The following is a 57671-nucleotide window of genomic DNA, read 5'->3' as shown; positions in this document are numbered from 1 at the left end:
TGAAGGGAGTGGCGAGCAAGGTAGTTTTGCGTTCCGCCTTGACTGTACACAAAACGAAGGAAGCTTGAATTCGGCAAAACATGCTCCAACAATGGAGTAAAGGCTTGATGAAAATGCTGAATAGGAGGAACCGCTCCACTCGCTACCTGCTCGAACAGGAGCTCCATTCGTTTCGTCGCGAGGAGATACTGGCGTGCTCCCTCTGCATCACTTTGGATCAGCAGCGGGAAGGGCATTGGTAATTCCGGTACTGCGTCTGATTCTGCTACGAATACCGCTGATATCTGGTGAGAACGAAGCAAGCGAATATCACTTTGATGTAGGACGACACCCGCCGGCAAGAGCAGGAGTCCATACTCATTGTAGATGTCTTTTGCCACCGTTTTGCCAATGATAGAGCGGGAAGGTTTCACCTCTATCATGATGAGGTCCTCCTGTGCGATCGATAACCGCGACTTATTGGGATATAGGTATTATTATAGCATAGCAGCCTAGTAAGTATTGGAAAAATTTAATTGAAAAAGAGTGAGGAACGCACAGGAATTGTAAAGATAATTTAAAGTTTCCAGCAGGATTATTTACAATAACGCCGAATATCTTTACATATAGACGGAAGGAGGTTGGAACCATGAAATTTAACATTCGTGGAGAAAACATTCAGATCACTGCAGCACTTCGTGACTATGTGGAAAAGAAAGTCGGCCGTCTTACCAAATATTTTGAAGAGCCATTTCCGGCAGAAGTGCAAGTCACCTTGCATGTTCAACGCGGAGAAGGCACGATCGAGGTAACGATTCCGTTGAACGGAGTAATTATCCGAGCAGAGGAAACGCATGATGATATGTACGCCGCCATCGACCTGGTGGTAGAGAAGCTGGAACGCCAGATTCGCAAGCACAAAACCAAGCTGATGCGAAAACTGAGGGTGGAGAGCAACAGCAGGATGATCCACGCCCAGCCAGTAGCTGTCCTGACGGCGGGTCAGGATGAGGAAGACATCGAGATCGATATCGTCCGTACCAAGCGATTCGATCTGAAGCCGATGGACGCTCACGAAGCAGTCATGCAGATGGATATGCTGGGACACAACTTCTTCGTCTTCCAAAACAGTGATACCAACGACGTCAATGTCGTCTACCGTCGCAACGATGGGCGTTACGGGTTAATCGAGCCCAAATAACGCAACCTTTTATCCTATGATTCGTATAACAGGGGAGTTGCTATTGGCAACTCCCTTTACTTGTATATATGAGCACTCATTTGCTAAAATAGCTTTTTGAGAGAGTATTTATTCGGTAGAAATTCAATGGGCAACTCTCCTGCACAGGCAATGATGATCAGCTTGTTAGGAGCGTATGGAAGGGGTGTCCTCATGTTAGGACTCGTAAAAAAGATTTTTGGCGATAGCAATGAGCGCGAAGTCAAAAAGATGTTCAAGCGCGTGGAAGCGATTAACGCGCTTGAATCCAGTGTCTCCGCGCTCTCTGATGATCAACTTCGTGCTAAGACAGAGGAGTTCAAGGCTCGTCTGGAAAAAGGCGAAAAACTGGACAACATCCTCAATGAAGCGTTTGCGGTGGTGCGCGAAGCATCCAAGCGCGTTCTCGGCATGCGCCACTTCGATGTTCAGTTGATCGGTGGTATGGTCCTGCAGGAAGGCCGGATTGCCGAGATGAAAACCGGGGAAGGGAAGACGCTGGTTGCTACGCTGGCGACCTATCTGAACGCGCTGCAAGGAAAAGGCGTCCATGTCGTCACGGTCAACGAATATCTGGCAGAACGCGATTCCAAGATCATGGGCCAGCTCTACAATTTCCTAGGAATGACAGTAGGCTTGAACAAGAATGGACTGAGCGCGGAGGAAAAGCGCGAAGCCTACGCTTGTGATATCACGTACGGGACCAACAACGAGTTCGGTTTCGACTACCTGCGCGACAACATGGTGCTGTACAAGGAACAAATGGTGCAGCGTCCGCTGTTCTATGCGATCATTGACGAGGTCGACAGCATCCTGATCGACGAAGCGCGTACGCCGCTGATTATTTCCGGGTCGGCGAACCGTTCGACTGAGTTGTATTACATCTGCTCCCATTTTGTAAAACGTCTGGAGCAGGAAAAAGACTTTACGATTGATGAAAAGCTGAAAATCGTTTCGCTAACCGATGAAGGGGTAGCGAAGATCGAGAAAGCGTTCAATATCGAGAACTTGTACGATACGGCGCATATGACGCTGAATCACCACATTACGGCTGCGCTGAAGGCGCAAGTATTGTTCAAGCGTGACGTCGATTACGTCGTTCAGGACGGCGAAGTGGTAATCGTCGACGAATTTACCGGACGTCTGATGGTGGGACGCCGTTACAGCGAGGGCTTGCACCAGGCGATCGAGGCCAAGGAAGGCCTGCGCGTGCAAAGCGAAAGCATGACGCTGGCGACGATTACGCTGCAAAACTACTTCCGTATGTATCAAAAGCTGGCCGGTATGACTGGTACCGCCAAAACAGAAGAAGAAGAGTTCAAGAAAATCTACGGGCTGGATGTCGTCGTCATCCCGACGAATCGACCTGTACAGCGTACGGATTACTCCGATCTGGTGTTCAAGACGGAAGCAGCCAAATACCGTGCTGTAGTTAATGACATCGTAGAGCGCCACAAAAAAGGCCAGCCGATTCTCGTGGGGACGATCTCGATCGAGAACTCGGAGCGGCTTTCCCAAATGTTGAAGCAAAAAGGCGTTCCGCATAACGTACTCAACGCGAAGCAGCATGAGCGGGAAGCAGAGATTATCGCTCGCGCTGGTCAATACGGTGCAGTGACGATCGCGACCAACATGGCCGGACGTGGTACGGATATTCAGCTTGGCGAGGGCGTCGCCGAAATTGGCGGTCTGCATATCATCGGTACCGAGCGTCACGAAAGCCGCCGCATTGACAACCAGCTGCGCGGTCGTGCCGGACGTCAAGGGGACCCAGGTTCATCCCAGTTCTTCCTCTCGATGCAGGATGAGCTGATGCGTCGCTTCGGTGCAGACAACATCATGGCAATGATGGATCGCATGGGCATGGAAGAGGACATGCCGATCGAAAGCCGTCTGGTTACACGCGCGGTAGAATCCGCACAAAAACGGGTGGAGGGCTCCAACTTCGATGCCCGTAAAGTCGTTCTTCAATACGATGACGTCATGAACCAGCAGCGTACCGTGATTTACAAGCAACGCCGCGACATTTTGGAAAAAGAAGATCTGAAAGACGTGGCTCTCGGCATGCTGTACAGCGTGTTGGAAAGAAATGTGGCTGCGCATTGTCCGAAAGAAGAGGTGCCGGAGGATTGGGATCTGCAAGCTCTGGCAGACGCTGCCAACAGTACCTTCCTGCATGACGAGGTCATCACGGCGCAGATGCTCAAGGGCAAAGAAGCCGAAGAGATCACCGAACTGCTGAAAGCCGAAGTGCTGAAGCAGTACGAGCAGCGTGAAGCCGAGATCGGCGAGATGATTCGCGAGTTCGAGAAGGTCGTCATCTTGCGTGCAGTAGACAGCAAGTGGATGGATCATATCGACGCGATGGACCAACTGCGTCAAGGGATTCACCTGCGTGCATACGGTCAAAACGATCCGCTGCGCGAATACCAGTTTGAAGGCTACGAGATGTTCCAATCCATGGTGGCTGCCGTCGAAGAAGAAGTGGCGATGTACATCATGAAGGCCGAAGTAAGCCAAAACCTGGAGCGTGAGGATGTCATCCGCGGGCAGGGCATGGACCCGTCCCAGCTGCAAACCTCTGGACCAGACAGTCGTCCAACCAGCTCCACCTCTGGCGATGCCGATCCGAAGGGACAGAACCGTGCCCAGCGCCGCCAGCAGGAGCAAGAGCGCCGTCGTCAAAACAAGAAAAACCAATAAATTCCAATCGAATTGCTATATAACGAAACCTTCCCATGCGGCCAAGTTGGTCGGGGAAGGTTTTTTTCTTGTTGTTTCCTATCAGGTAGACAGCATTCGTCCCCAGTCTTTCTTCCTCGTTGTGCCGATCGCGTCGATTTGTCTAACACTGGAAAAAGGGATCGAACGAATCTGCTGGTATTTGCCAGGGAAATCCATAGAATCGTAAGTACAACACTTTTTCAAATTCACGGGGACGGGGGTCATGAATATGAATACGACAGTCAACGTGCTAGGCATACAAGCAGAGGAAACGCTGCAGCGCATCGGGGCTACCTTGAAGGCAGTCATGCGTGGAGGGAAAGAAAACAGACAGGTTCAGATGATCGAGGAGACGGAAAAGATTCCCTGCCTCTTTACCGCACAGGGTCCCGTCTTTCAAGAAGAGCGTTTGGCGGAGATTCCTCCGACCCCATGGAAGAATAACGGGCAGATCCTGTATTTCAAGGGATGGTTTGATCCGGGAAACCGCGAATCAGGATTCCGTGATCATGGACGTATAGAAGAAAAACAACTGAATCGGCAAAAAATAAGAGCGAAGGAAGCACGCATAAGACAATCCTCGGCAGTGGTACTCTTTCCGCAAGAAACAGGCGAGAGGAGAAACAAGCAGCGTGACGTGAACTCCTCACTCTCCCCTCCACGGAAGCGAGCCGAGAGAGCCATGCTTGCTTGAAGATCGCAACTTCTCTTATGAGGGCAAGTTGTCAGGTTTGCGCATCTGGCAATTTGCGATACAATAAAAGGATAGCTTAGAGAAGAGAAGGTGATTCGCAACATGGCATTAATCGATATTGCGGACATCAAACAAGAGATGTCTAGTATGGCTAAACGTTTAGCAGATATCAGGGGGTCTCTTTGACCTTCCTGCAAAAGAAGAGCGGATCGGTGAGTTGGAGGAGCGGATGCTTGCTCCTGACTTTTGGGATGACAACGATGCCGCGCAGAAAACCATCAGCGAGCTGAACGCCGTCAAGAGCCTGACGGAGACGATGGGCAAGCTGGATGGACAATACGAAGACCTGCAGTTGATGCTGGAGCTGGTGATCGAAGAGGGGGACAGCTCTCTCATCCAGGATTTGTACGACAGCACCCAAGGACTGCGAAAAGCATTTGAGAGCTTTGAGCTCGAGCTGCTCCTAAGCGACCAGTACGACAAAAGCAATGCGATCTTGGAGCTTCACCCTGGAGCGGGTGGAACCGAGTCGCAGGATTGGGCGTCCATGCTTTTGCGTATGTATACGCGCTGGGGAGATGCCAAAGGCTTCAAAGTAGAGACGCTCGATTACTTGCCAGGGGATGAAGCGGGTGTCAAAAGCGTAACCCTGTTGATCAAGGGATACAATGCATACGGGTACCTCAAATCAGAAAAAGGGGTTCATCGTCTCGTGCGCATTTCGCCATTTGACTCTTCAGGCCGTCGCCATACGTCGTTTGTTTCCTGCAATGTATTGCCGGAGATCGAGAACGACAATGAGGTGCAAATTCGCTCGGAAGACCTCAAGGTGGACACCTATCGCTCCAGCGGTGCAGGTGGTCAGCATATCAACACGACTGACTCCGCTGTCCGGATTACGCATTTGCCGACAGGAATCGTCGTCACCTGTCAGACCGAAAGATCTCAGATCAAAAACCGCGAACGCGCCATGAAAATGCTGATGGCACGTCTCTTTGAACGCCAGAGAGAAGAACAGGAGAAAACATTGGCCTCCATCCAGGGTGAGCAAAAAGATATCGCCTGGGGCAGCCAGATTCGCTCCTATGTCTTTCATCCGTACAGCATGGTCAAGGACCATCGAACCAACGTGGAGGTTGGAAACGTGCAAGCTGTCATGGATGGCGAGATCGACGTATTCATCGATGCGTATTTGCGTTCCCAAATCAATCGATAACGAAATCGAGTGAAGTTGACGGCAGTGAGGTGAGCACTGCCGTTTTTATTTTGACTGAGTTTAAGTTTGGGGGATCCTTTAGGGTCTCCCTGTTTTTCAGCTTTTTCCTCCCCGGCACTACAGCTTGTAGACCACCATCATTTTTGCGCGTTTTTCTGATTTTCACATGGTATAATGGCAGACAAACATTCTGTATAAAAAGGAGAGTAGGGACATGTTGTACGTTGCATTTTTACCGATTATCGATCAGGAAAAAAATACACAGATCAGACCAGCACATCTGGAGTACATCAATGATTTGTACCAAAAGGGAAAGGTCTTCATGGCGGGACCGTTCACGGACAAGCAGGGCGGGTTGGTCATTTACAAAGCCGACAGCATGGAAGAGGCTCGTCTTTTGGCAGAAGCAGACCCGGTCGTGGTGGAAGGAGCCAGAACGCTGGAATTGCGTGAGTGGAATCCATTGGAGCTGCCGCTGAAGTAAACGTCATTTTCAGGAATGAAATACACCGCGCAGGGCATACTTAGCGAAGAATATCGAGAAAAGGAGGGAACAGCCCATGAAACGTTTTTCGCTCTCATTGGTAGCGGCTGTACTCGTGTTCGCGCTAAGTGCTTGCGGTGGAGGAAACAATCAGGCAACACCCAACAACAACAACCAGCCGGGGACACAGACGCCGGCCCCTGAACAAGGAACGGGAGGCACTGCGCCATCTGGCGGCTATGATGCGGCAACGGCAGAAGCATTGTTTAAAAATACTTGTGCCGGTTGCCACGGCCAAACGCTTGAAGGAGCAGTAGGACCCAATCTGCAAAAAATCGGCGGAACAATGAGCAAGGATCAAATTCTTGACGTACTTAAGAATGGAAAAGGCCAGATGCCACCTGGGTTGGTAAAAGGCAATGATGCTGAGACCTTGGCTGCTTGGCTGGCTGACAAAAAGTAAATATCCCTCCACAAGAAAGCGCCCGAGCTACATTCGGGCGTTTTTTCTATGAAAAAGGGTTGTATTCATTTTGAATTTTTATTATCATTCATGTATAAAAATACAGAATAAAGAGAGGGAAGAAACCATGATTCGGGTCGGAATTGTAGGGGCGACTGGCTACGGGGGAGCGGAATTGATTCGGTTGTTGGCAGGACATCCCCAAGTGCGCATCGCAAATTTGTATTCCAGTTCATCGCAAGGAGAACCGCTGGATCAGGTATTTCCGCATGTGTATAATCTCGGTTTGCCTGCATTGTCAGCGATTGATGCCGAGCATCTCAGCAAGGAAAATGATGTGGTCTTTTTTGCGACACCTGCAGGAGTAAGTGCGAAGCTGTCCCCGCAAGTAGTCGAGCTCGGAGGAAAAGTGATTGACTTATCTGGAGATTTCCGTCTGGAAAATCCGACTGTCTATCAGGAGTGGTATAAAAAGGATGCGGCACCAGAAGAGTGGATCAAGCGTGCTGTCTACGGTTTGACGGAGTGGAATAAGGAACAGGTGGCAGGGGCCAGCTTGATCGCCAATCCGGGATGCTATCCGACGGCTGCCCTGCTCGCTTTGCTGCCGCTGGCGAAATCCGGATGGGTGGCAGCAGACGGTTGGATCGTAGACGCCAAGTCAGGGGTATCGGGAGCGGGACGCGGGGTGTCTCTCGGTGTCCATTACAGTGAGATCAATGAGAGCATTCATGCCTATAAGGTCGGAAGCCATCAGCATACTCCGGAGATAGAACAAGAGATGACGCGGCAAAGCGGGGTAGAGACATTGATCCAGTTTACTCCGCATTTGGTGCCAATGACTCGGGGGATATTGGCGACGGCTTACGGCAAATTGACCAAGCAAGTAAGTCAGGCGCAGATTCAGGAGCTGTTCTTTGCTACGTATGCAGACCAGCCTTTCGTTCGGATTCGTCCCGCTGGCAGCCATCCGCGGACGAAAGAAGTGTACGGTTCCAACTATTGCGATATTGCTGTACATGTGGATGAACGCACCGGAAGAGTCATTCTCTTGTCTGTGATCGACAATGTGGTGAAAGGCGCAGCGGGTCAAGCGATTCACAATATGAACGTAATGTTTGAATTGCCCGAAACCATGGGATTGCCGCTGGTCCCCGTATTCCCGTAGAGGAGGAAGACAGATGGAAGAGATTGTGGTCATCAAATGCGGCGGGAGTACGATGGATCAATTGCCGGACAGCTTTTTTCAGGCGATTGCTAGCCTGCAGCAGGATGGGAAAAAGCTGGTGATTGTGCATGGCGGGGGACCGGCGATCAACGCGATGCTGGACCGGGTTCAGATTACACCGCAATTTGTCGACGGACAGCGTGTTACCTGCGAAGATACGCTTGGTGTCGTGGAAATGGTTTTGTGCGGAAGCATCAATAAGGCATTGGTACGGCGTTTGACGCAGGCAGGAGCGAAAGCGTGGGGTATGAGCGGAATCGATGGACAGACGATTGTCGCTGAGAAAACGGGCAAGCCGCTCGGCTGGGTAGGAGAGATCCGACAGGTGAATGCTGCGATTCCCCACGCGATCCTCACGCAAGGTTATTTGCCAGTCATCGCACCATTGTCTGTCAGCGCGGATGGCGGCAATACCTATAACGTCAACGCAGACGTAGCAGCAGGTGCTGTGTCCGCAGCGCTTGGTGCAAAGAGACTCGTGATGGTGACCGATGTGCCCGGGATTCTAGATGGCAGCAAGGCATTGGTTCAGGAGACCAACGCTCAGGAGATCGCTGCGATGATTGCCGATGAAGTGATTACAGGCGGCATGATCCCGAAAGTGCAGGCGGCGCTGGACGCTCTCGGCCAAGGGGTCGAACAGGTCGTGATCTGTAAAGGAACGGCCGAAGATCTGCTGGCTGTATGCGCAGGAAAAGAGGCAGGGACAACCGTCCGTACTAGGGGAGGGGTATATCAATGAGTACAGCAACAGCTTTTACGAATCTCATGAATAACTATGCAAGATGGCCGATCAGCCTCGTAAAAGGGCAGGGCAACCAGGTCTGGGACGATCAAGGCAAAGCGTATCTCGATTTTACGTCGGGCATCGCAGTTACCTCGCTAGGCCATGTCCCGCCGAAGGTGACTGCGAAGCTGCATGAACAATTGGATACCTTATGGCATTGCTCCAATTTATATCACATCCCGCAACAAGAGGTGCTGGCGGAGAAACTGACCCGCTTGTCCGGTCTGGATCGGGCCTTTTTTTGCAACAGCGGGGCCGAAGCCAACGAAGCTATGATCAAAATTGCCCGCAGATACGCCCAAAAGATAAAGGGAACGGATCAGTATGAAGTGATTACCTTCGCCCAATCCTTTCACGGTCGGACATTGGCCACTTTGACTGCCACCGGGCAAGATAAGGTCAAAGACGGATTTGCACCATTGCCGATCGGATTTGTCACTGTCCCCTACAACGATCTGTCTGCGGTGAAGGCAGTGATCACTGACAAGACTTGCGCAATTATGCTGGAACTGGTGCAAGGCGAGGGTGGCGTGAATCCTGCAGATGAGGCATGGGTCAAGGCATTGCGGAAATTGTGCGACGAGTACGGGTTATTGTTGTTGATTGATGAAATTCAGACCGGGATTGCACGCACTGGCACCTGGTTTGCTTTCCAGCAATACGGGATTCAACCCGATGCGATCTCTCTGGCAAAAGGCTTGGGCAGCGGCTTCCCGATCGGAGCGATTGTCGCAACGGAGGAGGTAGCGCAGGCGTTCACTCCTGGTACTCACGGAACGACCTTTGGCGGCAATCCGCTTGCTGCCACGGCCGGGATCGCTACCTTGGAGACGATGGAGGACGAACAGATCCTCGACAAGGTCGCTGCGATTCACAATAGGCTTATGGATGAACTGCTGAAACTGCAGGCAGCACATCCGGATAAAATCATCGCTGTGCGGGGCAAAGGCCTGCTGATGGGGGTAGAGCTTGCCGTTCCGGCCGGAGATGTGATTGCCTATGCGCGTGAAAAAGGTGTTTTGCTGCTGTCAGCAGGGGTCCATGTATTACGGTTGCTCCCTTCCTTTATTACGACGCAGGAAGAAATCGAACAGGTGATGGCTGTCCTGAACGAAGCTTTGCAATAGAAAAAACCATGGTTTGGCAATTGCAACGAGTCACGAGATTCAAAAAACTCGTTGCATTTTTATTAAATGAAATGTATATTAATACACATGGTTGCATATATTTTTGCTAGCGAGTGTCCTTTGGAGAGGAGTGGCTTTCATAGATGAATAGAGAGAATACAGGTCATGGAACAGGATACCTCACGCTGGAGAGCGGAGAGGTGTTTACCGGAACGCTATACGGTGCATTGATTGGCGGAGTCGGCGAAGTGGTTTTTCATACAGGCATGACAGGATATCAGGAAGTGATGAGCGATCCTTCTTTTGCAGGTCAAATCGTCACCTTTACGTACCCCCTGATCGGAAATTACGGCATTAACGAGCAGGATTTTGAAGCAGCAAAGCCAGCTCTCACGGGAATGGTCGTCAGCGAATTGTGCAACGAGCCGAGCCATTACCAATCCCAAAAAACGCTGGCGGAGGTCGCGGACCAATACGGCTTTCCGATCCTCGCTGGAATCGATACCCGGACGATTACCAAACGCGTACGGCAAGACGGCCCTTTGTTCGGTGTGATTTCGGACCGTATCTTGACTGCGGAGGAAGTCGTCTCCCTGCGAAACAAGCATGCAAAAAAATCGCTGGTAGCGGATGTCTCCACACAGCAGATCGTCCGCTATGCAGGCAGCGGAGAACATATCGTGCTCGTGGATTTGGGAATGAAAACCTCCATACTTCACGCTCTGCTTGAGCTGGAATGCCAGGTGACCGTGGTGCCATTCGACACCCCCATCTCCCAGATCAAAGAACTGCAGCCGGATGGCTTGCTCTTTTCCAATGGTCCTGGAGATCCTGAGCATCTCCTCGCCTATTGCAGCGAATGGCGCAAGCTCGTGGAGCAGTATCCGACGCTTGGCATATGCCTGGGGCATCAAGTGTTGGCCTTGATGTATGGAGCGAAGACAGAAAAGCTGAAATACGGTCACCGCGGCGGAAATCATCCCGTCAAGGAGCTGCAGACCGGCAAAGTATATATGACCTCGCAAAATCACGGGTATGTGGTGAAAGAGGAATCGCTGGACAAACGCCAGCTGATGGTCTCGTATCGCAACGTCAACGACGGTTCAGTCGAAGGACTCCGCCACCTGAGCCTCCCCGTTTTCAGTGTCCAATTCCATCCGGAGGCACATCCCGGACCGAGCGACACCTCTCATTTGTTTCACCAATTCTTGCAATCGATGCGCGTAGTAGGAGCGAACAGATATGCCTAAATTGCCACACATACACAAAGTACTGGTTATTGGTTCTGGCCCGATTGTCATCGGTCAGGCAGCGGAATTTGACTATGCAGGGGCACAGGCGTGCCTTTCTCTGAAGGAGGAGGGCGTGCAGGTCATCCTGGTGAACAACAATCCGGCTACGATCATGACCGATGAGCAGCTGGCCGACAAAGTATACCTGGAGCCATTGACACTGGAATCCGTCACGGAAATTATCGCCAAGGAGCGGCCGGATGGCCTTCTGCCCACATTGGGCGGCCAGACTGGCTTGAATCTGGCTGTAGCGCTGTCTGAGGCAGGCGTGCTGCAAAAGTACAACGTAGAGCTGCTGGGAACGCCTTTGGCGGCGATTCAGAACGGCGAGGATCGCGAACTGTTTAAACAACTGATGCAGCAGATCGGAGAGCCGGTGCCTGAGAGCGACACGGTGGAATCCGTCGAGGAAGCGATTGCGTTTGCCAATTCGATCGGCTATCCCGTCATTGTGCGTCCGGCCTATACGTTGGGAGGCGCAGGGGGAGGCATTGCAGCAGATGAACCGTCGTTGCGCAAGGTGGCGGCTGGAGGCATCGCGGCAAGCCCGATCGGACAGGTGCTGATCGAACGCAGCGTCAAAGGCTGGAAGGAAATCGAGTACGAAGTCATGCGTGATGCCAATGACACCTGCATCATCGTGTGCAATATGGAGAATCTGGACCCGGTCGGGATCCATACAGGCGACAGCATCGTCGTAGCGCCGTCCCAGACCTTGACGGATCGACAGTATCAGATGCTGCGCAGCGTCTCCACCAAAGTAATCCGTTCCTTGGGCGTCGTCGGCGGCTGCAATATCCAGTTCGCTCTCGACCCATTGTCCGATCAGTATGTACTGATTGAGGTAAACCCGCGTGTAAGCCGCTCCAGTGCCTTGGCGTCCAAAGCGACGGGATACCCGATCGCCCGAATCGCTGCCAAGCTGGCTTTGGGCTTCGGACTGGATGAGGTGACGAATCCGATCACGGGGTACACCTATGCCAGCTTCGAGCCATCTTTGGATTATGTTGTCGTAAAAATTCCTCGCTTCCCATTTGACAAATTCCCGTTGGCGGACCGGAAGCTGGGAACCCAGATGAAGGCGACAGGGGAAGTCATGTCCATCGCACGCAACCTGGAGGCTGGCTTGCTGAAAGCTGTGCGCTCGCTGGAACAGGGCTGCACGCATCTCGTTCGGCCTGAGCTGGCAGCATGGACTCGCGAGCAATTGAGCGTTGCCTTGCAGGAGGCGACAGACATTCGCTTGTTTGTCCTGGCAGAGGCGATCCGCAAAGGCTTCACTGAAGAAGAACTGCACAGCCTGACTGGTGTGGATCCGTTTTTCTTGCGCAGTGTTCGCAAGATTGTGGATTTGGAAGCAGAGCTGGCTTCCTGCGCGGGCCGTGATTTGCCGACAGACCTGTTGCGGACAGCGAAAAAACGCGGTTTTGCTGACGAGACGATCGCTTCCTTGACGGGCTCGACTTCCGCTCAGATAAAAGCAGCCCGCAAAGAGGCTGGCATTGCGCCAACGTATAAAATCGTCGATACATGCGCGGCTGAGTTTGATGCGCAAACTCCTTATTACTATTCCGATTGGCAGGGAACGGATGAAGTAGAAGCATTGGAAGGACGCAAAGTGCTGGTGCTTGGTTCCGGCCCCATCCGGATCGGTCAGGGAATCGAGTTCGACTACTGCTCCGTACATGCGGCGAAATCGCTGCAGGCGAGCGGGATCAAGGCAGTTGTGGTGAACAACAACCCGGAGACGGTCAGTACTGACTACGAGACGGCTGACCACCTGTACTTCGAGCCCTTGCATGTTGAAGATGTTCTGCACATTGCAGAACACGAGCAAGTGGAAGGCGTCATGGTGCAGTTCGGCGGTCAAACTGCGATCAATCTGGCTGCCAAGCTGGAAAGAGCCGGTCTGAAGATCTTGGGCACTTCCTTGGAAGCAATCGAGCGGGCGGAGGATCGCGAGCTGTTCTACGACATGCTGCGCAAGCTGGACATACCGCACATCCCCGGAAAAGGCGTCTCCTCTCAGGAGGACGCAGCGGCGATTGCCGAGGAGATCGGTTATCCCGTATTGATGCGTCCGTCGTATGTCATCGGCGGACAGGGAATGGCGGTCGTCCATGACGTCACCGAGCTGACTGCCACGATCAACGATTGGCTGAATCATCCCGACAGCAGCTCCTTCTTCCCGCTGTTGGTCGACAAATATGTACCGGGGCGTGAGGCGGAGGTAGACGCTGTCTGCGACGGCGAGCAGGTGCTGATCCCGGGCATTTTCCAGCATGTAGAAAAAGCCGGCATACACTCTGGCGACAGTGTGGCCCTCTTCCCGGCCCCCGAGCTGTCCGCAGAAGTGAAGCAAAAAATCGAAAGCTATACTGAAGCGATTGCCCGTGAAATGGGTGCAGTCGGCCTGATCAATATTCAATTTGTCATCGACGGTTCGACTGTTTACGTTTTGGAAGTGAATCCGCGCGCTTCGCGTACTGTTCCGATTACCAGCAAAGTAACCGGCATCCCGATGGTCCAGTTGGCGGTACGGGCGCAATTGGGTGAGAAGCTACAGGACATGAATTTTGGAACCGGATTGCTGCCGGAAATTCCGTTTGCGGTAGTGAAAGCCCCTGTCTTTTCAACGGTCAAGCTCAATGGAGTCGACCCGGCATTGGGTCCCGAGATGAAATCGACCGGGGAAGTGCTCGGCTTGGGACGATCGTTCGCAGAGGCGGCAGGCAAGGCATTTGCTTTCAAGGACAATATGTATGGCGATTGGCAAGCAGGCAGCCTCGTGATTGTCTCCCTGACAGACAGCGACAAGCAAGCTGGAGTAGCGGCAACCTTGGCGCAGATGAAAGAAGAGGGAGCGGTGTTCGCAGCTACGGCAGGCACGGCAGCTTGGCTCGCCGAGCACCAGATTGAAGTGGCTCATGTGCTCGAACAGGATGCCCAGCTGGTCTCCCTGCTGCAGCAAGAAAAGGCTGCCTTTGCCCTGGTGACGGCAACCAAAGGAAATCGTCATGGACGTCTTGGATTTGCACTGCGCAGCCGTTTGGTCCAGCAAGGTGTGCCGCTGTTTTCCGCAGTCGAGACGTTTGAGTTGTACGTGCAGTCCATTTTGAAGAAAAGAGGTGGCTCTCATGCAGCCAGTGAAGATATTGGAACACTTACCCAACTTGCCGCTCAGCAAGCATAAAGGAAAAGACCTCTTGCGCATCGACGAGTTCAACGGTGAAGAACTAATGGAGCTGCTGCAGCTGGCTGCTCATATCAAACAGCTTCAGAAGCATGGACAGCCATTCCAACCTTTGCAGGGCAAGACGCTCGGGATGATTTTTGACAAGGCTTCTACGCGTACTCGCGTCTCCTTTGAGGTAGGGATGTATCAGCTCGGCGGCATGGGCATGTTTTTGAGTGGAAAAGAACTGCAATTAGGGCGCGGAGAACCAATCAGCGATACCGCCAAGGTCCTCTCCCGTTATGTAGATGCCGTCATGATCCGCACCTTCTCTCATGAGTACGTGGAGGAGCTGGCTCACCATGCCTCGATCCCGATCATCAACGGTCTGACGGATCTCTACCACCCGTGCCAGGCATTGGCAGACATGCTGACGATCTGGGAGCATAAAGGGAAGCTGCAGGGCGTCAAGCTGGCGTACATTGGCGATGGAAACAATGTCGCCAACTCCTTGGTGCTGGCAGCCGTACTGCTTGGCCTGGATATGCGTGTGGCAACGCCAGTCGGCTATGAAATGGACAGCGCGATTGTGCAAAAGGCGAAGGAGTACGCGGCGGCAAGCGGCGGCAAGCTGTTGCTGACGCATGATGTCGTCGAGGCGGTAGCGGGAGCGGATGCGGTGTATACCGACGTATGGACCAGCATGGGCTTTGAGGCGGAGAATGAGGTTCGTCTGAAAGCATTTGCCGACTACCAGGTAAATGAAAAGCTGGTAGCGCATGCGGACCACGACTATCTCTTTTTGCACTGTCTGCCGGCCCATCGCGGCGAAGAAGTGACAGCAGGTGTCATCGATGGCCCCCGTTCTTTCATTTTCGATCAGGCAGAGAACAGACTCCATGCCCAAAAGGCAATTCTTGCAGCTTTAGTATGAGGTTCGATCTAGTTCATCTAGTTCTATAGAATCAATTTGCAAAAAAACTGCTAGAATAGAAAACGGGCATTGCCGAAATTTGTCACGAACATGTAAAATATGGGTAAGAAAGCGCGAGGAAGTGCAGACTTTATTTGGTCGCTTGGTCTGTACGGAGCGAGTAGCGAATCCGCCCTCTCTTTTTGAGAGGAAGGGAGGCAGAAGCTGTATATGGTCGCTTGGCTTCTACCTTGAACAAGTAGCGAAACCAGCTTTCTCCACTATTGTGACGAGGAGGGGGAATGAAGATGAAAAAATGGTTCGCAGCAATTATGATGGTGGTAGCAATCGTAGCTGCTACATCGGCAAACTACCATATTGGCTAATTAACCGTAATGAAGAAACACCGCTTGTTTCAAGTGGTGTTTTTTCTTAAACCTGGAGGAAAATGACATGCTACTGGACGTCATTTGTTTTTCTTTCCTCGTGGCCTTAATACGGGGTGGGAGAATAAAAGAGTTTCCGAAGTTCCAAAAAATTTATCTCTTGGTTATCACGATTGGCTTACAGGTATGTGCCGTATTCTTCCCGTTAATCGGTGGAATATTCATATCAATTGCTTATTTGTTCATCCTGGCATTCCTTGTTTTCAATCGAGAGTTTGAAGACATCAGAATTTTCATGGTTGGTTGGTTTTTGAATTCGCTTGCAATCTGGACAAATGGTGGCAAAATGCCGATTGATCCCGTGCAGGCGAGAAAATTGCCCTATAATTTTGAAGAGGTAGTGAACGGAACCAATTTCAAGCATAGCGTTTTGACGGAAAGCACCAATCTCCCCTTTCTAACAGATGTGATCTACATGCCTTCCATCATTCCACGAGTGATTAGTATCGGGGATATCTTTATCATGCTGGGAGCGTTTTTGCTTGTCCAACGCCTGATGAATAAACCAATCTCCTTAATACGACTTCGAGAAGGTAAGAGCTATGCGGCAAAAAAATAAAATTGGATTCTATATTAAGGGGATTATAGTCCAGATTGGTTTCGTTGTAGCTGCAATCAGTATTTTCTATTCATCTTTGTCTCAATGGGAGCCAAGAGAACATTGGGGAGTATTATTTATTTATACTCTCCTTACCATTTTTTCATGTTTTACTCCTGTAAGAAACGCAAACACAATTATGACCGTGAACAATGCAGTCATATTTTCAGGCATTCTTCTCTATGGAGTTTGGGTCGGTGTTTGGACAGCAGTTATTGAGGCCATTATTATTGCAACGCTCGTTCGTATTAATCCATTAAAGGCACTTATGAATATTGGTCAGTTGCTCATGACCATATGGACGGTTGCTTATCTAAACACTTTGCTTAAAAGTGTGGACTTTCTATCACCGCTTATTTCAGATTTGATACTGACAGTCGTATACTGGTTCGTTAATTTAGTCTTGGTAGGCCTGGCTATTTCCTATTTTCAAAACAAGGGCTGGGTTCGTACGGTAATAGCGATATCCAAAGGATTTACTTCAACCTATTTATTGCTGCTGATCTTGGCTGGAGTTGGGTCTCGCCTCGTGGAGTACTATGGAGTCATTGCCCTGGTGCCTATGGTGATTGCCTTCTTAACGATCAGCTTCGTCTTCCACCATTATTACGACAATGTTGTAAAACTCCAGCAAAAAGTGGAGGAAGTCAAGCGTTTCAACCACAACTTCCTGACGACGATGGCGGCCTCCATAGATGCGCGCGATCGCTACACAAGCGGACACTCTCTGCGAGTCGCTTACTGGGGCAGAGAAATCGCCAAGCAGATCGGCCTTTCTTCGGAAAAAGTCGATGAAGTGTATTTTGGCGGCATTCTGCACGACATTGGGAAGATCGGGATTGAAGATGAGATTCTGAATAAAAAAGGGAGATTAACACCGGAGGAATACGATAAGATCAAACAGCATACGGTGATCGGATATGAGATTATCAAGCAGGCTGGGATGTTTCATGAGCTGTTGCCTGCTATTCGTTCCCATCATGAACGGGTTGACGGAAAAGGATACCCGGACGGCTTGGTAGGAAACGAGATACCGCTCATCGCACGTATTCTGGCTGTCTCAGATGCGTTCGATGCCATGGTGGCAGATCGGCCTTATCGCAAAGGATTGCCAATCGATCAAGCCTTGCAAGAGATTCGACGCGGAGCAGGGACACAGTTTGACGAAGAGCTGGCAAGCCATTTCATCGTGGTAATCAACAGTTTGCCGCGGGAAGAGCTAGAAAAAATCATCAGGCAGAATGGGCAAGAACACAAACCGTTTCAGGATGCATTCCATTAGAAAGGAAGCGTATCCTGGCAAACGGTTTTTTCTATTTTTCTATAGTACAGCTACGTGGAAAGCCGCTTGCATAAGAGGACGAGACTCGCAATAATAAAAGTGTCTACCTGATTATGGAAAGGGGAGAGTCGGGGACTATGATTCCTACCTATCAAGATGGAGAAATGATTCTCAAGCTGTACAATCAGTATGAGTCGGAGCGGATGAGAGCGGCCAAAGCTTGGTTTGCCCAGGAGCTGAACGGACCAGCAAGGGTGAATCCTGCTGCATTTTGGGAGAAGTTCCCGCGAGGAAGCGAGGGCTTTACCCATTTTGTCACCTTGTACGGATTTTTTGAAATGGTGGGCGTACTGCATAAAAACGGTCTTATACATCCGGACCTTCTTTTTGACATGTGGTACATTAATGGATTCTATGACAAAATGTACCCGGTCATTGCCGATTGGCGCTCCCAGGGAGATATTCATATCGCCGAGAATTTTGAGCTGCTGGCGATCGCCGAGCGGGACTGGATCGGCAAAAAGAAGGGAGCAGCCTATGTTCCCCAAGTATCCTACCTAACCGAATAGGAACGTCCGCAGAACTGCCGAATGAGATGAGTCTGATTTCGGCAGTTTTTATTTGGCTGTGGAAAAGGGGAGATGTTTCGAGAAAAGAGGTTGTATTTTTATAAGTTACTTTGTATAATTACTCACATAAGAAAAACTTCGGCACTAAGGAGAGAAGAAAGATGTCTAAAGAAAAAATCGTTTTGGCCTATTCGGGCGGTTTAGATACATCAGTAGCGATTAAATGGCTGCAAGAAACATACAACTACGACGTAATTGCGGTGGCACTGGACGTAGGCGAAGGAAAAGACTTGGACTTCGTGCAGAAAAAAGCGCTGCAGGTCGGTGCCCTCAAATCCATCGTTGTGGATGCCAAAGAGGCTTTCGCACAGGAATTCGTTCTGCCGGCTTTGCAGGCAAATGCAATGTATGAAGGGAAATATCCGCTGGTATCTGCTCTGTCCCGTTACCTGATTTCTCGCGTACTGGTGGAAATCGCAGAGAAAGAAGGAGCAGTAGCCGTAGCCCATGGCTGCACCGGTAAAGGAAACGACCAGGTTCGCTTTGACGTGTCCTTCACAGCGCTGAACCCGAACATCAAAATCGTGGCTCCTGTTCGGGAATGGGGCTGGACGCGCGATGAAGAGATCGAATATGCCAAAAAACACAATATCCCGATCCCGATCGACCTGGACAATCCATACAGCATCGACCAAAACCTCTGGGGCAGAAGCTGCGAGTGCGGCGTGCTGGAAGATCCTTGGGCAGCTCCTCCGGAAGGTGCGTATGATCTGACCAAATCTATCGCAGATGCTCCGGACGAAGCAGAAGAAATCGAGATCACGTTTGTAAAAGGCGTGCCGACAGCTCTGAACGGCGAAGAACTGCCGCTCTCCGAGTTGATTCTGAAGCTGAACAAGATCGCGGGCAACCATGGCGTGGGCCGCATCGACCACGTAGAGAACCGCCTGGTCGGCATCAAATCGCGTGAAGTATACGAAACACCTGCTGCAACGACATTGATTCTGGCTCACCGCGAGTTGGAGTTCTTGACTCAGCCGCGTGAGGTCGCATCGTTCAAACCGATCATCGAGCAAAAAATGGCGCAAGTAATCTATGAAGGCCTCTGGTATTCCCCAATCCGCAACGCGGTGCAAGCCTTCATCGAGGAAACGCAAAAACATGTGACTGGTGTAGTTCGCGTGAAGCTGCATAAAGGTCATGCGATCGTGGTAGGGCGCAAATCCGCTTCCTCTCTCTACAGCCACGAGCTGGCAACCTACAATGCCGGCGACCAGTTTGACCACAAAGCAGCGCTTGGCTTCATCAAGCTGTGGGGCTTGCCGACCAAGGTGTATGCAGAAGTGAATGAAGGCGTTCTGCATGAGAACGTGAATACAGCCATCAAGATTTTGGACGAAAAGGATGCGATCAAGCAATGAAATTGTGGGGAGGACGCTTCACGAAGCCGACGAATCAGCTCGTAGAAGAGTATACAGCTTCCATCTCTTTCGACCAGCAGATGTGGCGTCAGGATATCGTCGGTAGCCTGGCACATGTAGCCATGCTGGGCAAGTGCGGCATCCTGCCAATGGAAGAAGTCAGACAGATTATCGCCGGCTTGAAAAAGGTAAAGGACAAAATCGAGCGTGGGCAGGCGCAATTTCTTGTCGCCCACGAAGATGTCCACATGAATATAGAAAAAATGCTGATCGAGGAAATCGGTCCGGTGGGGGGCAAGCTCCACACCGGCCGCAGCCGCAACGATCAGGTAGCAACGGATATGCACCTGTACCTCAGAGAAAAGCTGATGGAGATCATTCAGCTTGCGATGTATCTGCAGGAAGCGCTGATTGAAAAAGCCAGCGAGCATCTCGATACGGTCATGCCGGGCTATACGCATCTGCAGCGCGCGCAGCCGGTTCTGTTCGGCTACCATCTGATGGCATATGTCTCCATGCTGCAGCGCGACATCGAGCGCATGACAGAGACCTGGAAGCGGGTGAATGTCCTTCCGTTGGGAGCGGGCGCGTTGGCGGGAACGACCTTCCCGATCGATCGCAAATTTGTAGCGGAGCTGCTGCAATTTGACGGTGTTTACCAAAACAGCATGGATGCCGTGAGCGACCGGGATTTTATCGTGGAGTTTTTGGCGGATTCCTCGCTGGTCATGACACATCTCTCCCGTCTGTGCGAGGAGCTGGTGATCTGGAGCAGCCAGGAGTTCTCCTTTGTCGAGCTGGATGATGAGTTCTGCACCGGATCGAGCATCATGCCGCAAAAGAAAAACCCGGACGTGGCAGAGCTGGTTCGCGGAAAGACAGGACGTGTGTACGGCAATCTCATTGGCCTGCTGACTGTCTTGAAAGGCTTGCCGCTCGCCTACAACAAAGACATGCAGGAAGACAAGGAAGGCATGTTCGATACGGTAGCGACGCTGCACGGGGCGCTGGCTTTGCTGACGCCGATGATCAAGACGATGCAGGTGCGTTCCGACCGGATGCGTCAGGCAGTCACGCAGGACTTCTCCAATGCGACCGATCTGGCCGATTATCTCGTCCGCAAAAACATGCCGTTCCGCCAGGCGCACGAAGTCGTGGGCAAGACGGTTCTGTATTGCATCGAAAACAACAAATACTTGCTGGACATGTCCTTGGCTGAATTCCAGAGCTTTTCCGGCGTGATTGGCGAAGATGTGTACGAGGCTTTGGCGGTGGAGACTGTGGTCAATGCCCGCAATGTCCTCGGCGGCACAGCTCGCAATCAAGTCGAAGAGCAGATCCAGGTGTACCGCAAGCTGCTCGTAGACACGCATGCTTGGGTAGATAAAAACAGTCAGAAGGTTATGATTGAATCACTAATTGATGTAGGGTCGCCAGCGTAATCAGAAATAGACAAACCTCCAAGTCCGCTTCATTAGCGGCACCTGGAGGTTTTTTGTATGACTGGATGTCAGAGGAGAGACGGATACAATAGGTGATGAGGAATATTCGGCTAAATTGTGAAAAGATGTCATTTTTTGAACCAAATCCAGGTGAACGGTGAATAGAGAGCAAAGACCTTGCAAGGAGGACGAGATGTGAAGGAAGGAAAAGAAGTGGAATTGTCCATCACGAGCGGAAAAATAGACAGCGCCAGCTTTGAGCAGCTGGTACGACCGCACCTCGCGATGGCTTATCGCACAGCATGCCTGATTATCCGTGATCGGCAATTTGCCCAGGACGCGGTACAGGAGGCATTGTTTGAGGTGTATCAGTCCCTGGAACGGTTTGATCCGGAAAGAGGGAAATCGTTTCGAGCGTGGTTTGCCAAGATTGTTACCCATCGCGCCCTTAATGCCGTACGCAGGTTCAAGCCAGTAGATGAATACCAGGAGTGGCCGGATGAATCAGCCAATCCCCTAAACAGCGTCATCGACAGAGAAGAGCAGCAGCAGATCTGGAAAGCAATCTGCGGGATGAAGGTGAAGCATCGCACGGTCGTGATCCTGTTTTACTATGGAGATTTTAGCGTCGCGGAAATTGCCGAGATGCTGGGAGTTTTCGAGGGGACTGTAAAATCCCGGCTGCATCATGCTCGGAAGCTGATTGGCACCGAGCTGCGTAAGCACGATGACACACCCCATTTGTCAAAAGTAGGAGTGAGTACAAATGACTGATCGTGATCAAGAGATTTCTGCCGTATTGCATCGTCTGGCTGAGCGGGAGGAAATTCCGGATTTTGTGATGCCAACAGCCGCGAGTGCGCCAAAGCCTCGCCGGGGCAAGCGGCATTGGTATCGCTGGTCCTCCCTATCTATCGCTACAGCGGGGGCGGTTTTGTTTGCAGCGGGAGTAGGCACGTATGTGTCCCCGGATTTTGCCGCTCAGGTGAGGTCATGGACCGGACAGACAGCACAGGGTGCAAATTCACACAAGGAAAACCCCTCCTCGAATGCGCAGTCATCAAAAGAGACAATACAAGCGTTGTTTGGAATGGGGAATGTGGATCGTGGGATCGAGAGGGCGATGCGAGGATATGCACAAAAAATCAACGCCTCGGTGACTGATCAAGGTATTACGTTGGAAGTAATAGCGATCCTGGCAGATCCTACAAGGGTTTTCGTATCCTATCAAATCAAAAAAGAGGATGGGAGCCTTCTTGATCCCAAACTGATAAGGAAGACTTTGGACAAGGTTATCGCACTGACCGATGATACAAATCAGCGGTTGACCAATGGACACGGTGGGGGGTGGGATGAGAAGAACATGATCGGCTACCTCCAATTTTCAGTAGAGGAAGAACAGGGGCCAGTACCCGAGCGAATGAAGCTGTTGATCGATGTGAACAAAATGGGAGAGGTAGAAGGCAACTGGAAGCTGGAGGTGCCGTTTTCTGTAAAAGAGGCGATGGCAGCTACCCGCATATCCCAGGTTGAAAAGGAGTACACGACCCCCCAAGGCCTGCAAATCGCGCTCCGTACGGTAACGGAAGCTCCCTCGGCCACAGTCCTGCGCTTGGAAACCAAGTGGGATGAGGCGGCTAAAAAGCGGCTTGCTCAATATTCCAGGGATATGACCGGAAAAACACAAAATCATGATTACGCCCCATTCGTTCCATATCAGCAGTATCAACTGGAGTATCGCATATTGGACAAGGACGGGAGAGATGTTGCCGCCTACCAGCAAAAAGACAAGTTTCTTGAGCAAGGCGTATTGAAGGAGGGGCGGGTTTCCCGTGACCAATACGGGCATTTCATCTGGAATACTGCCTACGTACCATTTGAGGGAAGCGGGCCGTTTACGTTTGTACTGGATGCAGTACACGTTGCAGAACCTGCTGCATTGACAATTGATTTCCATCCGGAGAAGCTGTTAACGGAACCGAAAAGGGTCGAGTACGAGGGAAATGGTATTACTGTGAAAAGCTTGCAGAAACAACAGGGCCAGACATCGCAGAGTACTGCCCTCGAATTGGAAATGGCATTCCGGGACATTTCAGCGATCGAACACGTATGGTGGGAGATCACCGATCAGAGCGGGAAGTCTTACCCGATTAACGGAGCTGCTTTTGATAGTGTCGGTGAGGATTCCCAAGGCAGAAAGATCGTACGAATGACCCTGAATGTGGAGGAAATGGAGCAAATTCCGCAACAATTGACACTCTCCTTGTCAGCCGTGACCAAAAGGTATGCGGATGTGCAGTGGAGCGTGGACCTGCCTCTCAAGTAACGGAATGGATGGCAATGAAGAAAGGATAGAAGCCCCAAACGGCTCCTATCCTCTTTTTTGTCCTTGAATAGCTACAGGCACATTCGCAAAATCTCGGCCACATCCGTGCTCGCCAGCTTTTTAAACCGACCGATCGGCCCGTATGGAGTAGCCTTTTCCGCCATCACCTGCAGCTTTTCGTCGCCGATCTGATAGTCAGCGAGACGGGTAGGTGCCCCGATGCGGGCGAAAAATGCCTCTGTCGCCTCAATCCCGGCGAGGGCAATCTCATCATCTGATTTCCCTGCCGGATCGATGCCCCATACTTCCGTCGCGTATCGCTTGAAGCGTTGGACGTTTTCTCGATACACATAGCGCATCCATTTCGGGAAGATGATCGCCAGACCGCCGCCGTGCGGAATGTCGTAAACTGCACTCACGGCATGCTCGATCGAGTGGGTGGCCCAATCCGTCTCGACTCCGACAGGCAGCGTTCCGTTCAACGCCATGGTTCCGCAGTAGAGGATGTTCGCCCGAGCATCATAATCCTCCGGGTTTGCGAGGACGCGTTCAGCATTTTCGATGACGGTTTTCAAGATAGATTCGGCAAAGCGGCTTTGCAGCGGAATTTCCGTTGTGTGGCTGAAATACTGCTCGAACACATGCGACATGATATCGCAAATGCCGTAAATGGTTTGGTCACGCGGGACCGAGAATGTATGTTCAGGATCAAGAATCGAGAATGTCGGGAAGGTAGTGGATCCGCCGAACTTCTCCTGCGTTTCCCAATTGGTGATCACACTGCCGCGATTCATTTCCGATCCGGTAGCGGCTAACGTAAGGACGGTACCGAGCGGAAGGGCGTCCTGGGCTGTCGCTTTCTGCGTATAAAAGTCCCAGACATCCCCGTCGTATGGCACACCGACCGCAATGGCCTTCGAGGCATCGATGACGCTTCCGCCGCCGACTGCAAGAATCCAGTTTACGCCTTCCTGACGGCATAGCTCAATGCCTTTTTTTACTGTACTCAAGCGCGGATTCGGCTCCACGCCAGGCAACTCCAGGACTCGGCAGCCTGCGGAAAGCAGCAGGGAAATCACTTTGTCGTACAGGCCCGAACGTTTGATGCTGCCTCCCCCGTAGACGAGAAGGACTGTAGACCCAAGCTGTTTGGCTTTTTCCTCCAGAACGGCGAGCTGTCCCCGCCCAAAAATCAGTTCTGTAGGATTCCGGTACACAAAGTTGTTCATTGATCCGTACCTCCTTATTAGTGTGGGGTTCCCTTTTCTATTGTATCGAATGGAAGATCGTCAAGCCAGTTTGTGGGTGTTCAGAAGAAAATGCAGGCAAAATCATGTCGGAACCACCTGAAAGAGAGACGTTTTCGACAAGAAATGAGAGATTTAGTGGATACCATACGCGAAACAGGGTGTTATAATAGATAAGATGAAGTTTCCCGCCGATTTCCAACGAATGGCAGCGGCATACGGGAAATGAATGGGGTCTTTTGTCGATATTTACGATCGAAAGATAGAGAACGATCTGACAACATAGGATGTGATGGGCATGATCGAGATGTTTGATGTATGGAAAACGTATCCAAACGGAACCAATGCGCTGAAAGGCGTGAACATTAAGATTGAAAAAGGCGAGTTTGTCTACGTGGTAGGGCCGAGCGGTGCGGGCAAATCCACGTTTATCAAGTTGATGTATCGCGAGGAAAAGCCAACAAAAGGGCAGATATTCCTGGGCGGCTTCAATGTCAGCCGAATCAAGGAAAGGCAGATACCCTTGGTGCGACGAAGCATCGGCGTCGTATTCCAGGACTTCAAGCTTCTGCCGACGCTGACCGTGTTTGAAAACGTCGCATTCGCGATGGAGGTCATCGAGGCCAACCCGAAGCAGATCAAGCCGCGCGTGCTGGACGTGCTGGGGCTGGTCAAGCTGAAGCACAAGGCGAAAATGCTTCCTAGCGAGCTGTCCGGCGGTGAACAGCAGCGGGTGGCGCTGGCGCGGGCGTTAGTGAACAACCCGGGCATCATCATCGCGGATGAACCGACGGGGAACCTCGATCCGGAGACCTCTTGGGAGATTATGAAGCTGTTCGAAGAGATCAACCAGAGGGGCACCACGGTCGTCATGGCGACGCATAACCGAGAGATCGTCAACACCATGAGAAAACGAGTCGTCGCGATTGAAGCGGGTACGATTGCCCGTGACGAACAGAGAGGGGAGTACGGCTATGAAGATTAGAACGCTGGGACGCCATGTCCGTGAAGGGGTAAAAAACCTCGGCCGGAACGGCTGGATGTCGTTCGCTTCGATTAGCGCCGTAGCCATCACCCTGTTAATACTAGGAGTTTTCTTCATCCTGGCGATGAACGTCAATTACTTCGCCCAATCCGTCGAAAAGCAGGTAGAGATTCGAGTCTTCCTGGATGTTTTGGCTACCAAGGAGAACGTTCAGCAGGTTGAAGAGAACATAAAAGCCATTCCCAAAGTGGCAAGCGTCACGTTTATCCCCAAAGACGAGGGATTGAAGCAGTTCAAGGAAAGCCTGGGAGAAAAGGCCTATTTGTTCGAGGGGTTGGAAAAAGATAATCCGCTCCCCGATGCATTCGTCGTGAAGACGACACAGCCCCAGGATACGTCGGCAGTTGCCGCACAGATCAAAAAATTGGAATTTGTCAACAATCTGAATTACGGCGAAGGTACTGTAGAAAAGCTTTTCGCCGTCACAGGAGCCGTTCGAAATGTCGGTATCGCCTTTATCATCGGACTTGGATTTACGGCGATGTTCCTGATTGCCAACACAATCAAGCTGACGATTGTCGCTCGACGCCGGGAAATCGAAATCATGAAGCTGGTGGGGGCTACAAACTGGTTCATCCGTTGGCCATTTTTCGTTGAAGGCTTGTTGATGGGGATCGCCGGGGCTCTGATTCCGACGATTATGCTGGCTGTCGGCTACTACTATCTGCTGGATGCAATCCACTCCAGCTTTGAAGCTTCACAACTCTTCAAGCTGTTGCCGCTCTTCCCATTGGTCAACCAGGTTGCCCTGGCTCTCCTGGCCATCGGCGCGTTCATCGGAATTTGGGGAAGTTTGGTGTCTGTCCGCAGGTTCCTGCGGGTGTAAAATGAGAGAGTACGGGAGGAGAATCATGAAAAAGAAGATCCTACTATCCCTATTGATAACCGGTCTGCTGGCCGGATCTTCCATTCCTACTCAAGTGAGTCATGCAGCGAGCCAGCAATCCTTGGACAAGATCAATCGGGAGCTAGCAGAGATTCAGAGAAAGAAGAGAGAGCAAAAACAGCAGATCCAAAAGACGGAGCAAAGTATCGCTGCGGTGAAAAAGCAGATCAAGGATTTAAACACAGAGCTGATGCAAATCGATCTGCGCCGCAATGAAGCACAGGCCAAATTGGACAAGCTGGAAGCGCAGATGGAAGAAACGACGCTAAAAGCGGCTCAGGCTCAGGATGAGCTGGATGAAGCAAAAGATCGCGTCGCCAAGCGCGAAGTCCTGTTGAAGACGCGCGTCAAATCGATGTATGAGCGCGGCACCGTCTCGTATTTGGACGTGCTGCTCGGCTCCTCTGATTTCGGGGATTTTCTTACCCGGATGGAAGGCCTGCAGTTGATTTTGGCGCAGGATACGCGTATTCTTGAAGACAACTTGCGAGACAAGGAAACGATCGAGGCAAAGAAAAAAGAAATCGATCATCAGCTGACGGTCTACGCCGGTATGTTTGAAGAAGCAGAAGACCTGAAGGCCGAACTGGACAGGCAGTATCAGAAGAGCCAGGTCGTCAAGGCCGAGTTGGACAAGCAGGAGAAACAAATGGCGGCGGACCTGGAGGAAGAGGGCCGCAGGCTCCTGGATATCACCCGTCAGGAATCTGCCAAATACGCGGAGCAAGTGCGGGCGATGAGTGCCAGCAGCAGCGGCTACAAAGGCGGCAGACTTGCTTTGCCGATCGCAGATGGAGCGTTTCGCTTCTCTTCCGGCTTCGGAGTGCGCAAAGACCCGTTTACAGGAAAATCTGCTGGGCATAATGGTGTAGACATGGCAGCGCCAAAAGGGACTACCATTATGGCGGCTGCTTCCGGAATTGTGACCTATGCAGGTTACTCCAACGGATTTGGCAACACGGTCATGATCAAGCATAGTGATGAAATCACCACCCTCTATGGCCATATTCGCGAGGGCGGAATCAAGGTATCAGTCGGACAAAGAGTTACGGTAGGGCAAAAAATTGCCGAGGTAGGCTCGACGGGACGTTCGACGGGGAATCACTTGCATTTTACCGTGTATAAAAATGACGAGGCAGTCAATCCGTTGCCTTACTTGAAGTAGGGTCCGATCCCAGACAAATATTGCTGCCGGCTTTCGCATAGACTAACAGGAATCTTTTGCCGGCAGCAAAAAGGATGGTGACGTGTAAGTGAAATGGAATGGACGTACCGTACTAGGCCTAGTAATCGTCTCGATGATTGCGAGCAGCTTTTTTACAATGGCGCTGCTGCGGCCATCTGCAAGTGCTACTCCAAACGCGGCACTTACAGCTTCAACGAATAAGCTGACTCCTGGAAATTCCCAAGGGTACCCGGAGGAGTTCAAGAAGCTGTATGAGGCTTTTTCCGCGATCAAGAAAGAGTATATCGAGAATGTCACCACTCAGCAGTTGGTAGACGGGGCAATTGGCGGCATGGTCGGCTCGCTCCAGGATCCATACAGCGATTATATGGACCCCAAGACTGCAGCAGACTTTACCTCTACCCTGCATTCGACGTTTCAGGGAATTGGCACAGAGGTTACGATGCAAAACGGTCGTGTCACGGTCGTTTCGCCGTTCAAAGGCTCGCCTGCGGAAAAAGCGGGACTGCGGCCCAATGACCAGATTATCAGCGTGAACGGGGAATCGTTGGAAGGATTGGATCTGCATCAGGCAGTAACCAAAATTCGCGGTCCCAAAGGCACCAAAGCCGTTCTGACAGTCGTGCGCCAAGGAGTGGCGGAACCGCTGACGATCGTCTGTGTGCGCGACGATATTCCGATCGAGACTGTGAACAGCCAGATCATGGAGAAAAACGGTGTGAAGGTCGGTGTCATCGCCCTGACGCAATTCTCCACAGAGACGTCCAAGCATTTCAAGGATCAGCTGGAGGATATGGAGAAAAAGGGAATCCAGGGACTGGTCATCGACGTTCGCGGCAACCCTGGCGGCTACCTCTTGGCTGTGAAGGAAATTGGCGAGCTTCTTGTGCCGAACCAAGGACTGATCGTCCAGATCGAATACGGCAATGGCGGCAAACAAAAGGAAGAGTATCATTCCAAGGCAGATGCTGCCAAACCGTATCCGATCACCGTTCTGATCAACGGCGGAAGCGCAAGTGCATCGGAGATTCTCGCAGGCGCGTTGCGCGACAGCGGCAATTACAAGCTGGTCGGCGAGAAGAGCTTCGGTAAAGGAACTGTGCAAAGCACGATGGAGATGGAAGACAAGAGCCAACTGAAGCTGACCATCGCCAAGTGGCTGACTCCAAATGGAGATTGGATCCATGAGAAAGGCATCGTTCCTGATTATGAGGTCAAGCAGCCTGCTTACTTCAACGCTACGCAGCTTCCGACTGACAAGGAGCTGGCACGCGACATGACCGGCGCCGATGTGAAGAACCTGCAGTTGATCCTGACGGGATTGAATCTTTCCCCGGGCAGAGACGACGGGTATTTCGACCAGAAGACGGAGCAGGCGATCAAGCAGTTCCAGACTTCGAAAAAATTGCCTGTCACCGGGAAGGTAGATGCAGCGACGCGCACTGCTTTGGAAGAAAGCCTGCGTGAAGTCATGCGCAAGCCAGAGAATGATCTGCAGCTGCAAAAAGCGCTGGATGTAGTATCGGGAAAATAAACCATTCGAGCAGGGAAGGGAAATTCCGGCCTTTCGTAGAAGTGGTAACCACGGCAAATCACAAGCCGTGGTTTTTCTTTTTCTATCTAGAGGTGAGACCAATGGCGATTCAGGGAGATGTGCTCTCGATTTTATACGGAATTCCCTTGCTTTTCCTAAATCCGGTGTTCTACCTGTTTCTGTTGCTCATCTACCTGCATTATCGAAAGCAGATGAATCTGGAGCGGCAATTGTTTGCAGCCCGTATACAGACACCGATCCTGCAGACGCTTCGTTCTGTCGGGATGGGGCTGGCAGGAGGCGTGCTGATCTCTGTTCTGGCGGCCGGTCTGGGAGTCGTCATTCAGGCACAGGACCTGTATCTGGTCTGGGCTTTAGCGCTTATTCTGGCATTGTTTCGCCTGCGCTTTTTGTGCTTCGCCTATGCAGTCGGCTCGTTGACACTGTTGCATGGCATCGCCCTGATCACGCCTGTGGCGTCGGAGGGAAGCGGCTGGCTAGGCGAGCTGTGGACGATGGTGGGACAGGCGAAACCGCTCCCGCTGCTGGCGCTGGTCGCCATCATGCATCTGATCGAAGCCATGCTGGTACGGTGGAACGGCGGCAGGGATGCGTCGCCGCTGTTCGTCGAAGGAAAACGCGGACGGATCGTAGGCTCCTATCTGCTCCATTCCTTCTGGCTGACGCCGTTGTTTCTGTTCGTGCAGATGGAGCCAGGCGCCATACAGGGGGCATTGTATCCAGGATGGCCGTTCTTCTGGCCGGAAGCCACTTCGTTTGGCTTGATGCTTCTGCCTTCTGTAACGGGGTTTTCCGATATGACGCAGACGACAATCCCTTATAAAAAAGCTGTACAAATCGCGAAACAGCTTACTCTCTACGCCGTGGCTCTGCTTGCGCTGACTGCTCTGTCTGCCTGGCTGTATCCGCTTATTCTGCTGGCTGCCTTGTTTGCCATCATCGGACATGAGGGCATGTTCTTCTGGAGCCAGTATCAGGAAAGACAGCGCTCTCCCTTTTTTATCCAATCTTCGCGGGGGGTCAAGGTCATGGCAGCCATACCTGGCACCCGTGCCGAGGAGATCGGAATTTTGCCTGGAGAAATCATTGTCAAGGTGAACGGCATACCCGTCCGCCACAAGGAAGATTTGTATCCGGCGTTGCAAGCCAATTCCGCTTTTTGCAAAATGGAAGTGCTCACCTACAGCGGTGAGATCAAGTTCGTTCAGTGCGCAGTGTATGCGGGCAATCACCATCAGCTGGGGATTATCGTGGTACCCGATGCCACCACAAGCGTATATGTTGATTTGAGCCGGTCCAGCGTCATACAGTTGATCAGGCAAAAACTGGAGAAATTGAATATCGGTGCATGATGAAGGGGAGAGAATACGGAAGCTTGGCGTATGCTCTCCCTTTTTCCTGTCTTTCCGTTAGTTTATTCTATTTTATTTTAGGGAAAAGGCTTTTTTGGAAACAAATACAAGCTTCAAGCGTCAGAGTAGGTAGGTAAAAAACGAGGGAGAGGATTCATTCATGAAAGGTGCTAGAAAGCCTGGCATCCTGGTGCTTGCGGGTGTATTGGCAGCGGGGAGCCTGTGTGTGAGCCCGTTGATGGAAGCAAGTGCTTTTGCAGGCAAAAAGGTACAGGCGGCTGCAACCGTGACACCAGTTCCCTTGCAGGTGTCCAAGGGGATTCAACAGGTAGTGAAGCTGGTCCCGGAGTTGGCAAAAACTCATGTGGCATATGTGGGGGAAGTAGATGGACCGGGTGTGAGCGGGGTGGCTGTTGCCTTTGCTAAGTCGGCTTCTGATCCGGATACGCAAAGCAATCGCGCTATTTTTGACCCGGTGACAGGGGGCCTGCTGGTTCTGGAATTGGCTCCAAAAAAAGCAGAAAAGCCGGCTCTAACCGATCAACAAGCGAGCACGAGGGCTTTGGCGTTTGTCACATCCCTGGAAAATGGGAATACGTATCAGGCTTACGAAATCACGGTCAAGGATGGATTGACTACCGTACGGCTGGTCCGCAAGATCAATCATGTGCTGTTGGATGACGCTTATGATTCCTTCGTGACTTTTGACTCGACCGGGAGATTGGTTGGCTTTCGCAATTTCAACGGAAAGTCGCATGAAAAGCTGATACCTGCTACATTCCCGTCTGCCCAGCGGGTCATTTCCGCTCCGCAGGCCGCACAGCTTTTTATGAACAGCCAGCCTTTGGAGCTTGTCTACCTGTTGCCGGAGAAGGGAATGAGCGGACAAAGACAGGAAGCGCGCCTGGTCTACGTGATCAAGGATGGTGTCATCAAGCAGAGTCATACCGGGGGAGCTTTTGATGCGGTGAATGGCAAACGTCTGCTGGAATCAGCTGCGCCACAAACCTCGAAAACAGCCGCTCAAGCGGTTACGATCAATGGAACGGGTGAAAACTGGTCGGCCCTTACCGCAGGCCAAGCAGCGAATGTGGTGAGAGCGCTGTTTAAAAACGAGCCGGGAAAACTGCCTCTCGTATCTTTTGATCAGACTTTAGAGGACGGGCAAGTTCTTCGCTATTTTATCTGGGGTCATTTCCGTCCTGATGCCAAGAACGAAGATAAAATGTATGAGCTGGGTCTGTACCCGGATGCAGCAGGCTCTTCGGAGAAAAAGCATATCATGCTGGTGACTGACGCCAAGACAGGAGAATTGCTCCGTTATGTCAGCAAGAATGACCAGGCGAAAATCCAAGCGGGAGACGGCAAGCAGGTATGGAATGCGGCTGAAGCAACCCTGAAGCGCTTGTTGCCGTCGGGTCCGACTCCTCTGCGGGTGAGCAACGAGGGGTCAGGAGGAGAGGATAAAACGGTACTGATCAACGCGGATCCAGTCGTCAACGGTATCCCTGTCTATCGCGAAGGGCAGACCGCAGCAGAGGGCATGTACTCGCTGCTGTACCGTGGAGGGGCGTTGGAGGAAGTGATTCTGAACCGTTCAGACGATCTCGTCTTCCCGCAGGCCTCCAAGGCCATCGCGCAGCAAGCGGCTGCCCAGCATTTGCTCAAGGCCTTGCCTCTAGAGCTCTCGTACGTCCATCTGACCAATCCGGAAACGGGCGCTGTCACCTGGAAACTGGCATATGACCTTTCGTTCCGTCAAGCTCGTGCCCATTGCTTCTGCGGCCCAGGGGAGAAGGTGGATACCACAGTCCAGGTAGATGCTTTCAGCGGAAAAGTCACGGTGAAGGAATAATCGAATACAGAGAAAAGAAAATCCGCACTTGTCCAGACTGGATGAAGTGCGGATTTTGGTTTGGAAGCTACAGTTGGGCTTCGTAGCCCGTGATTTGCTGCAGGGAAACTCGTTTGCCATTGTCCAAGACAAACTCGACCTTGCCGTTTTTCATGCTGACAGCCTGGATGACTCCGGACTGCTCGGCGGTGGAAGTGGTGCCGTCTGAGTTGGTGGTCGATTCGTGATAAGTGACAGTAAAACCGATCATCTGCGCGTATTGCAGCGAGTTGCTCATTGCCTGGCTCTCCGGCTGCTTGGTCATGCCCTGAATCTCATCCAGCTTGACGCTGTCGCCGTTGTCCAACTGGAATTGGGTTACTCCGTTCTTCATGGCAAACCCGGTGATAACGCCATTTTTTACCTCTTCTATAGGCTCTTGTCCCTCTACCTGGGTAGTGGTCTTGTAGGTGATCTCGCTGCCGATCATCTCCATGTGCTTCAGGCTGCTATCCAGCGCGTTGCCGGTCATCCCCTTGGATTCCAGGCCTTGTATGTCGTTGAGTGGAATCGGAGTGGACTCGCCGGAAATGCGGAAGTAGATCTTGTTGTTGTCCATGTATACAGCTTCGATATTGCCTTTCTTGGTTTCGATGGAGTTTTCTTGGGTCACGGGATCGGTGGTCGTCAGCGTGTAGGTTGCGGTGCGACCCACCAGTGATTCGTATTTCTCCAACGTAAGCATGCTGTTGTTGGATTGCTCCATCAATGCAGCCATCTTGCTGATTTTCTCCACCATGGTCATCATGCTGGTCTGCTGGATGAATTGGGAGTTGTCCATCGGGGACATCGGGTCCTGATGTTTCAGCTGCTCGAGCAAAAGCTTCATGAAGGCATTCTGGTCCAGCTCGGTAGAGAACTCCTTTTTGCCTTTGTAGCTCATATGGGGTTGTATATAAGGGTTATTTTTAACGGTGTTGTCCGACATGACGAACCTCCCTGAAAGTAGCGGATATGCTATCATACATATCGGAAAAAAAGACAAAAGTGTAAAGACAAACGTTTGTTCGAATTTCCGGCTTAACTTCACCAGAATTGTGTTATAATGGATAGAAGAGATAGGCAACGAGGAGATGAACGAGGGAATGGATCGTTTTGAATTGGTATCGGAGTTCCAACCATCCGGTGACCAGCCTGCAGCCATTGCCGAGCTGGTCGCGGGTGTGAAAGCGGGCAAGCGGCATCAGACCTTGCTGGGCGCGACGGGGACGGGCAAAACGTTCACGGCTGCGCAGGTGATCGCCCAGGTAAACAAGCCGACGCTGGTCATGGCTCACAACAAGACCTTGGCTGCCCAGCTGTGCGCGGAGTTCAAGGAGTTTTTTCCCAACAACGCTGTGGAATATTTCGTCAGCTACTACGATTACTATCAACCAGAAGCGTACATTCCCCAATCAGATACTTACATTGAAAAAGACTCCAGTGTGAACGAAGAAATCGACAAGCTGCGCCACTCGGCGACCAGCTCGCTGTTTGAGCGGCGCGATGTGATTATCGTCGCTTCTGTTTCCTGCATTTACGGCTTGGGTTCTCCCGAAGAGTACAGGGAGCTGCTTCTGTCCTTGCGAGTCGGCATGGAAAAGGGACGCGACGAGGTCTTGCATCGGCTGGTAGACATCCAGTACACGCGCAACGACATCAATTTTGTTCGCGGGACGTTTCGCGTGCGGGGCGACGTGGTGGAAATCTTCCCTGCTTCACATGGCGAGCAGGCGATTCGCGTTGAATTTTTTGGCGATGAGATCGAACGAATTACTTCGATTGACGTCCTGACCGGCGAGATTCTGGGCCAACGGGAGCACGTCGCGATTTTCCCGGCCTCCCACTACGTTACGCGCGAAGAAAAAATGAAGCTGGCCATACAAAGCATCGAGGCAGAGCTGGCAGAACGGCTTGCCGAACTGCGTGAGGCAGGAAAGCTGCTGGAGGCGCAGCGGTTGGAGCAGCGTACGCGCTATGACATCGAGATGATGATGGAGATGGGCTTTTGCTCCGGGATTGAAAACTACTCGCGCCATCTGACAGGACTTCCGCCTGGGCATGCGCCATACACGCTGATGGATTACTTTCCGGAGGACTACCTCGTGCTGATTGACGAGTCGCACATCAGCCTGCCGCAGGTGCGCGGGATGTACAACGGCGACCGGGCGCGCAAGGACGTCCTGGTGGAGCATGGCTTCCGTCTGCCATCCGCGAGGGACAACCGCCCGTTGAAGTTCGATGAATTTGAAGCGAAAGTGCCGCAGGCGATTTACATCTCTGCGACGCCTGGACCGTATGAGCTGGAGCATTGTCCAGTAGTGGTAGAGCAAGTAATTCGCCCGACCGGACTGGTCGATCCGACGATTTCTGTCCGGCCGATCAAAGGACAAATTGATGACCTGATCGGCGAGATTCAGGCAACCATCGCCAAGGACGAACGGGTCTTGGTCACGACGCTGACGAAGAAAATGTCGGAGGATCTGACCGACTATCTGAAGGATATCGGGATCAAGGTGCGCTATCTGCACTCTGACATCAAGACGATTGAGAGGATGCAGATCCTCCGTTCGCTGCGCCTGGGCGAGTTCGACGTCCTGGTCGGGATCAATCTTTTGCGGGAAGGACTGGATCTGCCGGAGGTATCGCTGGTAGCGATCCTCGATGCGGACAAGGAAGGCTTCCTGCGCAACGAGCGCTCGTTGATTCAGACGATCGGCCGGGCGGCTCGCAATGCGGAAGGGCGCGTCATCATGTATGCTGACAAGATGACGGATTCGATGACGGCAGCCATCCGCGAGACGGAGCGCCGCCGCCAGATTCAGATGGCGTATAATGAAAAGCACGGCATCACGCCGCAAACGATCAAGAAAGCAGTGCGCGAGGTCATCGAAGCAACCAAGGTGGCAGAGGAGAAGGCGGATTATCTGCCGCATGCTGACTTCAAGAAGATGCCGAAGAAGGATCGACTGGCTGTCATTGAGCGGATGGAAGAAGAGATGAAGGAAGCGGCGCGCAATCTGATGTTTGAACGCGCTGCCGAATTGCGTGACTTGATTCTGGAGCTGAAGGCTGAACTCTAAGGAGAGGTTTATTTCATGCCATTGGAACATATCGTGGTGAAGGGCGCGCGCGCCCACAACCTGAAAAATATTGATGTTGTGATCCCGAGGGACAAATTCGTCGTTCTGACGGGCTTGTCCGGATCGGGGAAGTCTTCGCTTGCTTTTGACACGATTTACGCAGAGGGGCAGCGCCGTTATGTGGAGTCCCTCTCTGCGTACGCCCGTCAATTCCTCGGGCAGATGGACAAGCCGGATGTGGATTCGATTGAAGGGCTGTCTCCGGCGATTTCCATCGATCAGAAGACAACCAGCCGCAACCCGCGCTCGACAGTGGGTACGGTCACAGAGATCTACGATTACCTGCGTCTTTTTTATGCCCGTGTTGGGAGAGCCATTTGCCCTGAGCACGGGATCGAGATCCAGTCCCAGACGATAGAACAGATGGTAGATCGGGTCATGGAATATCCCGAACGGACCAGGCTGCAAATCCTCGCTCCGATGGTGCAGGGACGCAAGGGTGAACACGTCAAGCTGCTCGATGACATCCGCAAGCAAGGCTTTGTCCGCGTCCGCGTGAATGGAGAAATCATCGACCTGTCGGAAGAAATCAAACTGGAAAAAAACAAGAAGCACAGCATCGAGGTCGTCGTCGACCGGATCGTGGTCAAACCAGACGTGCAGGCGAGGCTGGCGGATTCTTTCGAGACAGCGCTCCGTTTGTCGGAAGGAAAGGTAATCGTCGACGTGATGGAGCAGGAGGAGCTTTTGTTCAGCGAGCATCACGCTTGCCCGATCTGCGGCTTCTCCATCGGGGAGCTGGAACCGCGCATCTTCTCCTTCAACAGTCCGTTTGGCGCCTGCCCGGAGTGTGATGGACTTGGTGTGAAGCTGGAGGTAGACCCGGACATGGTCGTGCCTGATGTGACCATTTCGCTGGCCGAAGGGGCAGTGGCGGCCTGGGAGCCGAAGTCCTCCACCTATTATCCGCAGCTGTTGGAATCAGCCTGCCGCCATTTCGGAATTCGCATGGATGTTCCCTTCGAGGAGCTGCCTGAGGAGCATGTGAAAATTGTTCTGTATGGCAGCCAGGGTGAAAAGATCCAATTCCGCTATGAGAATGAGTTTGGACAGGTGCGCGAGGCGACGGTTGCATTTGAAGGGGTTATCCCGAACCTCCAACGCCGCCATCTGGAGACCAGCTCTGACTATATTCGCGAGCAGATCGAGGGCTACATGAGCCAGAAGCCTTGTCCGGTCTGCAAAGGGCATCGACTCCGTCAGGAAAGCCTGGCAGTCAAGATCGGGGGCCGCAGCATTTCCGAGCTGACCGATTTGTCCATCGCAGATACCTATTCCTTCGTGGAAGGCCTGGAACTCACTGAAAAGGAAGAGAAGATCGCCAACCTGATCGTCAAGGAAATCCGGGCGCGTCTTCACTTTTTGATTGACGTGGGTCTTGATTATCTGACCTTGAGCCGCGCCACCGGGACGCTTTCAGGCGGAGAAGCCCAGCGGATTCGCCTCGCTACGCAGATTGGTTCCAGCCTGATGGGTGTTCTCTACATTCTGGATGAGCCGAGCATCGGTCTGCATCAAAGAGACAATGCGCGGCTGATCAAGACGCTGGAGCATATGACCAAGCTGGGCAATACCTTGATCGTAGTCGAGCATGACGAGGACACCATGATGGCCAGCGACTACATCATCGACATCGGACCCGGTGCAGGAATCCACGGTGGAAAAGTGGTGGCGGCTGGGACTCCAGAGGAATTGATGCAGAGCGAGGCATCCCTTACAGGCGCTTATTTGAGCGGGCGCAAGTTCATTCCTGTGCCGATGGAGCGCCGTAAGCCGAGCGACAAGTGGGTCAAAATCGAGGGAGCCAAGGAAAACAACCTGAAAAATGTGACGGCAAAAATACCGCTTGGGCTGTTCGTCGCGGTCACAGGTGTTTCCGGGTCCGGAAAAAGTACCTTAATCAACGAGATTTTACAGAAAACCCTGGCGCGCGATCTGAATGGAGCCAAGGTGAAGCCGGGTGAGCATCGCCGCATTACCGGACTGGAGCATCTGGACAAGGTGGTCAATATCGACCAGTCTCCAATCGGCCGTACGCCGCGTTCCAATCCTGCCACGTATACCGGCGTGTTCGATGACATTCGCGATCTGTTTGCCTCTACGAATGAGGCCAAGGTGCGCGGGTATAAAAAGGGCCGTTTCAGCTTCAATGTCAAAGGCGGGCGTTGTGAAGCGTGCAGCGGGGACGGGATTATCAAAATCGAGATGCACTTCTTGCCGGACGTCTACGTTCCGTGCGAGGTATGTCATGGCAAGCGCTACAATCGAGAAACGCTCGACGTGAAATACAAGGGAAAAAGCATTGCGGACGTACTGGAGATGACCATTGAGGATGCGGTGGAGTTTTTCCGCAATCTGCCGAAAATTGAGCGGAAGCTGCAGACGATCATCGATGTCGGGCTTGGCTACATGAAGCTGGGGCAGCCTGCGACGACCCTGTCCGGCGGGGAGGCGCAGCGTGTCAAGCTGGCTTCGGAGCTGTATCGCCGCAGTACGGGGCGTACGTTGTACATTCTCGATGAGCCGACGACTGGTTTGCACACCGATGATATTGACCGCCTGCTCAAGGTATTGCAGCGATTGGTCGAAAATGGTGATACCGTACTGGTGATCGAGCATAATCTGGATGTAATCAAAACGGTTGACTACATCATCGATCTGGGACCTGAGGGAGGAACCCGCGGCGGCCAAATCGTGGGAACCGGCACACCGGAGCAAGTGTCCGAACTGCAAGGCTCTTATACAGGAACCTACCTGAAGCCGATTTTGGAACGTGATCGGGAACGGACCAAGGCAAGGATGGAGCAATTAATCTCCAAATAATGGGTAATTGGAATGGCCGTTTGTGATTCACAAGCGGTCATATCTTTTTTCCCGTCCATCTAAAATGGTATAAGGAGGTCACTCGCATGGACTACGCAGTGGAAGCGTTGTCACATCTGCCAGCACATCTGGTACAAACGGCGAAGAATCTCTTCGACGGCCAAGACCCCGCACATGACTGGGAGCATAATCTGCGGGTGATCGGCATGTGTGAGCGCATCGGACGGGTAGAAGGGGCACAAATGACGGTTCTGCGCTTAGCTGCTCTGCTGCACGACATCGGACGGGCAGAGGAGCGAAGAACAGGGGAGTGCCATGCCGAGATCAGCGCGCGCCACGCCCAGGAGCTTTTGCAGAGGGAGGGGCTGGAATCAGGGCAGATCGAGCAGATTCAAGCCGCGATCCTCGCTCACCGCTTTCGCAAAGAGCGCCCGCCCGTTACGCTGGAAGAGAAAATACTCTTTGATGCGGACAAATTGGATTCCATCGGTGCGATTGGGGTAGCCCGAGCTTTTGCTTATTCCGGCGTGTTGGGACAGCCGATTGACACCAAGGACCCCGGGCAGCATACACCGCAAAAAGAGTTCGAATGGAAGCTGTCGCGCATTAAAGACAAGCTGTACACCTCTACAGCCCGGCAGATCGCCGAAGAAAGGCATCGCTTTATGACACAGTTTTTTGAACAGTGGGAAGAAGAAGTGCGAGGCATACGCTAACACGCTTGCAAAGAGAGGAGGGAAGCTGATGTTCCGATGGTTAGTCATGCTGTTCCTGAATGGTGCAGCTCTTTTTTACATCAGTTCGTGGTTCGATTCGATTACCATTGCGAATTTGTCTGTGGCGGTTTGGGCGGCTTTGGTGCTGGGGATCGTGAATACATTGGTCCGACCGGTGCTCATGTTGCTTACCTTCCCGCTGCATATCCTGACCTTGGGCCTGTTCTGGTTCGTTATCAATGCCGCTACATTCGCCCTGACAGCCTTTTTTATTGATGGCTTTGAGTTGGGACCATGGCCCGGCAATCTCGGCACCGTGATTGTCGCTGCGGCCTTGATGAGCTTTTTTGGATGGCTGATTGATTTGATTCTCGGAAAGAAAAAGAGATCATAAAAAAATCCCGCTTGTCCCTCATCGGAGGGGATACGCGGGATTTTCAAGTTTATCTTCACTATTTTTTCATCTCTTCAGATAGCTGCTTATCTCGGACTTGAGGAGGAACTGGTTCGTAAATCAGGCCAACCTTCAGGACTCCCGATAGATTTAGAGAAGAAATACGGGCAAAGAAATGATTGGACAACGTTTGTACCTTTTTCATTTTTCAACCACCCTCTCAAAGAAATTTTCCATGCGGGAAACAAGTTGGAACGAGCCAGGCAACAAAAGAGCAGATTGCATCAAAGCAGCGATGATGTTCGCAATAATTAGACTATAAGCATATTCTACCAAAAGGAGGGACAAGGTACAACTGGTTGCAAGCAAAAAAAGTACAATCTTCCTATTTCTTTTCTGGATTTCAGGATGATCAGGAACGTATGTATGTTTTGCGGGTGCATATCGGAAGTTGACCAGAAATGCAAGACCCATTGCTCCCAAAATTAGGAGATATATGTAAGGGGTAGGAACCGCCGGCAGATGCTTCAGAATATATCCGCCGGCGTTCATGAGAGAGAAGGTAGCGACCGCGCAGGTCCAAGGATTTCGCAGATGTACGCCCCCGGTAATCATGCGATACACAAAAAACAGGAAAGTGACGAGAAATACTTCTGCGATGATTCCAAACAATGCCGATACGATGAGCAAGGCAAGGCCGTTGATGATATTTAGCAGGACGATCTCGATGCCGTGAGCGAGCTGGCCAATCGAGTAAGGAGAATCCTCCGTCTTGATCTTTTTGGCGAGTTGTAAAGATATCTTCTCTGACCATGTCATATCATGATCCCTCCTAATCGCGATCCGATCGATTTGCAAAGGAAACATGGAAACGGGTTATGCCATTTTCAGAACAGACAGTGACTTTGCCTCCGTAACGCTCGGTTACAGATTTGACGATCGAAAGACCCAGACCTCCTTGCCCGTTTGTCTTCGTTGTATATCCGATGGAAAAGACTTCGTTCAGCTTATCCTCGGGGATGCAGGGGCCGCTATTTTCAATGATAAGAAAGAGTTCACGCTCGGATTGACCCCAATCCAGCCGGATATACCGATTTTCCTCAAGCTCGTAAGAAGTGGCACGAATGGCATTATCCAATAGATTTCCCAATATTTTGATTAAATCATAGGTTTTGATATGAGCAAATTGATTTCCAGTGGTTACATTCATGGTCAAAGGAATACGCTCTGCCAGACATAAGGCCATTTTGGACTGAAGCAAGGAGGAGACTGCGGGATTCTTGATTCCTCCCAGCACATGGGAGCTGGAATCTACCGTCTTCTCTGTGATCAGGATTTCTTGCAATAGCTGCTCTACGTACTCTTTCGCAAGATCATACAAACCCTTTTTCAAAAAGCCGTTAATAGCAGTGTAATGGTTTAGGGAGTCATGCTTGATCGAACGTATGGCAGTCAGCATATCGTGAATGCTTTTCAGATAAGGGGTCCCCGTCTCTTCTTCGACGCGATGAATGGTCAAGGTCAGGTATACTCGGAACAAGAAGACGATCAGAATAAATAAGACCAGGATCAATATTTGAAAGAGCATCTGAAATTGCGGGGTGTAAAGCTGTGCCAGAGTCGAATTGTTCTCTCTGAGAAAGAAGGACGTATTCATAAAGAGAATCAGCAAAAATTCGATGCTTCCTACCAAAATCAGCAGAAAAAGATAACGATTATATCGATTCCTCGGAAACAGGCGGCGTATATCAAATTTCATCTGCCGCAGGATCACCGCACAGATCAGCAAAAGCCCCAGATAGAGAAGCCGTACCACCACCATCAGCATGTTTGTCGAGAGGATATCCAGCCAGTAAATCTGTTGACTGTTGTAAATGATCAGCAGGATAAATTCTGCCAGAATCATGGAGCCCAAGCTCGCGGTAGACATAAAGACCGCCCTGAGAAGACCGGGCTGATACAAAAAGTAGAAAATCAAGGTCATGCAAAGGAACATGGTTAATACTTTGGGTTGATAAGATACTTCATACAAGGCTAAAAGCTCGCCACATACGGACAAGAGAACAGCGAACAGCAAAGCTTTCTTCTTATGCTCGAATATCGAACGGTTAAACATCGCCAGACCAATGGTCAACAATAAGAAGGCTTCCGGTACGTCCACAAGAACGAATCGCAGTATAAGATCCAAGATGATGCCTCCTTTCAGTCCGAGATTCAAAAGACTGATCTATGGTAAATACATGTGGCAAATCTATGAAACAATAGGTAACAACATTTCTATCTTATGAAATAAGAAGAAAAATGTAAATGATACAACAAAGTGTTGCAAGAAGAAGCAGGGAGAACGGTTGTCGCCGCTACACACCTTTCGATACAATAGAGGGAAGAACGGGGATGAAAATCCTTGTGTTAGGGGGAAGCCTCATGCGCAAGACAAATGTGGGTCATCTTGCCCATCATTTCAACATGAATATTTTAAGCGGCGAAGAAGGACTAGGAAGAGAAATAACCGTGACGGATCTCAGTCGTCCTGGGCTGCAATTAGCCGGTTACTATTCCTATTATGCAGAAGAGCGGATACAACTCTTTGGATTGACAGAGGTTACCTTTTACAAAACCTTGTCGCGGGAAGAGCGGCTGGAACGAATGAATTTTCTCATGCAGGGGCAGACGCCTTGTTTTTGCGTAACCCGCAATTTGCCTGTGCCGGATGAGATGATCGAGGTATCGAACACGTACAATGTTCCGGTGCTGCAATCCCCGCTGGCGACAACAACGCTGGTAGGGAAAGTGACCAACTACTTGGAGAACCGCTTGGCTCCCACGACCACGATCCACGGGGTGTTGACGGATATCTACGGGGTCGGTGTCCTGATCATGGGCGCAAGCGGGATCGGAAAAAGTGAAGCGGCCCTGGAATTGGTCAAACGCGGCCATCGCCTGGTGGCAGACGATGCGGTAGAGATTCGGCAGACCCAAGGCGGACAGTTGAGCGGCAGCGCGCCGGAGTTGATTCAGCATTTGCTGGAAATCCGCGGCGTAGGCATCATCAATGTCATGACGATGTTTGGAGCCGGGGCAGTGCGAAATGTGAAAAATATTGAGATGGTCGTGCAGCTGGAGCTGTGGGAGCCGCACAAGATGTACGAGCGGCTTGGCTTGGATGAAGAGACAGTCAAGATCATGGATATGGAGATTCCGATCATCACCGTTCCGGTACGACCTGGTCGAAACCTCGCCGTCATCATTGAGGTAGCGGCGATGAACTTCCGTTTGAAGCGGATGGGCTACAATGCAGCGGTTCACTTCTCGCGCAAACAATCCGACGCGATTCTGGAGGATGCCGAAGCCGATCTCTAATGAAGAAGAAGGGGACAAGCCGATATGAGAAACACCACGCGTTATCCCGTTCACGGTGCCAATCCGTTGTGGCAGATGTACAAGACCGTGAGCTTCTGGAAGGTGATGAAAAGCTTTGCTGTGATTCAACTGGCCAGATACACTCCCTTCTTGTCCTGGAAGAACTGGCTGTATCGCACCTTTTTGCGGATGGAGGTCGGGGAGCATACCGCCATTGCGTTGATGGTCATGATGGACACCATGTTTCCGGAATTGATCAAGATTGGACGAAATAGCGTCATCGGATACAATACGACGATCCTGGCGCATGAATACCTTGTGGATGAATACCGTCTCGGAGAGGTGAGGATTGGCGATAACGTACTGATCGGGGCCAATACGACGATTCTTCCCGGTGTGACGATCGGGGACGGGGCCATTGTAGCTGCAGGAACCGTCGTGCACAAGGATGTTGCGCCAGGCGCTTTTGTCGGGGGCAATCCGATGCAGGTTATCCGGGAAGGTACAGCAAGCAAGGAAACGGAATGATTGTGAAAGCGGGGGGACACGCATTAGTGTCTCCCCTTTTTTGTTCTTTTCTGACTATTCGTATCGCTGTTGACCATCCATACATTCCGTGATACTCTTCTACATAACACTTTAGTTTGCTACCATATTAGCAGAGTGAAGCAACGAGGCGCAGGAGGGTATCACGATGACAAAGCCGTTGGGATTTGAAAAGCCGTTGGGAATGCGGGATATATTGCCAGATTCGCTGGTCAAACAACGGCATTTGGAAAGAGCGCTGCGGAAGTGCATTGAACCCTGGGGATACGAGGAAATTTCCACGCCCTCCCTGGAGTATTACGATACAGTCGGGGTTGCCAGCGCAATTGTAACCGATCGAATGTTTCGCCTGTTGGACAAACAAGGACATACCGTCGTTTTGCGGCCAGATATGACGACGCCGATCGCACGGGTGGTTTCTTCCTTATATAAAGATGTGCCGTTGCCAATCCGTCTGTTTTACCAAGCGAATGTGTTTCGAGCCCAGGAAAAGGAAGCGGGACGCAATGCGGAGTTTTTTCAGACGGGGATTGAGCTCATTGGCGATGCGTCGGAGGATGCGGATGCCGAAGCGATTGCCCTGGCAGTCTTCTGCCTGCGGGCGGCAGGTGTAGCGACGTTCCGAATCGCTATCGGTCATGTCGATTTCGTCGAGGGTCTGCTGGAGGAAGAGATTGCCGATGAAGAGGTGAAAAGCCAATTCCGCACCTTCCTGTATGAGCGGGATTTCGTCGGATACCGCCAGCTGCTGTCATCCCTGGAACTGCCGGGGGAGTCGAAGCATCGATTGGAGTCCCTGCTCCGTCTGCGCGGCGGCAAGGGAAAGATCGACGAGGCCAGAGAATTGACGGTGAATGGAAAGGCGCGCAGAGCGGTCGATACAGTCGCTTCTCTCTGGGATGCGCTGGAAGCGTATGGGGTGACGGACGATCTTTTGCTCGACTTCAACCTGATCAGCAATTTGAATTACTACACAGGTGTTGTCTTTGAAGGATACGCGGCAGATCTGGGCTCGCCGCTGCTTGGCGGAGGACGCTACGATCATCTGGCAGCCCAGTTTGGACGCCCGGCGCCAGCTACAGGCTTTGCGATCAAAATGGATCGCCTCTTGCTGGTCACGCCAGAGATGGATGGCCCCCCGCCTGCTCGAGTCCTGCTGTGCTATACCGCGCAGCGACGACGTGAAGCGTTGGCGGAGGCGCAATTGCTGCGCGAGGATGGTCTGGTGGTCGTGACGAGGCTGATCGAACAAGAATCCGATGTAACGGACAGCGACAAGGCTGTGTACGCCAAAATAATCTGCATGACGCAAAAGGAGGAGTAGGAGATGAGCTCATTGGACCGTTCACAAAAACTGACCATTGCGATGCCGAAAGGGCGCATCTTTGAGGAAGCCGTCCACTTTTTGCAGCAGGCAGGCTTGCAGGTTACGGCAGAATTGCAAGACTCACGCAAGCTGGTCATTCCGGTGGAAAACGCGCAGTTGGAATTTATCCTGGCAAAGCCGACAGATGTGCCGACCTATGTGGAGTACGGCGTAGCGGATGTCGGGGTGGTAGGCAAGGATGTACTGCTGGAAGAAGAGCGCGACGTATACGAGCTGCTGGATCTGCAAATTGGCTACTGCCGAATGATGGTGGCCGGCATGCCGGATTGGAAGCCGACAGAGGCGCCGCGTGTCGCCACGAAGTATCCGAAAATCGCTTCTCGCTATTTTCGCGAGCAGGGGCAGCAGGTGGAGGTCATCAAGCTGAATGGATCGGTCGAGCTGGCCCCGATGATCGGGCTGGCGGATCGCATCGTCGACATCGTCTCCACGGGCCGTACCTTGAAGGAAAATGGGCTGATCGAGCTGGAGCATATCTGTGAAATCACGACAAGGCTGATCGCCAACCGCGCAAGCTACCGGATGAAAAGTGGGGCGGTAGACGATATTGCACAGAAGTTTATGGAGGTTATCCCTCGTTCAATCAGATAGAAAAGGGTGAGCAACATGCTGAGAATCATCCCAGCCGAGCAATACCAAGCCAAACGCTCTGTCGATTCGGGGACGAAAGAGCAGCAAGAAACGGTCAAAGCGATCCTCGCCGAAGTCAAAGAACGGGGGGATCAGGCGCTCCGTTCCTATACAGAGAAGTTCGACCGAGTGGCATTAGCCGATTTTCGCGTGAGTGAAGCGGAGTTCGCAGAGGCGGAGTCGCTTGTTTCCAAGGATGTGCAAGAGGCATTGAAAGAAGCAGCCACCAACATTCGCGACTTCCATGAACGGCAGGTTCGCCAATCCTGGTTTTCCACCAAAGAGAGCGGAACGATCCTCGGCCAGATCATCCGTCCATTAAAACGAGTGGGATTGTACGTACCCGGGGGAACAGCCGCATACCCGTCCAGTGTCTTGATGAATGCCGTCCCTGCGAAGATTGCCGGAGTATCGGAAGTGGTGATCACGACGCCGCCTGGAGCGGATGGAAAAGTAAATCCGGCGATTCTCTTCGCTGCCAAAATCGCGGGTGTGACCGAGATCTACAAGGTAGGAGGAGCGCAGGCGATAGCGGCCCTCACCTACGGTACGGAGCAGATCAAAGCGGTGGATAAAATCGTCGGACCGGGCAATATGTACGTTGCGCTGGCGAAAAGAGAAGTGTTTGGTCTGGTCAGCATCGATATGGTAGCGGGTCCGAGCGAAATCGCCGTACTGGCTGACGATACCGCCAATCCGCGTTATGTGGCAGCGGACCTGCTGTCTCAGGCCGAGCATGATCCGATGTCTGCAGCGGTGCTGGTGACTCCATCGACAGCTTTGGCACAGGCTGTAGCGCAGGAGGTCGAACGCCAGTTGGCTGATTTGCCGCGCAAGTCGATCGCGGAGGCTTCGATTCGCAACCATGGCGCGATTATTCTGGTAAACGATCTGGACGCAGGCTTTGCCGTGATCAATGAGATCGCACCGGAGCATCTGGAGATCATGACGGCAGATCCGTTTGCGCATCTGGGCAAGGTAGAGAATGCCGGGGCTATTTTCCTCGGGCCATACAGCTCTGAACCTGTCGGCGATTATTTTGCAGGCTCCAATCACGTGATCCCGACGAACGGCACCGCGCGTTTTTCCTCGCCTTTATCGGTGGATGACTTCATCAAAAAATCGAGTGTGGTCTCCTACAGCAGACGTGATTTGGAGGAGAATGGACATAAAATCGTGACCCTTGCCGAACAAGAGGGGCTGGCTGCACACGGCCGTGCCATATCAGAGAGGCTTCGTGACTTTACAAGTGAAGAGCAGGAGCGTGACAACGGATGAGCGAGCAGCAAAAGCGTACAGCGCAGATTGAGCGCAATACAAAAGAAACACAAATCGCCCTCACCTTCGGGATAGACGGCACGGGCGAGAGCAAGCTGGATTCAGGCGTGCCTTTTTTTGATCACATGCTGGACGCGTTTACCCGCCATGGCTTTTTCGATCTACAGGTGCAGGCCAAGGGAGATATCGAGATCGACTATCACCATACAGTCGAGGACATTGGGATCTGCCTGGGCAATGCTGTACGGGAGGCATTGGGCGATAAGAAGGGGATCAAGCGCTACGGCAACGCCTTCGTGCCGATGGATGACGCTTTGGCACAGGTCGTGATCGACATCAGCAACCGCCCGCATCTTGAATACCGGGCGACGTACCAGACGCCGATGGTGGGACAGTTTCCTACTGAGTTGGTTCACGAGTTTTTGTGGAAATTTGCTTTGGAGGCGCGCATCAACCTGCACGTGATTCTCCACTATGGTCACAATACGCATCATATGATCGAAGCGATTTTCAAGGCATTGGGCCGCGCACTTGATGAAGCGACAATGATCGATCCGCGCGTCAAAGGCGTTCCGTCTACCAAAGGGGTTTTGTAAAATGATCGGCATCATCGACTACGGCATGGGGAATTTGTACAGTTTGAGCAAGGCTTTGGAGCGGTTGGGGTACACCTATGAATTCGTCTCCCGACCGGAGCGGCTGAAGGAGTATACGGGGCTGATCCTGCCAGGAGTCGGTGCGTTTGGGGATGCTATCGCCAACATCAGGGAGCTGGGCCTGGTGGAAGGAATCCGGGACTATGCCGCTTCTGGCCGACCGATTCTCGGGATCTGCCTGGGGATGCAGCTTTTGTTTGACAAAAGCGAGGAGCATGGCGAGCACCAGGGCTTGTCCTTGCTCGCAGGAGAGGTCGTACGTTTTCAAGGGGAATACAAGGTTCCCCATATGGGCTGGAATCAGCTGGAGATCAAAGGAAATGGCGCCAGAAAGCTGCCGCTGCTGGACGGCGTGCAGACAGGCGATTATGTCTACTTCGTGCACTCGTACCACGTCCGGGTTAAGGCGAAGGACATCTTGCTGGCGACGACCGATTACTACCAGGACGTCACGGCGATCGCAGGGCAGGGAAATGTGTACGGCATGCAGTTTCATCCAGAAAAAAGCGGGGACACGGGCATGCGTCTCTTGCGTAATTTCGCGGTACAGTGCGAGGGGGGCTTGGCATGAGTTTTATCATCTATCCGGCTATTGATATTCGAGGCGGCAAATGTGTTCGGCTGTTCCAGGGCGATTATGCGCAGGAGACCGTCTATGCGGACTCTCCGGTGGAAATGGCGAAGCGTTGGGTAGCTCAAGGAGCAGAATGGGTCCATTTGGTTGATCTGGACGGGGCGAAGGAAGGGAAGCCTGCAAACGCCGAATTGATCAAGGAAATCGCTCGTACCATTTCCGTTCCCGTCCAGGTAGGCGGGGGCATTCGCACAGAGGAGCAGATTGCTGATTACCTGCAAGCGGGAGTGGCTCGCGTCATCGTCGGTACTGCAGCTATCGAGGACGAGCCTTTTACCAAAAAAATTCTTGCGGCTCACGGCGACAAGATCGCGATCGGCCTTGACTGCCGCAATGGTCTCGTGGCTACTCGCGGCTGGCTGGAGACTACCGATGTGAAGGCGACAGAGCTGGCTCAAAAGCTCGTCTCCTATGGGGCAGAGACGTTTATCTATACCGATATTGCACGCGACGGCACCTTGACTGGACCCAATGTGGAAGAGATCGCGGGGCTGGCTGTCGCGACGGGCAAGTCCGTAATCGCGTCCGGCGGAGTCAGCAAGCTGGATGACCTGCTGACGCTTTCGGCACATGCGGCTGACGGGGTGTCCGGTGCCATCGTGGGCAAGGCGCTGTATACGAATGCGTTCACCTTAGACGAGGCACTGCGCCGGATGGGGGAGCGTGAGTAGGATGTTGGCAAAGCGAATCATTCCCTGTCTGGACGTAAAGGACGGACGTGTCGTAAAAGGTGTGCAATTCGTCGGGCTGCGCGATGCCGGCGACCCGGTGGAGCTGGCGAAGAAATACAGCGAGGAAGGCGCAGACGAGCTCGTCTTTTTGGACATCTCCGCTTCTCATGAAGGACGTAAAACAATGGTGGATGTCATCGAGCGCACGGCAGCCAATATCACGATTCCGTTCACCGTTGGCGGCGGGATCAACAGCGTCGAGGATATGAAACGAATCCTGCGTGCCGGAGCAGACAAGATCTCGCTCAATACGGCAGCCGTATTGCGGCCGGAGCTGGTTCGCGAGGGGGCGACTGTTTTTGGCTCCCAGTGCATCGTAGTGGCCATCGATGCGAGAAAGGTCGGCGACGGGCGTTGGGAAGTGTATACGCATGGAGGCAGAAATGCGACCGGCCGAGATGTCGTCGAATGGGCCCGGGAAGTGGAGGAGCTGGGAGCAGGAGAACTGTTGTTGACCAGCATGGATGACGATGGGGAGAAAAAGGGCTTTGGCATCGAGCTGACCCGCCGTGTATCGGAAGCAGTCGGCATCCCTGTCATCGCTTCGGGCGGAGCAGGGTCACGCGAGCATTTTTACGATGTACTGACGGAAGGGAAAGCGGACGCAGCGTTGGCAGCTTCTATCTTTCACTATGACGAAACCTCGATACAAGCCGTAAAAGAGTATCTGCAATCCAAAGGAGTTGTAGTAAGGCCATGACAACAGAATGGAACTGGGAGCAACTGAAATTTGACGAAAATGGCCTGATCCCCGCGATCGTGCAGGATGCCGTGAGCAAAACAGTATTGACTCTGGCGTATATGAATCGGGAATCGCTGCAAAAGTCGCTGGAAACGAAGGAAACCTGGTTTTGGAGCCGTTCCCGTCAAGAGCTGTGGCATAAAGGAGCAACCTCCGGGAATACGCAGCGGATCGTTTCTATGAAGGCTGATTGTGACGGAGATTCTTTGGTTGTTCAGGTCGTGCCAAACGGTCCTGCCTGCCATACGGGAGCATACAGCTGCTTTGCCGGCGAAATGCTGCCAGTCGAGGAAAGCACAGAGAAGAGCGGATCTGACCGCTACGCCATCCTGGGGGAACTGGAGCAGCTGATCGCCGAGCGCGAGGCAGAACGCCCGGAAGGCTCCTATACCACCTACCTGTTTGAAAAAGGGGTCGACAAGATATTGAAAAAGGTAGGGGAGGAAGCAGCGGAAGTCATCATTGCGGCGAAAAACCGCGATCCCCAAGAGTTGCGATATGAAGCATCCGACCTGATCTTCCATCTGCTGGTCTTGCTCCGCGAGCAAAAACTGCCATTGGAAGAAGTATTGTCGGAATTGGAACGACGCCGTTGAAGCCGAAGCCATTCTCTTTCCAGAGGATGGCTTTTTTGATACTATTGAAAAAATAACAGACAATTCTGTATTTCCTGCAATAGGAAGAGGAGGAAAGTGGTGACTGCACAGCGGATTTGGCCTATCTTGCTGATCATTCTCATGTTGAGCGGCATGTTATCCATGCCCGTCGAAGCGGAAGAAAGGGTGCTGCGTGTAGCATTTGATAGAGCCTTACCTCCTTTTTCCTCAGCGGATGAGAACGGACATCACATCGAAGGCTTCAACATCGACTTGATCCAGGCCATAGCTACTCAACATGACTGGAGACTGGAGTATGTGCCGCTCGACTGGGAGGACGCCGTTAACGCCTTGCAGACGGGAGCCGTCGATGTAGTGGTCGGGATGAAATACACCAGTCGCTACGACGAGATTTTTGATTTTAGCGAAGCTTTTTTTACCATGTCAGAGGTGCTGCTTGTTCCGCGAGAGGACGAATCCATTTATACATTGAATCAGCTCAGCGAAAAAGTAGTGGCCATCCAGCGCTCGCACAGCAGTATGGAGCTTTTGGAGAGCGTGCGAAGAGTCAAAATGAACGTCTCCTTCAGTCAAAAGGAAGCCTTGGAAAATCTCCTGCGAGGACGGGCGGACGCTTTCATTGGGAATCGCTGGACAGCGGAGTATGTGCTGCGTCAGGAAAATCGGCCGGAAGAGTACGAAATGCGCTCGGGTCTGATTAATCCGACCGATTACGCATTCGCCGTTCGGGATGGTCATACGGAGCTCCTGCTCAAGCTGAACGAAGGCTTGAACCAATTATATCGGGACGGCACCTATTCACGCCTCTACAGCGAATATTTTGAACCGTATTCCCCGCATCTGACGGACTGGTGGCGCAAGCTGGTCATTGGTCTGCTGTTTGTGCTGGCGCTGGGGATTATTTCGCTCGCTCTCTTTTTTGCCTGGAACAAGCGGCTGCAAGCAGAAGTGAGAAGACAGACGGCGGTTCTGGCGGATGTACTGGCATTTCAGCGTAAAGTGCTGGATCACACGGAAAGCGCGATTCTCTCTCTGGACGTATCAGGACGGATTACCTTGATCAATCAGGTAGGGTGCCGCCTGCTGGAGATTGGGGAAGAGGCTTTGGGCAGGCATATCGTCACGTTGTTGCCCGAATTGCCCATCGAAGAGGCGTTCAGAAAGCCGACGCACCAGTATGAAGGGGAGTTCCAGCGGGGAGAGGAGTGGCAGCGAGACTTTCATTACTACATGGCGCCATTCGCCAATGCTGCCAAGGAGCATGTCGGCTGGATCGTCACTCTGGCGGAGCGAACCGATCAAAAGCGCATGCAGACGCGTTTGATTGCCCAGGAGAAAATGCGGGCTTTGGGCCAGTTAATCGCAGGGATCGCCCATGAGATGCGAAATCCATTGACTGCAATCAAGGCATTCGTGGAGATGCTGCCGAAAAAAATCGACGATCCGCGCTTTCGCTCCGAATTGCTTCGCTATGTACCGGAAGAGATGGAGCGTTTGAATCGAATCGTGGAGGATTTGCTGGACTATTCTCGGTCGCGACCGATCCAATTGCAGCCGACTCGCGTGAAAGAAATCATTCAATCGGTTCTTGTGCTTTTTGCCAGGCGGTTTGAGGCCGAACGCATCCAGGTGAAGGTCCAAGCGGAAGACGAGCTGTTCGTGCTGGTGGACAGAGGCAGAATCAAGCAGGTTTTGATCAACCTTGTGATGAACGCGATGGAGGCAATGGCATCCTGCCCGGACAAGGAACTGACCATCAGTGCAGAAGAAAAGGCAGGCGAGGTGTGGGTGTCTGTAACGGATACGGGTGAAGGAATGCAGGAAGAGCAGTGGAACAGGCTTTTTGAGCCTTTCTATACAACCAAGTCCCAGGGAGTCGGACTCGGCCTGTACATCAGTCAAAAAATCATGTGGGAGCATGGAACCTTGCTGACAGGAAGTAGTACCGCTGGAAAAGGAACGACCTTTACCATGCGGCTTGCTAGTGCCAATGAGCCCACTTGCGGAAAGGAGGAAAAACATGCCGCACTTGTTGATCGTGGATGACGAGCCCTCGATTTGCGTTTCCCTTTCATTTGCTCTGGAGGATGAGTACACGGTGTGGACTGCTACGGATCCGCAGGAAGCTCTGGAAATCGTTCGGACCAAGGAAATAGACTGCGTGCTGTTGGATCTAAGTCTGGGCCCATACAGTGGTCTGGAACTGCTGGCAACCTTCAAACAGATCAAGCCGGAGATGACCGTGATCATGATGACGGCATACGGAACGATCGAATCTTCGGTGCAGGCCATCAAAGCAGGGGCTTACCATTATTTAGCAAAACCGTTGCACATGGACGAAGTCAAGCTGCTTTTGCACAAGGCGTTGGATTACCGGAATCTTCACAGGCGAGTACAAGCATTGAGCGAAGCGGTTCGACAGCAGCAATCCTACGCGGGGATTGTCGGAAAGGGACCCGCCATCCAGAAGGTTTTTCAATTGATCGAAAAGGTGAAGGACATCTCCTCCAGCATTTTGATCACAGGCGAGAGCGGGACAGGAAAGGAATTGGTAGCGCGGGCGATCCATTTTGAAGGAAATCGCAGGGACGCGCCTTTTTCCGTCATCAATTGTGCCGCAATACCGGAAGCGCTGCTGGAAAGTGAATTGTTCGGACATGAAAAAGGCACATTTACAGGTGCGTACCAAAGCAAGCAAGGGTTGTTCGAGCGTTCCCAGGGAGGTACGGTCTTTCTCGACGAAATTGGAGAAATGCCGATCGCGCTGCAAGCGAAGCTGCTGCGGGTCATCCAGGAAAAGGTGGTGACGCCGCTGGGAAGCTACGAAACGAAGGAAGTAGATATTCGCATCATTGCGGCAACCAATCGACAGCTTGAAGAAGAAGTGGCACGCGGGCGATTTCGGGAGGATTTGTTTTACCGCTTGAACGTCATTCCGATCCGCACTCCTTCTTTAAGGGAACGAAGAGAGGATATTCCCCTACTGCTGGAGCATTTTCTGTGTCAGTCGGCCGTCACGTTGGGAAAAGGCACAAAAACCTTCTCCGCCGAATCCAAAAAATGGCTGTACAGCTATGCTTATCCGGGGAACGTGAGGGAATTGGCGAACATTGTGGAATACGCAGTCGCCCTGTCGCAGGGGGAAGTGATTACGTTGGATGAGCTGCCCCCGGCTCTGATGGAACGAATGGGAAGCCAGCGGCGAGTCCGTGGTGACCAGGAGGGCATTGTAATTCCGTCAGGCGTAACCCTGGAGGAGGCGGAGCGTCGGATTATTATGCATGCGCTGGAATTGCACGGAGGACATCGGAAAAAGACGGCTGAACAATTGGGAATCAGTGAGCGCGGCTTGAGACAGAAGCTGAAACAATATCAAGAGATCATGTGAATCCGCAAAAACGGCAAAAAATTCCGCTGGGCAAGGGAGTTTTTTGCCGTTTTTCGTGCGGGTTGGCGTTGTGATCTGAATAAAATGCCGATTTTGGGGATTGGCATGGGGATTGCAATTGTTTAGAAGAATGAAAGCGATTTCATAAATAGAGGGGGATTTATCATGTTTCAGAAAAAAGTGATTGCCATCCTGTCATCTGCATTGCTGGCATTGACTGTTACGGCCTGTGGGGGACAGTCGTCGGCACCCGCGCAGGGAGATGCCAATGCTGGAGGGGCTGCAGCTCCAAGCGGCGGTGCAGAACAGAAATTCCTGACGATCGCGACAGGCGGCAGCTCCGGTCCGTACTACACCATCGGAGGGGCAATGGCGAAGGTTTACAAGGACAAGCTGGGCTACAACGCTTCTGTCCAGTCGACAGGCGCATCAGTGGAAAATATCAATTTGATCAAAAGCAAAAAGGCAGACTTGGCTTTCGTCATGTCTGATGTAACGACGTTTGCCTATCAGGGGGAAGAGAATTTCAAGGAGAGCGGAGCCATTAAAGAATTGCGCGCCATGGCGGGGTTGTACCTCAACTACGTGCAGATCGTCACCCTGAAAGACCGCAATATCAAATCGGTGCATGACCTGAAAGGAAAACGCGTCGGTGTCGGTGCGCCCAACTCGGGTGTAGAAGTGAATGCACGCATGGTGCTGGCTGGTCATGGCATTACCTATGACGACATCAAGGCGGACTATCTCTCTTATGCGGAAGCGATTGAGCAGCTGAAAAACAATACGATTGATGCGGCCTTCGTCACATCGGGCTTGCCGAATGCGTCGGTGATTGATCTGGTGACGACCAAAGATGTAGAAATCGTTCCGATTAAAAAAGAGGACGTGGAGAAAATGGCCGAAAAATTCCCGTTCTTTGTCTCAGCCGAGATTCCTTCCGGGGTATATAAGAATGACGAAGCAGTGCAAACGGCAGCCATTCGCAACATTCTTTTGCTGAGCGCCGATTTGTCGGAAGAGCAGGCGTACAATTTGACGAAAACCTTTTTTGAGGAATTGCCTGCCCTGCAAGCAGCCCATAGTGCAGCCAAAGAGATTGATGTGAAGGAAGCGGGCAAGGACCTGGTCGTGCCGCTGCATCCGGGTGCAGAGAAGTACTACAAGGAAGTCGGGGCTTTGAACTAGTGTAAGCAAGACTTGGAAGACTGTGCAGGGGGAGGAAGGAGATACAATCATGCGCAAACGGCTTTCTGTCTTTTTCCTTCTCTTGATGGTGGGGCTTGTCTTGATCGGGCCCCATCCCTATTTGGAGCTCCATGATTTCCATCGGCAGAAATTGCTTGGCGTCGTGCCGTTGCAGATACAAGACCAATTTCAAATTGAATGGATTCACTCGGTCGAGCTCACCCCTTGGCGCGAAACCTACAAGGTCGCCGGATTTTCAGGGATGGAGCTGGCAGCGACTTCTTTCCAATCCTATGGCGCAGGGGTCCCGGTTCATTTTCAAGACCAGCAAGGAGTTCAGGTCAAGGTGCAGGACGGATGGATCACGGTCACTGGCCTGCATGAGAAACGCGACCAGGTGCTTTACCTGATTACACGAGACGATTACCTGCTGCGAGCCGGCGGGAGAACCTGGAAACTGGCTGATGTAGTGCCGTTGGGGTCTTCACTGGGGCTGTCGGTGGGCTGGTATCCCTGGTGGTACCGTTTTGCTGCCGGATTAAACGAGAGAGGAGTGACACAAGGTTGAGCCAAGAAATCAAAATGCCTAATGAAGAAGAGATCCGTGTGAATGAAAGCAAAGCCCAGGAAGTTTTGCAGGAATACGACTTGGAGGCCGGCTATCGCAGATTTTCCAAAAAAGGGATGAGTCTGCTCATTACATTGATTGCGGTGGCTTTCGCCCTGTATCACATGTATGCAGCGTATGCGATTCCACTTGTGACGCTAAAGCACCGTTCCTTGCATGTCGCGATCATTCTGTGTCTTATTTTTTTGCTGTATCCAGGCTGGAAAAAGGCATCACGCAAAACCTTGTCCCTGTTGGATGGGATTTTGGCCCTCGCAGCCTTGGGCACGGCGGGCTATATTTTTATCTATTACCTGGAAATCGTGAATCGGGGCGGCATCCCTTCCACGCTGGATGTTGTTTTTGCGGTCATTACTTGTGTGCTAGTGTTGGAAGCTTCCCGGCGCGTAACCGGGTGGGAATTGACGGCGATGGCGGGAATTTTCGTGGCCTATGCCTATTTGGGGCCTTATTTGCCGGGAGATTTCGGTCATCGCGGCTACACATTCAGTGATATCGCCAACTACATGTACGTGACGACGGAAGGAATATTCGGTGATGCAATCGCAGTATCGGCCTCGTTTATCATTTTATTCATCATTTTCGGAGCTTTCTTGACCAAGACGGGAATGGGGACGTTGTTCAATGATCTCTCCCTTGCGCTGGCAGGCGGAACGAAGGGCGGTCCGGCAAAAGTAGGAGTGATCGCAACTGCTGTGCACGGATCGATCAATGGCTCCGCTGTCGCCAGTGTTGTGACTACCGGTTCCTTTACGATTCCTATGATGAAGCGGGTGGGATACAAGCCGGAATTTGCGGCCGCTGTGGAAGCAACGGCAGCAGTCGGTGGACAGATATTGCCGCCGATTATGGGGGCTGCTGCTTTCATCATGGCGGAAACGCTGGGCATTCCGTATATCACGATTGTCATTGCGGCTGTGATCCCGGCGATCATGTATTATTTTGGACTGCTGGTGCAGGTCCATCTGCGTGCGGATCGGGACAATTTGCAAGGACTGAGCAAAACAGAGCTTCCGAAGATGAAGGACGTTGTCCGCGAGCGGGGACATTTGCTGATTCCATTGGTATTGTTGGTTGTGCTCTTGATGATGGGTTATACGCCCACCCTGGTCGCGGTTGCTACGATTGTGGGGACGGTCATCATTGCGGGCTTGCGAAAATCAAGCCGGATGAACTTTCGCGATATTGTGCAAGCGCTGGAGAGCGGTGTTCGCGATTGCCTTGGTGTCGCAGCAGCGTGCGCGGCTGTTGGCATTACGGTGGGAGTTTTCAGCCTGACGGGATTGGGTTTGAAGCTGGCGAATATCATCTTGATGATGGGATCGGGCAGCCTGTTCATGACCCTCCTCTTTACGATGCTGGCTTCGATTATTTTAGGCTTGGGCCTGCCATCCATTCCTTGCTATATCATCACTGCTACGATGGCGGCACCTGCCTTATCCACGTTCGGCATTGATCCATTGGCTTCCCATTTGTTTGTTTTTTACTTTGGAGCAATCGCCAATCTGACGCCGCCTATTGCATTAGCCGCCTTTGCAGGAGCGGGGATTGCGGGATCGGAGCCGCAGCGTACGGGTTGGGTTTCCTGCAAGCTTGCATTGGCAGGATTTATCGTGCCATTTATCTTTATCTATAAGCCGGGTTTATTGATTCATGATGCAAGCCTGCTGGATATTGCCTTGGCTACGGCAACCACTATGCTGGCTGTGATGGCTTTGGCTGCAGCGACGGAGGGTTTTCTGTTCGCCAAGATCAACTGGCTGCTGCGCATTGTCCTGATCGTGGGAGGAGTGCTGCTAATCTTCCCGGAAGTTCTATTAATTGGTCTGGGACTTGCTTCTCTTGTTGCTGTTACTGTTTTGCAGTGGATGAAAAAACGATCCGCTCATGCGATACAAGCGTAAGGCTATGGGGTGTGATAAGATAGAATTGAATGAGAGAGCGAGCGCATAGCCGCTCTCTTTCATTTGGCAGAAATAACCACGTAAATTACTATTGATTTGCGTGATTTGATGTGATAGATTATTAAATGTCGCCAACGAGCGATGCAAAATAAGAGAAAAGATCAAAAGGAATTTCTCGATAAAAAGATCTTGACTCAGACACATCGAACGTGATAAGATATAAAACGTTCGACAAAAAATGCTCTTTGAAAACTGAACAGCGAAAGCGTTGATGAGTCTATCATTAAATGATTTGCCAGCTTTGAACCAGTAACAAACTTTATTGGAGAGTTTGATCCTGGCTCAGGACGAACGCTGGCGGCGTGCCTAATACATGCCAG

General features: G+C 52.0%; 50 protein-coding genes and 1 rRNA gene (1 of these 51 running past the window's edge). 45 read left to right on the top strand and 6 right to left on the bottom strand.

All coding sequences use genetic code 11. The features are described 5' to 3' along the window. On the bottom strand, positions 1 to 422 hold the 5' portion of the coding sequence (locus tag EDM58_RS22425) for an HD-GYP domain-containing protein (protein WP_122915309.1). The gene continues 637 nt to the left of window position 1, outside the view; 422 of the gene's 1059 nt are visible here — the first part of the coding sequence; its start codon is at positions 420 to 422; the stop codon falls past the left edge of the window. 206 nt (positions 423 to 628) lie between these two features. On the opposite strand from EDM58_RS22425, the gene hpf reads away from it, so the two are divergent. From hpf to EDM58_RS22330, 19 genes are all read left to right on the top strand, one after another. Then, complete coding sequence (gene hpf, locus EDM58_RS22420) at positions 629 to 1180, top strand: ribosome hibernation-promoting factor, HPF/YfiA family (RefSeq protein WP_023555329.1); 552 nt, start codon at positions 629 to 631, stop codon at positions 1178 to 1180. Between the two features lie 192 nt (positions 1181 to 1372). Next, positions 1373 to 3901, top strand: a complete 2529-nt coding sequence (gene secA, locus EDM58_RS22415; protein WP_122915308.1) for a preprotein translocase subunit SecA — start codon at positions 1373 to 1375, stop codon at positions 3899 to 3901. A 250-nt stretch (positions 3902 to 4151) separates the two neighbouring features. Beyond that, positions 4152 to 4616 (top strand): hypothetical protein, encoded by a 465-nt coding sequence (locus tag EDM58_RS22410; RefSeq protein WP_122915307.1) that lies wholly within the window; start codon positions 4152 to 4154, stop codon positions 4614 to 4616. A 102-nt stretch (positions 4617 to 4718) separates the two neighbouring features. Then, a protein-coding gene (prfB, locus tag EDM58_RS22405; protein ID WP_122915306.1) for a peptide chain release factor 2 occupies positions 4719 to 5832 on the top strand; the annotation gives its coding sequence in 2 pieces (ribosomal slippage) (positions 4719 to 4799 and positions 4801 to 5832; 1113 coding nt in all). Between the two features lie 214 nt (positions 5833 to 6046). Then, positions 6047 to 6316 (top strand): YciI family protein, encoded by a 270-nt coding sequence (locus EDM58_RS22400; RefSeq protein WP_122915305.1) that lies wholly within the window; start codon positions 6047 to 6049, stop codon positions 6314 to 6316. A gap of 76 nt (positions 6317 to 6392) precedes the next feature. After that, the gene (cccB, locus tag EDM58_RS22395) at positions 6393 to 6779 is read left to right on the top strand and encodes a cytochrome c551 (protein ID WP_122915304.1); all 387 of its coding nucleotides are present in this window, start codon (positions 6393 to 6395) and stop codon (positions 6777 to 6779) included. Positions 6780 to 6906: 127 nt separating this feature from the next. Next, on the top strand, positions 6907 to 7947 hold the full coding sequence (gene argC / locus EDM58_RS22390; protein WP_122915303.1) for an N-acetyl-gamma-glutamyl-phosphate reductase: 1041 nt from the start codon (positions 6907 to 6909) through the stop codon (positions 7945 to 7947). A gap of 13 nt (positions 7948 to 7960) precedes the next feature. After that, a complete protein-coding gene (gene argB / locus EDM58_RS22385; protein ID WP_122915302.1) occupies positions 7961 to 8749 on the top strand; it encodes an acetylglutamate kinase in 789 nt (262 codons plus the stop codon). Continuing rightward, positions 8746 to 9921, top strand: a complete 1176-nt coding sequence (locus EDM58_RS22380) for an aspartate aminotransferase family protein (protein ID WP_122915301.1) — start codon at positions 8746 to 8748, stop codon at positions 9919 to 9921. Before argB ends, EDM58_RS22380 begins: the two co-directional genes overlap by 4 nt. Before the next feature lie 143 nt (positions 9922 to 10064). Beyond that, entirely contained in the window at positions 10065 to 11171 is a 1107-nt protein-coding gene (locus tag EDM58_RS22375) for a carbamoyl phosphate synthase small subunit (RefSeq protein WP_122915300.1), read from the top strand. Further along, positions 11164 to 14406: a carbamoyl-phosphate synthase (glutamine-hydrolyzing) large subunit gene (carB, locus tag EDM58_RS22370; protein WP_122915299.1), complete on the top strand. Its 3243-nt coding sequence runs from the start codon at positions 11164 to 11166 to the stop codon at positions 14404 to 14406. The genes EDM58_RS22375 and carB overlap by 8 nt, the downstream gene beginning before the upstream one ends. Further along, entirely contained in the window at positions 14351 to 15322 is a 972-nt protein-coding gene (gene argF, locus EDM58_RS22365; protein ID WP_122915298.1) for an ornithine carbamoyltransferase, read from the top strand. Before carB ends, argF begins: the two co-directional genes overlap by 56 nt. A gap of 432 nt (positions 15323 to 15754) precedes the next feature. Next, complete coding sequence (locus EDM58_RS22360) at positions 15755 to 16306, top strand: DUF5317 domain-containing protein (protein WP_023555341.1); 552 nt, start codon at positions 15755 to 15757, stop codon at positions 16304 to 16306. A 568-nt stretch (positions 16307 to 16874) separates the two neighbouring features. Further along, complete coding sequence (locus EDM58_RS26310) at positions 16875 to 17627, top strand: HD-GYP domain-containing protein (RefSeq protein WP_246000972.1); 753 nt, start codon at positions 16875 to 16877, stop codon at positions 17625 to 17627. 137 nt (positions 17628 to 17764) lie between these two features. Next, a complete protein-coding gene (locus EDM58_RS22350; protein ID WP_122915296.1) occupies positions 17765 to 18196 on the top strand; it encodes a DUF4760 domain-containing protein in 432 nt (143 codons plus the stop codon). A gap of 161 nt (positions 18197 to 18357) precedes the next feature. Beyond that, positions 18358 to 19617: an argininosuccinate synthase gene (locus tag EDM58_RS22345; RefSeq protein WP_122915295.1), complete on the top strand. Its 1260-nt coding sequence runs from the start codon at positions 18358 to 18360 to the stop codon at positions 19615 to 19617. Further along, positions 19614 to 21059 carry an argininosuccinate lyase gene (gene argH / locus EDM58_RS22340; RefSeq protein WP_122915294.1) on the top strand — a complete coding sequence of 482 codons (1446 nt, stop codon included), beginning with the start codon at positions 19614 to 19616 and terminating at the stop codon, positions 21057 to 21059. The genes EDM58_RS22345 and argH overlap by 4 nt, the downstream gene beginning before the upstream one ends. A gap of 195 nt (positions 21060 to 21254) precedes the next feature. Continuing rightward, positions 21255 to 21833, top strand: a complete 579-nt coding sequence (locus tag EDM58_RS22335) for an RNA polymerase sigma factor (RefSeq protein WP_122915293.1) — start codon at positions 21255 to 21257, stop codon at positions 21831 to 21833. Continuing rightward, a complete protein-coding gene (locus EDM58_RS22330) occupies positions 21826 to 23385 on the top strand; it encodes a DUF4179 domain-containing protein (RefSeq protein WP_122915292.1) in 1560 nt (519 codons plus the stop codon). The genes EDM58_RS22335 and EDM58_RS22330 overlap by 8 nt, the downstream gene beginning before the upstream one ends. 71 nt (positions 23386 to 23456) lie before the next feature. On the opposite strand, the gene EDM58_RS22325 is transcribed toward EDM58_RS22330, so the two are convergent. Next, a complete protein-coding gene (locus EDM58_RS22325) occupies positions 23457 to 24614 on the bottom strand; it encodes an iron-containing alcohol dehydrogenase (RefSeq protein WP_122915291.1) in 1158 nt (385 codons plus the stop codon). A gap of 316 nt (positions 24615 to 24930) precedes the next feature. Between EDM58_RS22325 and ftsE the strand changes: the two genes are divergently transcribed. The 6 genes from ftsE to EDM58_RS22295 all read left to right on the top strand — a co-directional run bounded on the left by ftsE (position 24931) and on the right by EDM58_RS22295 (position 32511). Then, complete coding sequence (ftsE, locus tag EDM58_RS22320) at positions 24931 to 25617, top strand: cell division ATP-binding protein FtsE (RefSeq protein WP_023555349.1); 687 nt, start codon at positions 24931 to 24933, stop codon at positions 25615 to 25617. Further along, on the top strand, positions 25607 to 26503 hold the full coding sequence (gene ftsX / locus EDM58_RS22315) for a permease-like cell division protein FtsX (protein ID WP_023555350.1): 897 nt from the start codon (positions 25607 to 25609) through the stop codon (positions 26501 to 26503). The genes ftsE and ftsX overlap by 11 nt, the downstream gene beginning before the upstream one ends. Before the next feature lie 25 nt (positions 26504 to 26528). Further along, positions 26529 to 27728: a murein hydrolase activator EnvC family protein gene (locus EDM58_RS22310; protein WP_023555351.1), complete on the top strand. Its 1200-nt coding sequence runs from the start codon at positions 26529 to 26531 to the stop codon at positions 27726 to 27728. 88 nt (positions 27729 to 27816) lie between these two features. Beyond that, positions 27817 to 29283 carry a S41 family peptidase gene (locus tag EDM58_RS22305; RefSeq protein WP_023555352.1) on the top strand — a complete coding sequence of 489 codons (1467 nt, stop codon included), beginning with the start codon at positions 27817 to 27819 and terminating at the stop codon, positions 29281 to 29283. Between the two features lie 101 nt (positions 29284 to 29384). Further along, positions 29385 to 30656, top strand: coding sequence for a PDZ domain-containing protein (locus EDM58_RS22300; RefSeq protein WP_122915290.1), 1272 nt, complete (start codon positions 29385 to 29387; stop codon positions 30654 to 30656). 160 nt (positions 30657 to 30816) lie between these two features. Next, positions 30817 to 32511: a hypothetical protein gene (locus EDM58_RS22295; protein ID WP_122915289.1), complete on the top strand. Its 1695-nt coding sequence runs from the start codon at positions 30817 to 30819 to the stop codon at positions 32509 to 32511. Positions 32512 to 32578: 67 nt separating this feature from the next. Here the strand turns inward: EDM58_RS22295 and EDM58_RS22290 are convergent, their stop codons facing one another. Further along, entirely contained in the window at positions 32579 to 33478 is a 900-nt protein-coding gene (locus EDM58_RS22290; RefSeq protein ID WP_122915288.1) for a flagellar hook assembly protein FlgD, read from the bottom strand. A 157-nt stretch (positions 33479 to 33635) separates the two neighbouring features. On the opposite strand from EDM58_RS22290, the gene uvrB reads away from it, so the two are divergent. The 4 genes from uvrB (at position 33636) to EDM58_RS22270 (ending at position 39605) form a co-directional block, all read left to right on the top strand. Beyond that, positions 33636 to 35612 carry an excinuclease ABC subunit UvrB gene (gene uvrB / locus EDM58_RS22285; RefSeq protein ID WP_122915287.1) on the top strand — a complete coding sequence of 659 codons (1977 nt, stop codon included), beginning with the start codon at positions 33636 to 33638 and terminating at the stop codon, positions 35610 to 35612. A gap of 15 nt (positions 35613 to 35627) precedes the next feature. Further along, positions 35628 to 38495 (top strand): excinuclease ABC subunit UvrA, encoded by a 2868-nt coding sequence (gene uvrA / locus EDM58_RS22280; protein WP_122915286.1) that lies wholly within the window; start codon positions 35628 to 35630, stop codon positions 38493 to 38495. 86 nt (positions 38496 to 38581) lie between these two features. Further along, positions 38582 to 39211, top strand: coding sequence for an HD domain-containing protein (locus EDM58_RS22275; RefSeq protein WP_122915285.1), 630 nt, complete (start codon positions 38582 to 38584; stop codon positions 39209 to 39211). Positions 39212 to 39239: 28 nt separating this feature from the next. Further along, positions 39240 to 39605 (top strand): phage holin family protein, encoded by a 366-nt coding sequence (locus EDM58_RS22270; RefSeq protein WP_023555359.1) that lies wholly within the window; start codon positions 39240 to 39242, stop codon positions 39603 to 39605. A gap of 58 nt (positions 39606 to 39663) precedes the next feature. On the opposite strand, the gene EDM58_RS25905 is transcribed toward EDM58_RS22270, so the two are convergent. The 3 genes from EDM58_RS25905 to EDM58_RS22260 are packed head-to-tail and all read right to left on the bottom strand — an operon-like array spanning position 39664 to position 41793. Further along, the gene (locus tag EDM58_RS25905; RefSeq protein ID WP_023555360.1) at positions 39664 to 39810 is read right to left on the bottom strand and encodes a hypothetical protein; all 147 of its coding nucleotides are present in this window, start codon (positions 39808 to 39810) and stop codon (positions 39664 to 39666) included. After that, positions 39807 to 40424, bottom strand: coding sequence for an accessory gene regulator B family protein (locus tag EDM58_RS22265; RefSeq protein WP_023555361.1), 618 nt, complete (start codon positions 40422 to 40424; stop codon positions 39807 to 39809). Before EDM58_RS22265 ends, EDM58_RS25905 begins: the two co-directional genes overlap by 4 nt. A gap of 13 nt (positions 40425 to 40437) precedes the next feature. Continuing rightward, positions 40438 to 41793 carry a sensor histidine kinase gene (locus EDM58_RS22260; protein ID WP_023555362.1) on the bottom strand — a complete coding sequence of 452 codons (1356 nt, stop codon included), beginning with the start codon at positions 41791 to 41793 and terminating at the stop codon, positions 40438 to 40440. Between the two features lie 236 nt (positions 41794 to 42029). On the opposite strand from EDM58_RS22260, the gene hprK reads away from it, so the two are divergent. The 16 genes from hprK to EDM58_RS22180 form a co-directional block, all read left to right on the top strand. Continuing rightward, entirely contained in the window at positions 42030 to 42965 is a 936-nt protein-coding gene (hprK, locus tag EDM58_RS22255) for an HPr(Ser) kinase/phosphatase (protein ID WP_023555363.1), read from the top strand. 24 nt (positions 42966 to 42989) lie between these two features. Beyond that, on the top strand, positions 42990 to 43493 hold the full coding sequence (locus EDM58_RS22250; protein WP_023555364.1) for an acyltransferase: 504 nt from the start codon (positions 42990 to 42992) through the stop codon (positions 43491 to 43493). Between the two features lie 166 nt (positions 43494 to 43659). Next, on the top strand, positions 43660 to 44835 hold the full coding sequence (locus EDM58_RS22245) for an ATP phosphoribosyltransferase regulatory subunit (protein WP_023555365.1): 1176 nt from the start codon (positions 43660 to 43662) through the stop codon (positions 44833 to 44835). Between the two features lie 3 nt (positions 44836 to 44838). Further along, the gene (gene hisG, locus EDM58_RS22240; protein ID WP_023555366.1) at positions 44839 to 45489 is read left to right on the top strand and encodes an ATP phosphoribosyltransferase; all 651 of its coding nucleotides are present in this window, start codon (positions 44839 to 44841) and stop codon (positions 45487 to 45489) included. A gap of 15 nt (positions 45490 to 45504) precedes the next feature. Next, positions 45505 to 46806 carry a histidinol dehydrogenase gene (gene hisD / locus EDM58_RS22235; protein WP_425455634.1) on the top strand — a complete coding sequence of 434 codons (1302 nt, stop codon included), beginning with the start codon at positions 45505 to 45507 and terminating at the stop codon, positions 46804 to 46806. Next, positions 46803 to 47402: an imidazoleglycerol-phosphate dehydratase HisB gene (gene hisB / locus EDM58_RS22230; protein WP_023555368.1), complete on the top strand. Its 600-nt coding sequence runs from the start codon at positions 46803 to 46805 to the stop codon at positions 47400 to 47402. The genes hisD and hisB overlap by 4 nt, the downstream gene beginning before the upstream one ends. A gap of 1 nt (position 47403) precedes the next feature. Continuing rightward, positions 47404 to 48033, top strand: coding sequence for an imidazole glycerol phosphate synthase subunit HisH (gene hisH / locus EDM58_RS22225; protein WP_122915284.1), 630 nt, complete (start codon positions 47404 to 47406; stop codon positions 48031 to 48033). Then, the gene (gene hisA, locus EDM58_RS22220; protein ID WP_122915283.1) at positions 48030 to 48767 is read left to right on the top strand and encodes a 1-(5-phosphoribosyl)-5-[(5-phosphoribosylamino)methylideneamino]imidazole-4-carboxamide isomerase; all 738 of its coding nucleotides are present in this window, start codon (positions 48030 to 48032) and stop codon (positions 48765 to 48767) included. The genes hisH and hisA overlap by 4 nt, the downstream gene beginning before the upstream one ends. 1 nt (position 48768) lies before the next feature. Then, a complete protein-coding gene (hisF, locus tag EDM58_RS22215; RefSeq protein WP_122915282.1) occupies positions 48769 to 49527 on the top strand; it encodes an imidazole glycerol phosphate synthase subunit HisF in 759 nt (252 codons plus the stop codon). Next, a complete protein-coding gene (hisIE, locus tag EDM58_RS22210) occupies positions 49524 to 50165 on the top strand; it encodes a bifunctional phosphoribosyl-AMP cyclohydrolase/phosphoribosyl-ATP diphosphatase HisIE (RefSeq protein ID WP_122915281.1) in 642 nt (213 codons plus the stop codon). The genes hisF and hisIE overlap by 4 nt, the downstream gene beginning before the upstream one ends. A 99-nt stretch (positions 50166 to 50264) precedes the next feature. Then, entirely contained in the window at positions 50265 to 52232 is a 1968-nt protein-coding gene (locus tag EDM58_RS22205) for a transporter substrate-binding domain-containing protein (RefSeq protein ID WP_246000970.1), read from the top strand. Next, the gene (locus tag EDM58_RS22200) at positions 52207 to 53574 is read left to right on the top strand and encodes a sigma-54-dependent transcriptional regulator (protein ID WP_122915280.1); all 1368 of its coding nucleotides are present in this window, start codon (positions 52207 to 52209) and stop codon (positions 53572 to 53574) included. Before EDM58_RS22205 ends, EDM58_RS22200 begins: the two co-directional genes overlap by 26 nt. A gap of 165 nt (positions 53575 to 53739) precedes the next feature. After that, the gene (locus tag EDM58_RS22195) at positions 53740 to 54759 is read left to right on the top strand and encodes a TAXI family TRAP transporter solute-binding subunit (protein ID WP_122915279.1); all 1020 of its coding nucleotides are present in this window, start codon (positions 53740 to 53742) and stop codon (positions 54757 to 54759) included. A gap of 49 nt (positions 54760 to 54808) precedes the next feature. Next, entirely contained in the window at positions 54809 to 55327 is a 519-nt protein-coding gene (locus EDM58_RS22190) for a DUF1850 domain-containing protein (RefSeq protein ID WP_122915278.1), read from the top strand. Beyond that, positions 55324 to 57291: a TRAP transporter permease gene (locus EDM58_RS22185; protein ID WP_122915277.1), complete on the top strand. Its 1968-nt coding sequence runs from the start codon at positions 55324 to 55326 to the stop codon at positions 57289 to 57291. The genes EDM58_RS22190 and EDM58_RS22185 overlap by 4 nt, the downstream gene beginning before the upstream one ends. A gap of 319 nt (positions 57292 to 57610) precedes the next feature. Continuing rightward, positions 57611 to 57671 (top strand): 16S ribosomal RNA (locus EDM58_RS22180); the annotation flags it as partial.

Source organism: Brevibacillus panacihumi (genome assembly GCF_003710985.1).
Taxonomy (GTDB): Bacteria; Bacillota; Bacilli; order Brevibacillales; family Brevibacillaceae; genus Brevibacillus; species Brevibacillus panacihumi.
The sequence above is the reverse complement of the archived record's forward strand: the minus strand, read 5'-3'. Positions and strand labels throughout refer to the sequence as shown.

Coding starts and splice junctions, on each gene's coding strand:
- hpf (WP_023555329.1), top strand. CDS start 629: ATGAAATTTAACATTCGTGGAGAAAACATTCAGATCACTGCAGCACTT.
- secA (WP_122915308.1), top strand. CDS start 1,373: ATGTTAGGACTCGTAAAAAAGATTTTTGGCGATAGCAATGAGCGCGAA.
- EDM58_RS22410 (WP_122915307.1), top strand. CDS start 4,152: ATGAATACGACAGTCAACGTGCTAGGCATACAAGCAGAGGAAACGCTG.
- EDM58_RS22400 (WP_122915305.1), top strand. CDS start 6,047: ATGTTGTACGTTGCATTTTTACCGATTATCGATCAGGAAAAAAATACA.
- cccB (WP_122915304.1), top strand. CDS start 6,393: ATGAAACGTTTTTCGCTCTCATTGGTAGCGGCTGTACTCGTGTTCGCG.
- argC (WP_122915303.1), top strand. CDS start 6,907: ATGATTCGGGTCGGAATTGTAGGGGCGACTGGCTACGGGGGAGCGGAA.
- argB (WP_122915302.1), top strand. CDS start 7,961: ATGGAAGAGATTGTGGTCATCAAATGCGGCGGGAGTACGATGGATCAA.
- EDM58_RS22380 (WP_122915301.1), top strand. CDS start 8,746: ATGAGTACAGCAACAGCTTTTACGAATCTCATGAATAACTATGCAAGA.
- EDM58_RS22375 (WP_122915300.1), top strand. CDS start 10,065: ATGAATAGAGAGAATACAGGTCATGGAACAGGATACCTCACGCTGGAG.
- carB (WP_122915299.1), top strand. CDS start 11,164: ATGCCTAAATTGCCACACATACACAAAGTACTGGTTATTGGTTCTGGC.
- argF (WP_122915298.1), top strand. CDS start 14,351: ATGCAGCCAGTGAAGATATTGGAACACTTACCCAACTTGCCGCTCAGC.
- EDM58_RS22360 (WP_023555341.1), top strand. CDS start 15,755: ATGCTACTGGACGTCATTTGTTTTTCTTTCCTCGTGGCCTTAATACGG.
- EDM58_RS22350 (WP_122915296.1), top strand. CDS start 17,765: ATGATTCCTACCTATCAAGATGGAGAAATGATTCTCAAGCTGTACAAT.
- EDM58_RS22345 (WP_122915295.1), top strand. CDS start 18,358: ATGTCTAAAGAAAAAATCGTTTTGGCCTATTCGGGCGGTTTAGATACA.
- argH (WP_122915294.1), top strand. CDS start 19,614: ATGAAATTGTGGGGAGGACGCTTCACGAAGCCGACGAATCAGCTCGTA.
- EDM58_RS22330 (WP_122915292.1), top strand. CDS start 21,826: ATGACTGATCGTGATCAAGAGATTTCTGCCGTATTGCATCGTCTGGCT.
- EDM58_RS22325 (WP_122915291.1), bottom strand. CDS start 24,614: ATGAACAACTTTGTGTACCGGAATCCTACAGAACTGATTTTTGGGCGG.
- ftsE (WP_023555349.1), top strand. CDS start 24,931: ATGATCGAGATGTTTGATGTATGGAAAACGTATCCAAACGGAACCAAT.
- ftsX (WP_023555350.1), top strand. CDS start 25,607: ATGAAGATTAGAACGCTGGGACGCCATGTCCGTGAAGGGGTAAAAAAC.
- EDM58_RS22310 (WP_023555351.1), top strand. CDS start 26,529: ATGAAAAAGAAGATCCTACTATCCCTATTGATAACCGGTCTGCTGGCC.
- EDM58_RS22300 (WP_122915290.1), top strand. CDS start 29,385: ATGGCGATTCAGGGAGATGTGCTCTCGATTTTATACGGAATTCCCTTG.
- EDM58_RS22295 (WP_122915289.1), top strand. CDS start 30,817: ATGAAAGGTGCTAGAAAGCCTGGCATCCTGGTGCTTGCGGGTGTATTG.
- EDM58_RS22290 (WP_122915288.1), bottom strand. CDS start 33,478: ATGTCGGACAACACCGTTAAAAATAACCCTTATATACAACCCCATATG.
- uvrB (WP_122915287.1), top strand. CDS start 33,636: ATGGATCGTTTTGAATTGGTATCGGAGTTCCAACCATCCGGTGACCAG.
- uvrA (WP_122915286.1), top strand. CDS start 35,628: ATGCCATTGGAACATATCGTGGTGAAGGGCGCGCGCGCCCACAACCTG.
- EDM58_RS22275 (WP_122915285.1), top strand. CDS start 38,582: ATGGACTACGCAGTGGAAGCGTTGTCACATCTGCCAGCACATCTGGTA.
- EDM58_RS22270 (WP_023555359.1), top strand. CDS start 39,240: ATGTTCCGATGGTTAGTCATGCTGTTCCTGAATGGTGCAGCTCTTTTT.
- EDM58_RS25905 (WP_023555360.1), bottom strand. CDS start 39,810: ATGAAAAAGGTACAAACGTTGTCCAATCATTTCTTTGCCCGTATTTCT.
- EDM58_RS22265 (WP_023555361.1), bottom strand. CDS start 40,424: ATGACATGGTCAGAGAAGATATCTTTACAACTCGCCAAAAAGATCAAG.
- hprK (WP_023555363.1), top strand. CDS start 42,030: ATGCGCAAGACAAATGTGGGTCATCTTGCCCATCATTTCAACATGAAT.
- EDM58_RS22250 (WP_023555364.1), top strand. CDS start 42,990: ATGAGAAACACCACGCGTTATCCCGTTCACGGTGCCAATCCGTTGTGG.
- EDM58_RS22245 (WP_023555365.1), top strand. CDS start 43,660: ATGACAAAGCCGTTGGGATTTGAAAAGCCGTTGGGAATGCGGGATATA.
- hisG (WP_023555366.1), top strand. CDS start 44,839: ATGAGCTCATTGGACCGTTCACAAAAACTGACCATTGCGATGCCGAAA.
- hisD (WP_425455634.1), top strand. CDS start 45,505: ATGCTGAGAATCATCCCAGCCGAGCAATACCAAGCCAAACGCTCTGTC.
- hisB (WP_023555368.1), top strand. CDS start 46,803: ATGAGCGAGCAGCAAAAGCGTACAGCGCAGATTGAGCGCAATACAAAA.
- hisH (WP_122915284.1), top strand. CDS start 47,404: ATGATCGGCATCATCGACTACGGCATGGGGAATTTGTACAGTTTGAGC.
- hisA (WP_122915283.1), top strand. CDS start 48,030: ATGAGTTTTATCATCTATCCGGCTATTGATATTCGAGGCGGCAAATGT.
- hisF (WP_122915282.1), top strand. CDS start 48,769: ATGTTGGCAAAGCGAATCATTCCCTGTCTGGACGTAAAGGACGGACGT.
- hisIE (WP_122915281.1), top strand. CDS start 49,524: ATGACAACAGAATGGAACTGGGAGCAACTGAAATTTGACGAAAATGGC.
- EDM58_RS22200 (WP_122915280.1), top strand. CDS start 52,207: ATGCCGCACTTGTTGATCGTGGATGACGAGCCCTCGATTTGCGTTTCC.
- EDM58_RS22195 (WP_122915279.1), top strand. CDS start 53,740: ATGTTTCAGAAAAAAGTGATTGCCATCCTGTCATCTGCATTGCTGGCA.
- EDM58_RS22190 (WP_122915278.1), top strand. CDS start 54,809: ATGCGCAAACGGCTTTCTGTCTTTTTCCTTCTCTTGATGGTGGGGCTT.